We start from the raw sequence: 57,671 nt of genomic DNA, 5'->3' as shown, positions 1-57,671 counted from the left end.
CAATCGGTTATTGTAGGAGGAATTTCGGTTTTATTAGGTGCAGTAATCTATTTGTTTTTAGCTTATCGCTCACATCTTCTTGAAAAACTTTTAGGTAATAAGTTAAATCGATTTCTACCTAGAAGGAGATCAGTAGAATAGATTGAAAATCTTAAACTCGGATAGACTAAAAGTAACCTTATAAAGCGAACTCGGCAGGATGCAAGTTTTTGTCATAAAAAGATGTGAAATATAAAATTAATTTTTCTATATTTAGATACTGTGCCACGGGCTTAAGATTATTTACTCAGTTTTGGTTCTTAGTGCAAGCACCTAGATAGACCTTTGGAGCCAAAGTCACACATAAATAGAAAATAACGTGTGTTTTCTATTTATGTGCTTCTCATGCTTGCCCGAGTCTAATCAGGTTGCTAAGTTTTTTGATAGGGGGAAAGTATATGAGAATAGACAAGTTATTAGCGAATTCTGGATTTGGAACTCGTAAAGAAGTAAAAAAAATGTTGAAAACAGGTGTAGTTAAAGCCGATGGTGTAGCAATAAAAGATCCAAAAACGCAGGTGAATCCTGATGAACAAATAATCACAGTAAATGATGATAAAGTGGAATACAAGGAATTTGTTTATTTGCTTATGAATAAGCCAGCAGGTTATCTTTCTGCTACTGAGGATGAGGTACAAGAAACAGTCATTGATCTCCTTCAAATGGAAGATGCTGTTTGTCAACCATTTCCGGTTGGACGTCTTGATAAAGATACAGAAGGTTTATTATTATTAACAAATGATGGTCAATTGACACACCAACTTCTTTCACCTAAAAAACATGTGCCAAAAACTTACTTTGCTACGATTTTAGGAGAAGTAACAGAAGAGGATATAAATTCATTCAAACAAGGAGTAGAACTTGATGATGGTTATGTGACGAAACCAGCTATATTAGAGATTCTGACATCAGGAAATCAATCAACTATTCATGTGACGATAACTGAAGGAAAGTATCATCAAGTGAAAAGAATGTTTGAGTCAGTGGATAAAAAAGTTACGTACTTAAAAAGAATATCTATGGGGCCGATTTCCTTAGATGAGGATGAATTAAAAACAGGTGAGTATCGTGAATTAACAGATGACGAGCTTGAGGCTTTGAGAAATGCACAACCTATCGATATAACTACTGAGTAATAATGCAAAAAAGAGGAACCTTTAACAAGAAGGTTCCTTTTATGTATAGTGAAATAAATTTTATTGATATTAAGAAGACATTTTAACCTTTTTATTTGTAGTTGACCATTTACCTCTTGTTGGGCTGTGAACCAAATCGTTGTATGCTAATACATTTAGATCTCGCTGAATTGTTCTAGGAGTTATACCAAATTCGTCAACAAGTTGCTGTGTTGACACAGTCCCTCGCTCATTAATAAACATGTAGATTGATTTGATTCTGGTTAGCATACGGTTTGTTGAAGGTTTCAAAAAACCACTCCTTATCGTTTGATCGCACTGGCTATGCCTACTACAACCTTTCGATGACTGCAACTTCAGATGTCACTTCATACATATGTTATTAAGTGGTAAAACGTTACAACAATATTTTACACGATTTCGACACTAATAATCCAGAGAAATGTTTCAATTTACGAAATATTTACATTTTAATAGTCAATGAAAAACAATTAAATTGATTATTAGCTATATTATATCTTTAAGTAGAAGTAATTCAAAATCTGTAGATTCATCCTCAAGAGCGATTAGCAACCAGCATTGTTTTTCTTTACTAATAAACTATGTAAGTACGCGCGTACTTAATATAATAAATTTATATGATTACTATTCTGAATACTATGACAATTAATTTTCCTTTTCAGAGATATTTTTAACAATAGCTGTTTTCGTAAACTTTGTTGCATTTAAATACACGAAGCAATCAGCACTGAATTACGTCTAGTGGTTTCTTTTCTTCATAAAATAGTACCCTTATAGTGGAAAAACACTGTTTTCACTCCAAATTTTGGTTATATAGCAACAATCGTTCAGAAAAGAGCTATTACAATTAAAGTGTCTGACGCCAACTCCTTGATCCTTGTTCGCGGAATACCCTTTTTTTCCTAAGGTGAATTGAAGGAGAAAATCACATTCACACGTTACTTCATATACTTATCTCCTAAAAGCTAAACTGCTTTGTGTTTCTTTATGAAACTTTTCTATTTATTTAGTCGTATAAAGTTTAAGGGGGAGTTGCATGAATATATTAACTGTTAATATAAATGAATCTGGTTATGGTGAAGATCAGCCTATTATTAAAGATATTAATTTTTCTTTACATAGCGGAGAATTGATTGGTATTATCGGACCAAATGGTGCGGGGAAAAGTACGACGATAAAAACAATTTTAGGTGTAATGGAATATGTAAGAGGTGAAATTGATTGGCAAAAAGGAAGTTTGTACGCTTATATTCCTGAAAAGCCAATTTTCTATGAACATTTAACATTATGGGAGCACTTAGATTTATTAGCTTCTATCAATGAAATTGACGATCAGACACTCAATCAAAGAGGAAGTCATTTTCTTGAAGTCTTTAAAATGGAAAAAGTAAAGCATGAAATGCCTGCAACATTTTCAAAAGGCATGCAGCAAAAAGTGATGATTATTCAAGCACTCTTGCTGAAGCCTGATGTTTATATAGTGGATGAACCATTCATTGGGTTAGATCCTAGTGCAATTAAAATGTTTTTAGAAGTAATGGAACAGGAGAAAAATAGAGGGGCTAGCATTTTGATGTCTACACATGTTCTTGATACCGCTGAGAAGATATGTGATCGTTTTATCCTTATTTCAGAGGGAACAATTGTTGCAGAAGGGACGCTAGATAAGATACAAATAGCCAGTGGAGCACCAGAAGCATCTCTTCTAGATTGTTTTCATATCATAGCTGAAGGTAAATCATGAACATGAGTGGAAAACGATTATGGATTAAACGGGCAAAAGTAGACTGGCACTATCAGTCTAACATTTTGCTTTCAGTTTTTGATTGGACAATTATTATCTATCTGCTTATTCCTTCTCTAATTTTTGGAGGCATTGCCTATCACTCATGGTGGTATACACTTCCTTCATGGTTACATGATGTTCCTTTACTATTCTATTTTCTAGGGTGTTATTTACTGGCTTGGAACGGGCTAATTAGAACATATATGGATGAAGCTGATCAGCTTTATTTATTGCAACATCGATTAAAAATAGTTGAGTTAAGATATACTAGTGCATTATTTTCTATTAGTATAATAGGGCTGAAATGGTTATTTATTTTTGGGCTATTGTTACCAATAACAAATCACTTTCATCAAATGTCATTTGGTCATTATCTATTGCTTATCTTCTATTTCTTTAGTCTCAATATCGTTACTGTTACTTATAAACAGGCGGTCTATCATTTTGGTACATATAAAAAGTTAGTAGTAGATATTTTTGCTTTTTTACTTTTGGCTTTTGTCTCTTTTTTTGTTGTTTCATCACAGCAGGGCCATTTAACAATTGTTATTTCTGTTTTATATATCTTCTTATCCATCTGGCAAATCAAGAACTATCAAGGTCAATTAAAAACCTTTTATACAGATGTAGAAAAAGAGCAAAAAAACAAAGGTAAGTTCATTCGATTTATGTTTGCAGTAAATCCAGAGATCTACTTACCAAAGGTTAAAAAAGCTAAGAAGAGATCGTGGCTGTTATGGAGGAAATCAAAAAGGATATACTCAAAACGTGACCCTGTACATGGGGTTACTGAACTTTTTATTAAAGCTTTTTTAAGAGATAAGTCGAATGTATTTAGTTATCTACAGCTTATTTCAATTACAAGTACGTTAATAGTATTAACACCCATTTGGTTAAAGGTGCTCTCTTTTATTGGCTTTTGGTTTTTCTTTAAAGAATGGCTCATTTTACTGTTTAAAGAGATTATGAAACAAAACCCTTATTTAGCGAGTGATTATGGTAAGAAGGATTACATTTTTCTCTCACAAAAGAAATGTGAAAAGCTATTTGTCCTTCCTGCTGTGCTATTCGTTTTATTTATTACTATTCTCTCAACAGCACTCACAATCTTGATTTAGTTATAGGTGGTTGGAACAAAAAGCAATACAAACTTATATTAGTAAAGTTATTCGAAAGGCTATTTTCGTAAACTTTGTTGCTTTAACAATTCCAAGTAAACAGCACTATATAAAGCATAGTAGCATCTTTTCTGCCTAAGATAGTACCTATTTTGCCATAACAACAATGTTTCCATTGCATAATGAGATCCATTAGCAATAATCTTTCAGAAAAGAGCCATTAGAAAAGAACATATTCATTTTGAATAGTATTTCATGTTATGGTACTCTTTTGCATATATATAATTAGATATGGTGGCTAACGGAGGGAAATATTTTTGATTATCTTAAAAAGCAAACGTGAAATAGATCTAATGCACAAGGCAGGGCAATTATTGGCGAATTGTCACAAAGAAATAGCAAAAATAATTAAGCCTGGAGTTACAACTCTTGAAATTGATATGTTTGTTGATGAGTACTTATCAAAGCACGGTGCTACTCCTGAACAAAAAGGATATAAAGGCTATGAATATGCAACATGTGCATCAATAAATGATGAAATTTGCCATGGATTTCCTAGAAAAACTCCACTTCAGAATGGAGATATCGTGACAATTGATATGGTGGTCAATCTAAATGGTGCACTTGCAGATTCTGCATGGTCATATGCTGTTGGAGAGGTTTCTTCTGAGGCTGCTCGTCTCTTGCTTATTACAGAAGAAGCATTGAATCGGGCCATCTCACAATCAGTAGTTGGAAATCGAATTGGAGATATTGGCTATGCGATCCAATCATATGTTGAGGCAGAAGGATTGTCTGTTGTAAGAGATTTTACAGGACATGGAATCGGTCGAACCATTCATGAAGCACCAACGATTCTTCATTACGGTGAACAAAATAAAGGTGTTCGATTAAAGGAAGGAATGGTTATTACAATAGAGCCAATGGTTAATTTAGGTGCATGGCAATCAAAGATGGATGATAATGGTTGGACAGCAAGGACGGTTGATGGAAAGTTATCAGCACAATATGAGCATACAATTGCGATAACAAAAGAAGGACCTCTTATTTTAACAAAACAATAGATTGAAAACATACTAAGAAACAAGTTCGTTCCATTGCGCTGAAGACACTCCATCTACCGGGGAGGAATTTGAACCTCCTTGGCAAGCCGGTGGGGCCTCAGCCTTTCCACAATTCTACTAAGTAGGTGCCTTAATGTCTTCCGCTCCATGGCACTAATTCTTTAAAATAGTATACAAAGTCAAAAAAATCTATTAAAGATGCCAAATAAAAACCCGAACTATTAGGCAATTGTTTAATTGACATATCGCCTAATAATTCGGGTTTATAGTTAGTTTAAATACTTATGTCCCAGACTCTTTATGTTTTAAGAGTTAGTTGTTAATGTCCTCCAATAAATGCAAGCTGAATAAAGAATAAAACAGCGAAAAGATAAACAAATGGATGAACTTCTTTCCATTTTCCTTTTGCAATTTTCATCAGTGGGTATGAAATGAACCCTAAAGCAATACCTGTTGCGATGCTTGATGTAAGTGGCATGCTTAGCACAACTAAAAACGCCGGGAATGCTTCGTCAAGTTCTTTCCAATTAATCTCTGCAATAGCGCCCATCATCAAACTTCCTACTATGATAAGTGCGGGTGCAGTAATCGCGGATATTCCTGAAACTGCACCAATTAAAGGGCTAAAAAATAAAGTGAATCCAAATAGAATGGCAACTGTTAGTGTAGTTAAACCCGTTCTTCCTCCTGCTGCTACTCCTGCAGAAGATTCAATATATGCACTAGTTGGGCTTGTTCCGAACATGGCTCCAACAGTAGTTGCTGCAGAATCTGCTAATAAAGCTGTTCGAGCTCTAGGGAGTTCATTTCCTTTCATTAAACCAGCTTGTTGAGCTACTCCAATCATGGTTCCTGTTGTATCAAATATCGTAACTAATAAGAAAGAAAACACAACAGTATACAAACCATGTGATATAACATCACCAATAGCTGAGAAGGGATTGGCTACAATGATACCTTCAGGTAAGCTTGGCAACGAGAAAAAACCTTGTGTAAAACTAAGTTGACCAGTGAAATAAGCAATGAATGCTGTAATGACCATACCTATAAAGAGAGCACCGTGAACATTTAAGCTCATCAATACTAATGTAACTGCTAGACCAATTAAAGCTAACACAACTGATGGTGAATGAAGATCTCCTAAAGCAACTAAGTTGTTAGGATCTGATGTGACAATACCTGTTAATCGAAGACCGATAAAGGCAATAAAAAGACCTATTCCAGCTGTAATTCCATGTTTTAAATTGCTTGGAATTGCTTCTATTAATTTCTTTCTAAATGGTGTTAAAGATAATATAACAAATAAAATGCCGGCAATGAAAACAGCTGAAAAAGCTGTTGAATAAGTGATATTTTCATTTGCACCTACAACGGAATAAGCAAAATAAGCATTTAAACCCATTCCAGGAGCAATCGCTATTGGATAGTTTGCTGATAATGCCATCCATAGTGTACCAACTATTGTTGCGATTATTGTTGCTGTAAATACTTGATCAAATGGAACGCCAGCATCTGCTAAGATAATAGGATTCACAACAACGATATAAACCATTGTTAAGAAAGTTGTAATTCCTGCTATCATTTCAGTTCGTGCATTTGTGTTGTTTTGTGCTAATTTAAACATATGTACCCCCTGTGTTTTTACGAACGATGTTGAAAACCTTTATAATAATATTCGTTTTTAGCCGTTTTTGCAAGTGATTTAATAAAATATTAAGGCTCTTTTCTAAAAGATTGTTGCTAATTGACTTATTATCTATTGAAAACAGTCTTTTCCACGCATAAATGATATTTTTTAACAGAAATGATAACACTAGATTTATACAGTGCTGTTTCCTTCAAGATTTTCATAGCAAAAAAGTTTATGAAAACAGCCAATATAAAGTAATACAAATATAATATAAGATTTCTTTCTAGGAATTCATCTTTATTATTTACTTTTATTGCAAGTTTTATTTGATTGCTTCCGATGTTTCTAATTAATCGCTCCTAATAGCTTAATCTGGACTTTTGTGTTTAAGGATCTTCACTTAAAAGGTTTTTATAGTAATTTAAATAGTATTTTTAAAAAGTAATTAGTTTCTCACTTTTAACGATTGTAAGCATCTGGTATTGTAGTAATGGATTGAAAGTTTTGTACAAGTAGGAGGTATACATAATGAATTGGATTCAAGAAGTTGAAAAAAGGAAAGAGGATTTAATAAAGGATACACAATCTTTTCTGAAAATAAAAAGTGTATTAGATGAGGAGTCAAAAGCAGATGGTGCGCCATTTGGAAAAGGAATTCAAGAGGCATTTAATCATTTATTACAATTAGGGGAAACAGCAGGGTTTCAAACAAAAAACCTTGAAGGATATGCTGGACATATTGAATTAAAAGGTACTGGAGAAGAAATAGTAGGTGTGCTTTGTCATGTTGATGTTGTTCCAGAGGGAGATGGATGGACAAGTGATCCTTACGGTGCAGAAATTAGAGACGGAAAAATATTCGCAAGAGGAGCAATGGATGATAAAGGGCCAACGATTGCTGCATTCTATGCAATGAGAATAGTTAAGGAACTTGGTCTACCTCTTACGAAAAATGTAAGAATGATTATTGGAACGGATGAGGAAAGTAACTGGGGTTGTGTTGAACATTATTTTAAGCATGAAAAAATGCCTGAACTTGGCTTTGCACCTGATGCAGATTTTCCTATTATTTTTGCAGAAAAAGGAATTATTGATTTAACTCTAAAACAAGTAACGTCTACTAACAATGATGCTAATGATATAACTCTTGTATCATTTGAATCAGGAAGAAGATTCAATATGGTTCCAGACTTAGCTAAGGCAGTCATTAAGAATAAACAGCATAAGCTAATGGAAGCTGATTTTCATGCATACCTAGATAAAAATAATATGAAAGGGAAATGTTATGTTGAAGGGGACCTATTACATCTAGAGATTGAAGGTGTATCAGCGCATGCGATGGAGCCAAATAATGGTGTGAATGCAGGTGTGGTATTAGCTGCATTTTTATCAGGGTATGAACTAGATTCTAAAGGTAGGCAGTATGTACATACGATTGTAGAATATTTTTCAGAAGATACTCGAGGATACCATTTAAACATTGCATTTTCCGATGATATTAGTGGTGAGTTAACGGTTAATGTAGGAGTTATGTCTTATCAAGAAGATAAGGTAGGAACAATTGGAGTGAATGTACGCTATCCTGTTACAGGAGATTCAGAACAGATTAAACAAGGTTTTTCACATGTAAAAGGATTTAACTTGGATTTATTTTCTGATTCGAAGCCTCATCACGTTGCTGAAGATCATCACCTTATTCAGACATTACAAAAGGTTTATGAAGAACAAACAGGTGAAAAAGCTAATCTTATTGCTATAGGTGGGGGAACATACGCTAGATCCTTAGAAGCAGGAGTTGCCTTTGGGCCTTTGTTTCCTGGGAGACCAGATGTTGCTCACCAAAAGGATGAATATATCATCATTGATGATTTATTAAAAGCAACGGCGATCTATGCACAAGCAATATATGAGCTAGCCAAATAAATATACCGATACATATAAGATATATGTTAGGATAAATATGGTGTATAAAATGTTAATTATTAACATTAAGATGTTCCGTAGGCTGAGCGAAAAATGCTAAGCTAATTATGACGATATAGCCATTTAAACAATAGAATTTGCAGATCAAAACGCTTGGAGAGGCATTCGAGCGTTTTGATCTCTTCCTTTTTTTAGTAAGAGCTTAAAACAGCTCTCTTTTTTATGTAAGGCTCTTTTCTGAACGATTGTTGCTATGTAACCAAAATTCGGATTGAAAACAGTGTTTTTTCATTATAAGAGTACTAATTTATGAAGAAAAGATGCCACTAGACGTAATACAGTGCTGATTGCTTCGGTTATTTAAAAGCAACAAAGTTTGCGAAAACAGCCTTATGTGAAAATCGAAAAAAGGTAAGTAAGAAGTAGAAAGAAGGAACAAAACGATGGGATATTCTTTACCACAGCGCGAAGCTAGAGCTATTCATACGAATTTTTATTTATATTACTTTTTTGTCTTTTTTGGCTTTGGTTCACTTTTTCCTTTATTATCGGTTTACTTGAACGATGTCATGGGGTTATCAGGAAGTCAAATTGGAACGATTATGTCTATAAGTCCTGTTATCATGATTTTAGTACAGCCACTTTGGGGTGTTTTGAGTGATTTGACTCAAAAGCCCACTTATTTATTAACAATAGCATTAATTTTCACAGCATTTTTTGGTTTGATTTTTTCTTATGTTAATAGTTATTCTTGGATTATTGTCATTGCTATTTTACTCGCGATTACACAAAGTGCTCTTATTCCGTTATCTGATAGTATTGCAATGAATTATGTCCAAAAAACAAAAGCTCAATATGGATCTATCCGACTTTGGGGAGCCGTAGGATTTGCAGTATCTGTATTGATTGTAGGATGGCTTTCCGATTTAACTAATTTGTCGATTATTTTTTATGGTTTTTCCATCACTTTGCTTATCGCTTGTTTATTTGCTTGGAAATTACCAAAAGAAAACCAATCACTGAAGGTTAGCTTGAAAGATGGTTTAAGAGAACTTTCTAATGTGCCAAGGTATTTTATATTCCTTTTCGTGGCGTTTTTAGTGTTGGGTCCCATATTAGCTAATAATATTTATTTTGGCATTTTAATAACAGAAGTTGGTGGAGGATTAACTGGTATTGGAATAGCTTTTTTACTTGCTGCTGGAAGTGAAGCACCTTTTATGAAATTAGCTAGTCAAATGATTTCAAAAATGGGAATTATGAAAATAATTATTTTTGCAACAATTGTATCGGCTCTTCGTTGGTTTTTGTATTTCATTGAACCACCGTTATCTGTTATCTATATTTCCACAATAGCTCAAGGAATTTCCGTAGGGTTGTTTATTCCTGGAGCTATTCAATATGTAAGGGATATAGCACCTAAAAAAGTAGGAGCAACAGCGATTTCGCTTTATTCAGCTATTGGGAATGGATTAGGAAATTGGTTCTGTACCTTTGTTGGGGGCTTAATTATGGAGGAATATACAGTAATGCATGTGTATTTATTCTTTGGATGCTTATCAACGATAGCTATCCCTGTATTAATTTGGTTTCACTTTTCTAAAAATGGATAGCAATAACTATAACAAGATTGCATTTAAGTTTATGAAAAAAAGCATAAAAAGGAGAGAAGCATTGTCCTCTCCTTTCGGTTTAAAAGTAACTAACTCTCTTAAAAGGCAAATACATCACTTGATAAATAGCGTTCACCTGTGTCACATACGATACAAACAACAACATCATCCGGAGTTAGTCGTTTAGCTACTTCTATAGCAGCATAGCAGGCAGCACCAGAAGATGGGCCGACTAACAGACCTTCCTCACGTGCTAGCTTTCTTGTTATATCATATGCTTGTTCATCTTCTATCTTAAAGATCTCATCATAAACATCTTGGTTTAAAATCGATGGAATGAATCCTGGACTTGTACCAACTAATTTATGCATGCCAGGTTTACCACCTGATAGAACTGGTGAGCCAGCTGGTTCAACAACATGAACAGTCAAATCTTTATAATGTTCCTTTAGTGCTTCTCCTGTCCCAGTTATTGTGCCACCTGTACCTGCAGTTGCAACAAAAGCTGAAAGTGGTTTACCAATCTCATCCATAGCTTCAACAATTTCTTTAGCTGTCGTTAAACGGTGTGCATCAGGATTTGCACTGTTATCAAATTGCATAGGCATAAATGCATTAGGTATTTCCTTTGTTAATTGCTCTGCCTTCTTAATAGAGCCTGGCATCTTTTCATCACCAGGTGTTAACACAACCTCAGCACCATATGCCTTTAGGAGATTAATTCTTTCCAAGGTCATCGTATCCGGCATCACCAAGATCGCTTTATATCCACGAGCAGCAGCATTCATTGCGATTCCAATTCCTGTATTTCCGCTCGTAGGTTCAATTATTGTTGAATTTGGTTTTAATAACCCTTGCTTTTCAGCTTCAATAATCATATTATATGCAGCACGATCTTTTACACTTCCACTAGGATTAAAAAATTCTAGTTTTAAGTAAATCGCAGCACCTTCTTTTGGATTAATTCGATTCAATTTAACCAATGGAGTATTACCGATTAATTCAGCAACATTATTCACAACTTTCATTGCTTCACATCCCTTTTTCAATTCATTACTAGGCTTGTTTAAGCTCTATGTTAATGGTTTTAATCATTGTTAATGATAGTCATAGTTAAATCTAAGAGCTCTACCTTAGAGTTGTGTTTATAGAGAGATCCCACAGTTCACAATCGTCGAAGGTGTCACGAAACCGTTAGAAGAAATGGTTTTATAGTATTCCTTCCCTAAGAAAAAACGTGTAAATAAATCAACAACCAAGTTAACAGAACACCTTGTTAAAATAACATTTTTTACTTAAGGCTGTTTTCGCAAACTTTGTTGCTTTTGAATACCCTAAGCAATCAGCACTGTATTACGTATAGTGGCATCTTTTCTTCATAACATAGTACCCTTATAGCGGGAAAACACTGTTTTTCACTTCGAATTTTGGTTATATAGCAACAATCGTTCAGAAAAGAGCCTTACTAAAAGTATTTGTAGCGAAAGTACAAACTATCAATAAATTTCTATTATATCAAATCTTAAATTCTTATGAAAATACTAGGTATAAAAATTGAGAAGTTTGTTTGCATATAAAATACACACTTTATTATGTGTTTAGATCTAAATTGTCTTATGGTCCAGAATTGATCAAGGTCCCCAGCGTTTTTCTTCTACTTTTAATACATAGATTTGTGGGATAAAATATAATAATAAATAACTGTCATTTCTTGATAAAAAAGGGGTTATTACTGTATGAAAAAACATCACCCTCATTTTTTTATTGCAGTACCGATAGAAGATCACATTGGTAATAACATAAAAAAATGGATCTCAACGAATAAAAACGAATTAGCATTTAAATCTTGGGTACATCCTGAAGACTATCATATTACGCTAGCGTTTCTAGGAAATGTTGAAGACACAAATAAACTAGAGAAAATTAAGGGGGTTGTAAGAGAGATTGTAGCAATGAATTCATCTTTTCAGTTGAAAGTCAAAGGAATTGATATATTTGGAAAAAAAGATTCGCCAAGAATTTTATGGGTCTCCTTGGAAGAATCTAAAGCGTTAGTTGATTTACAACAAAAGGTATTTAAAGCATGTTTAGAAAATGGTATTAAATTGGATTCTAAGCCATTTGCTCCACATATTACGATTGCACGAAAATGGAATTCAGAGGAACCATTTCATTATTCAAACGATTATATACATGTGTTTAGTGAGGTAGAAAATGAATTTAACATAAAACAGATTCATTTTTATGAAACACATCTTGATCGAATTCCAAAGTATGAAGCAATTGATATTTTCCCTTTATACTCTGACGCTCTACAAGGAGAAAAGTAAATGGAAATTGTAAGAATTACATTGCAAATTGCCCTTTTATATATGATCTATCTTTTAGGTGGCTTCATTCAATCAGTAAGTCATATTCCTGTGCCAGGTAGCATTGTTGGTATGTTATTATTATTTATCGCTTTATATTTTAAAGTGGTAAAGAGAAAATGGTTTTCACTAGGGGGATCTTTTCTATTAAATCATTTACCATTATTATTTATTCCAGCTACAGTTGGGGTAATAGATTATCTAGAGCTATTTAAGGGAAAGGGTTTATTAACAATAGTTATTGCTTTTTTTAGTACGTTTATCGTGATGGTCGTGTCTTCCTTCATTAGTGATTTACTTTTGAATAAAGGTGAGGAAATGACAAAAAGTAAGGATTTTACATTATGAAAATATTTCTACCTATTTTCTTTATTATAATGACAATTACTTTATATGCTTTAATGAAAAAGTTGTATCATCACGTTAAGCACCCGATGCTAGTTCCTATTTTCACCTCCAGTTTTATAACAGTTTGCACTTTACTTATAATGAATATTTCTTACACGAGCTATATGAATGGTGGAAGGTGGATTGATGAACTTTTAGGTCCAGCTGTTGTAGCATTGGCTATTCCATTATACGATCATCGTGTACTGATAAAGAAAAACATAGTCAGTATTTTTATTAGCGTCTTTATAGGTTCATTCATTGGTATTATCAGTGGAATAACAATGAGTTTATTAGTAGGAGTAAACAAGGAGCTACTTTACTCAATTGCACCTAAATCTGTTACTACTCCCATAGCAATGGAGATCAGCGAATTACTTGGTGGTACTCCAGCAATAGCTGCCGTTTATGTAATGGTTGCTGGAATTTCAGGTGCGATGATGGGTCCTTATGTGTTAAAAAAAATTAAAATAAGGAATTCCATTTCAAGAGGAATTGGATTTGGCACGGCATCACATGGAATTGGGACTGCAAGAGCTTTGGAAATGGGGAGTGTTGAAGGAGCAGTCAGCTCCATTTCTTTAACAATAAGTGCGATTTTTACTAGTATTTTATGTCCGATCATCACATCATTTATTAACTAGATATTTACTATTTAGTTGGATTGTAACAACTATTCATTTATTTGCTTTAAAGAATTAAGGAGCTGAAATTCGATTGGCACAATTAATTAAGCTTTATGATTATATTTCAAGATATGAAATTGATGCTTATCGTTATCCGAGTCAATTTATTCGTTTAAAGAGACAGCAGTGGGATAAGGTTTCTAAAGCATGGGAAAATAATATGTTTCACACAGTGATGAAAGTAAGTGAAGTACCGAAAGAACAAGAAGAAGAAGTGAAACAAACTTTTGTTCAAAAAATGAAAAGTAAATTCTCTAAAGACGAGATCGAAAAACAAGAAATCAAACCGCTCGTTAATGATGCCGCAGTTAATGATGAAGAATTGCAGTTTCAATTTACAACAATCCCAAAAACAGTCGATGATTTAAAACATCTATTTTTAGATTATATTTTTCGTTTTCAAATACGTTGGGCTAGTTCAACTTTAAGAGAAAAATCGTCTGTTGATAAATCAATTTATCGAGATCAGCTGTTACCTTATTTTATGAAACGACTTCCTGATCAGTATTTATTGCTCTATCGACCTATTTTTAAATTGAAAAATGCACCGGTTGAATTAGAAATTATTCTAATTGGAACAACTGAAATATATTGTTTGTCTTTTGTTGAGCAGGTAGATGAAACTATTTTTACAGGTTCAAAAGAGAAATTTTGGGTGGCACGTCATAGAGAAAATGAAAAGAAATTTCTAAACCCTCTGATTAGCTTAAATAGAACAGGTACAGTTGTAGAAAAACTTCTTGCATCACAACAGATCGACCTACCTGTAAAGAAATTGGTTATTAGTCGAAACGGTTATATTGACTACCCGTTTGCACCCTATGATATTACCATCTTAGATAAACGAACATATGAAAATTGGTTTCAGCGTATACGACAATCTTCTGCACCATTAAAACATGTTCAGTTGAAATCAGCACAGGTCCTGTTGTCTCATTGTTTAACAAACTCTTACTATCGCACAGAATGGAATGAACCATCTAGTTGATAGATAAAAGTATAATTGCTTGTTAAATGAAACGTAAGAAGTAAGGGGAATGAAAGCGTCTTGGTCATTACTGATGGGCTAGGCGCTTGAGCTAGACACCATCATATTGTAAAAGAATTATACTGTCTCACCTTTATATAAAACTCCCTTTTACTACAACTTTTTATCCCAATATACAACAAAAATAAGGCTTTTTATAAGCTAGAACATAAATAGGTGAACATACATAAAATAATATGGATAATGGAGCCATAACATGAATGGATTATTTTTTATTATTAACATCAAAGCTGGTCATGGAAAATCGATGAGAACATGGAAAAAAATAAAAAAAGAACTTGAAAAAAGAAAAATTTCTTATCGATCATTTTATACAGAGTACGCTGGACATGCAGAAGTTCTTGTTAGACAGATTGCTACGATCCAAAATTATCGTTTGAAAACGATTATAGGCATTGGTGGAGATGGCACTATTAATGAGATCGTTAACGGATTAAATCCATTAAATAAAGTTCAAATAGGATTTATTTACGCAGGAAGTGGAAAAAATTCTTCTAGAGGAACAAAGATCCCATCAAACTCAGTTAGGGCATTAACGTATTTAATGAAGCAATTTACTAAATCCGAAGTAACTATTGATCTTGGAGACTTTCATATAGAAAAGAAAGGGTCTAGCAGATCTTTTATTAATCGTCTTGGACTTGGGTTAAATGCGGAATTAGTAGATACAAAAGCAAAAACATTAGATAATAAAAATAATTCGATTTTTATAAGGCATGTTAGGTTTATGACAAGCTCAATAAAGGTACTATGGAATTATCAACCTTTCACAATAAATATGACTGTTGATGGTGAGCTTGCTAGTTATGAAAATGTATGGTTTGTAACGATTTCCAATCGACCTAATACAGAATGGAATTTGCTCTTATCACCAAATGCTATTTCAACAGATGGAAATATCGATATAGCGATTGTTAGTGAAATGAATAGATTGAAACTTCTCATCCTCCTATTTTTCCCTATCTTTAGTAAAAGTTTTAAGGGAAATGCAATAAAGGAATTAATCTGTAAAGAAATATCAGCTAATGCTGAATCAAATGTACTAATACATGCTGATGGTGATGTAGTTGGTGAATGTCCTGTTAAGATATCTGTAAAAAAATCACATACATCAATTATTATTTAAGGGAAGCCGCTAAAATAGAAGTTTTTCAACTGGTGAATAAATTATAAAAAAAATGAAAAGAAACTCTCGTCTGGGAGGTCGTTAATTTGTTAAGTATAAATAGGCCGTTTGAAGCGTTTTTAGATACTATGGATGAAATAACGATTCTTATACCAATCGACCAAGATTGTGATCATAAATTGTTTCAATTAAATTTAGAAGATTATAGTGAAAACTTATTAATAAAAGAAAAGATTTTTATTGAAGGTTATAGAAAATATATATGTCAGCCAGCGTGTACTATTGAATTTGGAAAAACGTATAACATTACTGATGAAGCTGGATTGGAGACAGATCTACAAATAGGGGCAGTCATTCGATCAAGTGAATTTGACAAATTGTTTTACTATGAAGGTAATGATTTAGGTGTTTTATATTCAATAGATAAAATATTCTTTAAAGTATGGGCTCCTACTGCAACTTATGTAAAACTTAGGCTTTATGATCAGCAAAATAATGAATATGGAACTTATGACATGATACGTGGTGAAAAAGGGACTTGGTCCATTGAGCTTAACGGTGATTATGAATATATCCAGTATACGTATCTTGCTTGTGTGAATTTAATTTGGAACGAAGTAGTTGATCCTTATGCAATCGCTGTATCAATAAATGGGGTACATGGAGTTATTATTGATAAAGAAAAAACAGCGGTTAAGAAAATAAATACCTCTTCCGTTCAAAATAAAACTGACGCAATCATTTATGAAGCTCATATTAGAGATTTCTCAATACATGAGGATAGTGGAATGGTAGACAAGGGGAAATATGAAGCATGGTTGAAATCAGACACAAAAAATAGCTTAGGTGATTCAACAGGTCTTTCATATTTGACAGAGCTTGGAGTCACACATATTGAGTTGTTACCTATAAACGACTTTGAGGAAGTTGACGAAAAAGCCCCCTTAGATTCGTATAACTGGGGTTATAATCCACTCCATTTTTTTGCGCCAGAAGGAAGTTATTCAAAAGATCCGAAGAATCCTTACAAGCGAATAATTGAAGTGAAAAAATTCATTCAAAAACTTCATGAAAATGGTCTTAAAGTTATTATAGATGTTGTTTACAACCATGTTTATTCAAAGGAAAATTCTTCTTTCGAAAAATTGTTACCAGGTTATTATTTTAGACATGATGAAAATGGGTTCGCCTCTAATGGCACTGGTGTAGGAAATGATCTTGCTTCAGAACGTAAAATGGTAAGAAAGTTTATTATTGATTGCACTAAATATTGGTTAGAAGAATATGACATCGATGGTTTTCGGTTCGATTTAATGGGGATTATGGATATTGACACAATGAAAGAGTTACAAAACAACATTTCTTTAATCAAAAAAGATGCTTTTTTACTTGGTGAAGGCTGGGATTTAAATACACCATTATCAGCTGATAAAAAAACAACAATTGCTAACGGAAATGCAATACCCAAAATCAGCTTTTTTAATGATCAATTTCGAGATGTGGTAAAAGGTAGCACGTTTAGTGTGAAAGATTGTGGCTTTGTATACACTAACTTGGAAAAAAATGAACAAATGAAAAATTTAATAAGTGGATCGGCAAATATGTTTGAAGATCCTCATCAATCAATCAACTATGTTGAATCACATGATAACCATACAATGTGGGATCGTTTTCAGTTATATGCGCCTGATGAAAATATCATGGTAAGGAAGGCTAGACATCGTTTGGCAACTAGTTTAGTCCTTCTTTCACAAGGGGTTCCTTTTATCCATGCAGCTCAAGAATTTTTCAGATCTAAACAAGGTGTTGAAAATAGTTATAATTCATCAGACGAAATTAATTGGATTAATTGGACTGATCGATCAACACATAAAGACAATGTTGAGTATATAAAAGGTTTAATCCAACTTAGAAAGCACCATGGAGCTTTTCGTTTACCATCTTCTTCTTTAATTAAGGAGCATTTAATTTTTGATAACCAGGAACCAGAGTTAATTTGTTATCTCTTACAAAATGTAAAAAGCTATGGTCCTTGGAATGATATATATGTTGTACACAATAACCATTTAGATGCTTCTTATTCGATTGAACTACCTGTTTCTTACGGCTGGAAAGAAATCGCAAATCCTCATGAGGTACGAATAAATAATCCTATTAAAGTAGAAAAACAAGTAGATATTAAGGAGTTAGGGACGTATGTTTTTTGTAAACAGTAGAATGTGTAACAATCGTTCCTTCATGTATATAGGTTTAGGTGACACATTGAAGTGTTATTCATGAGGGTTTTATCTATTTAGTCGTTTTTCCTTGAACGGATTTCACCTAAAAAAAGAAAAGAACCTTGAAAAAAGTGGGATTTCTACTTTTACTTGACTAAGGTTATAATTTGGAGATAAAATTTAATAGGATGGCTATAGTGTTTATTCTATAATCACTATTAGCTATCTTTTTTATTTCAAGAAAAAAGTACATTTTGATGAGTTATTTTTGTTTATTTTAGACAACTTATAATTATTAAGTGTAAATTCTGTTGCGCTTTTTATCAATGAAAGTTACTATATTTTTTGGACTACATTTTTAATCGGAAAAATTTAAAAGAAATTGAAGTTTAATAATATAGATTAGGTTTTTAAAATGGCTGTTTTCTTAGAAGATTGTTGATTTTTAAAGGTATTATAGAAGTGAAGTGGAGCGATTTTGTTCTACCTAACAATTTAAAAAACAGCAAAGTATGTAAAACAGCCTTGAACATAAATATAAAATATAATATATAAGTTTTTTTACTTGATGTTTTAGAGTCTAGTTCAAGCGCCTTTGTGTGACTGTGAAATGTAAAGTATTCATTAAATATTGTGATACAAATGTAGATGCTTGTGCTTTTCAAATACTTATATGAAATGTTGGGTTGAAATTGAAGGTGAACTGGTTGGAAGAAGTATTAGGTAGCGAGTGGAAAATTACACCTGCTGGTGGTGCAACAGGTGATGCATATTTTGCAACAAAAGATGAACAGCAGCTTTTTCTTAAGCGAAACAGTTCTCCATTTTTAGCTGTGCTCTCTGCTGAAGGAATTGTGCCAAAATTAGTTTGGACGAAGCGAATGGAAAATGGAGATGTTATTACCGCTCAGCATCGTCTTATTGGGAGAGAACTAAAAGCGAAAGATATGCATGGTCAGCATGTTGCTGAACTTCTTCGGAAAATTCATCGCTCAAAAGAGCTATTGGATATGTTAAAACGATTAGGGAAGCAACCGCTAACTCCTAATTCCATTATTGAAGATATAAAGCAAGCGGTTGTTTTCGAGAAAATAGCCGTTCCTGAAATAACAGAGGCAATTGACATGTTAATTAATCAATTGCCAGATGTTCAATGTAATGATCAGGTTGTATGTCATTGTGATGTGAACCATAATAATTGGTTAATCTCTGATGAAAATCAGTTATATTTAATTGATTGGGATGGAGCAATGATTGCTGATCCTGCTATTGACATAGGTATACTATTATATTGGTATATTGATGAAGCAGATTGGAAAGAGTGGCTTTCATCATATGGATTAGAACTTAATTTTAACTTGAAAACAAGAATATATTGGTATGTGCTACTTCAAGCACTAACATCCTTTTTATGGTACCATGCCAAAAATAATAACAAGGAAATGCATAATTGGATCGAGCATATTTCAGTCATTATCAAAAAGATAAAAATAGATTCTCAAGAATAAGTGTTGATATTCTCGACCCATTGAGATAATTGATCTTGATGTGATTGGATATGATGATCCAGTTCTTTCGAGTTTTTACCTGATTGACTATAAGTATAAATTTCTTCAAGCATATTCTTTACATTAGGAGTAGTGTTAGAGTTAACCATAAGTGACTTTATAACTCTCTCAAGTTGTTCACACTCTGCTACTGTTCCACAGCATTCGCTTTGATGCTCTGATAAGATATCTTTTAATAAACTTACTTGATCATGATACTGAATTGGCAAAATAAACACTCCTTTTCATAAAACGATTTAACTATAATTTGTCATTACTTGAGTAAAAATATACGATATATCGCTTGTTGTAGAAAATAGAGGTAGACTATAGAGTCTGCCTCTATTTTTATTGTTTATGCGTTGGTTGTTTTTTACGTTTTAAGAAGGAAAATTTAATTAAATGATGCTATCTATTTTTTATTTCTTGTTTCAAATTAAGCTATTTTTAACATTTTTTCATACTTGCGAACAAGTAACTTTCATGGTATCTTTTAGAACGATAATAATTCGATAGAGGTGTCTTCATGCGTTTACGTCATAAACCTTGGGCAAATGATTTTATAACAGAACATTCTCAATATGCCATATCAAATCCAGAGCAATATAAAGGAAGATGGCATGAGGTTTTCGGTAATCATAACCCCATTCATATTGAAGTTGGAACTGGTAAAGGTCAATTTTTAGCGGGTATGTCTCAACAGCATCCAGATATAAATTATATAGGCATTGAGCTTTTTGATAGTATTATAGTTGCTGCCATTCAGAAAGCAGTTGATTTACAACTTTCAAACTTGAAACTTCTTAATGTTAATGCAAAAGATTTAACAGATTATTTTGATCAAAATGAAGTTCAGAGAGTATATTTAAACTTTTCAGATCCATGGCCAAAAGCTCGCCATACAAAAAGAAGGTTAACATACAAGGAATTTTTATCTTTATACGAGAAAATTCTCATTAAAGGTGGAGAAATTCATTTCAAGACAGATAACCAAGGCCTATTTGAGTATTCATTGATCAGTTTTTCAGAATATGGTTTACGCTTGAAATTCATTTGCTTAGATCTTCATCAAAGTGATTTTGAAGGAAATATTATGACTGAATATGAAGAGAAATTCTCTGGAAAAGGTCAAAGAATATATCGAGTCGAAGCAAAATATATGAATGAAGATAGATAATTTTTGAAGGGAAATAGTAGATTTTACTGTTTTCCTTTTTTGTTGTTGTTTTTTATCCAGTTAAGGCTACAGGATGATACTAGGTTAAGTGAGAAATCATTAGAATGACTATTATCTCCTTACCATCATAGAATATAGTTATGATAAAATAATATATGGGGAGGGATTTATATGGAAACACTTCATATTGGTCAAACGAAGATTACTTGGTTAAATGGTGGAGTAACATTTCTTGATGGGGGAGCAATGTTCGGAGTTGTACCAAAGCCATTATGGTCAAAAAAATATCCGGTAAATGATAAAAACCAAATTGAACTAAGAACAGATCCATTGCTTATACAAAAAGATGGGTATAATATTTTAATTGAAACAGGTGTTGGAACTGGAAAGTTTAGTGAAAAACAATTAAAAAATTATGGTGTAAAAGAAGAATCAAGCGTAGAGAATTCTCTAATGACATTAGGCTTTGAAGTAGAAGATATACACTATGTTCTTATGACCCATATGCATTTTGATCATGCTTGTGGGTTAACAAAGAGGGAAAATGATCAGTGGCGATCTGTGTTTCCAAAAGCAAAAATTATCACGTCTCTCACTGAATGGGAAGAAATGAAAAATCCGAATATCCGCTCACGTAATACATATTGGAAAGAAAATTGGCAAGCTATTCAACATCAAGTTGAAACATTTGAAACGTCAATCTCAATTATGGAAGGTATTGAGATGCATCATACTGGGGGACATAGTGATGGACATAGCGTAGTAGTGGTCCAGGATGGGCAAGATATAGTTGTTCATATGGCGGATTTAATGCCAACTCACGCTCATAAAAATCCTTTATGGGTACTTGCGTATGATGACTACCCAATGACATCTATTGAAAACAAAGAAAAGTGGTTGAAGTTTGGTGTATCTCAAAATGCATGGTTTACATTTTATCATGATGCATTTTATCGAGGAATAAAATGGGATGAAGAGGGAAATATTTTGGAGAAAGTTGAACGTGATCGATCATAGAATATGTGAAGTGGGGATGTTATAGAGTTAGTTACCATCCCCACGGTTCATTATAGTTTCTCAACGTGCACAATAACACCGGTATAGACATCAACTCATTATAGTTTCTCAACGTGCACAATAACACCGGTATAGACATCAACATATGCTTCATACTGTTCAAGCTGATTTTCTATCGTACGAGAAATTCCAGCTTTGTAAACTTCATATGTCAAATGTTCATTTGAATAGGATTCAGGGATTGTGTATATCCAAGAGCCATCAATAGGTCCTTTTTCTTTGAAGGCTTTTTTTACTATTGCTAGTGCTTTCTCAGAAGATATTTTTGTTCTTTCCACTTGTTTCTTTACTAAATATGTACTTGCAATACCAAGTCCTAAGCCTAAAATAAAATATTTACCTTTCATTCATTTCACCCCTTGAGTTTTGGTCATGTTAAGTTCATGCTTTTTAGCACATTTGTTGATCGATTTTAACACAGCCTAAGTTATATAAAACATAGTTGGTCATAAACATTCTTTAAAGTGTATCTGTTTGTTAGAGTACAAATTACATTATATCATGTTAAGAGAAACCATTTGAATGACACATTTGTTAAGAAAGTAAAATGTTGCTGCATCCTATTTTAAAACATAACATTCCTAATATACATATTTGAAATGAGGGTTAATAATGAATAAAGAAACGTTAAACATGTTTAAAACATTAACAGAATTACCTGGTGCTCCTGGTAACGAACATCAAGTTAGGAATTTTATGAAGCAGGAGCTCGAACAAGTATCAGATGAAATTGTTCAAGATAAACTAGGCAGTGTTTTTGGAGTAAGACGAGGCAATCTAGAAGACCCAACAATTATGGTTGCAGGGCATATGGATGAAGTTGGATTTATGGTAACAGCAATTACAGACAATGGGATGCTTCGTTTTCAACCACTTGGTGGATGGTGGAGTCAGGTTTTATTAGCTCAAAGGGTCCAAATCATTACAGACAATGGTCCAGTAATCGGTGTGATTGGGTCAATTCCTCCTCATTTGTTAAGTGAAGGACAACGTTCCAAGCCAATGGAAATGAAAAATATGTTAATTGATATTGGTGCAGATAATAAAGATGACGCAAAACAAATTGGGATAAAGCCTGGTCAGCAAATTGTGCCAATGTGTGATTTTACACCGATGGCTAACCCAAAGAAGATTTTGGCAAAAGCTTGGGATAATCGTTATGGTTGTGGTTTGGCCATTGAATTGTTAAAAGAGTTAAAGGATGAGACGTTACCACATACATTATATTCTGGAGCAACTGTTCAAGAAGAAGTTGGTTTACGAGGAGCACAAACTGCTGCAAATATGATTAATCCGGACCTCTTTTTTGCATTAGATGCAGGACCTGCTAATGATATGAGTGGAGATAAAAAAGAATTTGGACATTTAGGCAAAGGAGCGGTACTTAGAATCTTAGATCGTTCAATGGTCACACATCGAGGCTTAAGAGAATTTGTATTAGATTTGGCTGAAACTCATAGCATCCCATACCAATATTTTGTGTCACAAGGTGGAACAGATGCTGGTAGAGTTCATGTTTCAAATCAGGGTGTTCCATCAATTGTAATTGGTGTTTGTTCCCGTTATATCCATACTTCTGGTTCGATTATGCACGTAGAAGATTATGCTGCAGCGAAAGAGCTTTTAGTGCGTCTAGTTAGATCTTGTGATGCATCAACAGTTAAAACAATTAAAGATCACTCTTAATGATATAGAAAAAATACTATATGTAATAAACTCAGGAATGGAAGTTAATATTTTGACAGGAGTAGTAAAATGATCATTGCAATAGGGACAAAAAATCCAACAAAAGTTAATGCTGTTACAACCGCATTTTCTCAACATCTAAAAGGAGATTTTATTTCAGTTGATGTTCCATCCAATGTGTCTGACCAGCCTTTATCTGACAATGAAACAATGTCTGGAGCTATTAATCGTGCAAAAAATGCACGTGATGCAGAGAACTCAGATATTGGCGTTGGCTTAGAAGGGGGACTTGTGAAAACTGATTTTGGATATTTTTTATGTAACTGGGGTGCCGTTGTTGATAAACACTTGCAACCTATTGTTGCAGGTGGAGCAAGAATTATTATTCCTAATGAAATAGGAGATCTTGTTTTTAATGGTCTTGAGTTAGGTGATGTTATGGATCAGTATGTGAAAAAACATAATGTCCGTCAAAAAGAAGGAGCAATAGGTATATTTACTAATGGTCTAGTAGATCGCACAAAAATGTTTACAGAGCTATCAAACCTGTTAATAGGACAGTATTTATATAAAACTAAAGTGATAAAATAAAAAGAGGTTGGGACATAAGTATTTAACAAAATAGAAACCGAACAATGGTTGAAGGTGTACGTCGCTCCTGAAATATACTCCGCTTTCCGCGGAAAGCCGGCAAGCCTCCTCGTGTTATTCACTGTGGGGTTTAGCCGATCCTCTGTTTCCCGCAGGAGTCTACGTATATTTCATCCGCTTAGCTATTACATTGTTCGGAATTTTTGCTAATTACTACGTAGTGTCCCAACCTCTTCTCTATGATGAAATGTTATTTTTATTCTACTTAATTTTATAAAGTCTTACAAAGTAAGGATCTTTTCTGAAAGATTGTTGCTAAATATAATTTTTCTGTTAGAAGGTAGTGTTTTGTCATATAAAAGGAACAAACTGTAGAAGAAAAGATCCCACTAGGAGGCTGGGACATAAGGTATTTAAGCAAATGATAAACCCGAAATATTAGGAGATATTTCATTTAATTATTCACCTAATTTATCTGGTTTTTATTTTGCTGTCTTCAATTTAGATTTTTTAATTTTGCATACTATTTTTAAGATCTAGTGGAATGGAGCGGAAGACATTTGACTCCTGCGGGTGCAGAGGAAAGGCTCAAGACCCCACAGGCGCGCAGCTTACGAGGAGGCTTAGCTTCCTCCCCGGCGAATCTTATGTCTGCAGCGCAATGGAACGAACTTGTTTTTTAGCTGAATTTAGATTTATTCGTCTTTTTGTATGACATCTTTAAATTTGTCCCAGCCTCTGTTTCCATCAGGATTCTACAAACATCAAAGTTTACGAAATAAAGCCTAATTTAAAAAGGCTCTGATCGTTGGGGGAGCCATTCAGCGAGAAAAGGAGGTAATCCTTTGTCTGTTGCAAGTGTAGTATGGCCTCCATTGACGAGTGAAAAAGTTTTATCTTTACTAGAAACAAAATCAATGACTCGAATGTTTTGCTCTTTTACGACAAGTTGATCTAAGTCAGTCGAAATAACTAGAAGATTTGCATGGATATTTTTTAAGTCTGCTTTTTTATTATGAATGTAAAGTCCACCATCAATCAATTTATTTTCTTTTCCTAATTCATTGATAAGTTCATTCATTGCCGCACCTGTAAAAGGAATATATCCATTTGTCCACTTATTTAGTCGTTTCCATTTAGCTACATACTCTTCATCATACGCTTTATTTAATAAGGAGAGGTACGGACTAAAATAGAAAGGACTTGTAACCATTCTCATTCCGGCTTTAATCATGCTTGCTGGAATAATCCCAGTTGTCTCTAATAACTTATTAGGATCTAAATTTCCTTCTTTGTTTGCTTGTGCTAACTTATCAAAGAAAGGAGTTGTTTGAAAATCTATAGGAGACACGGATAAAATTAAGTTTTTTATAGGCTCCTCAGCAATTGTTGCATACATCGTAGCAAGTGTTCCACCAAGACAATATCCAATAATTGTTACTGCTTCTGCATTAGAATGGCGAAGTGTTCTTTTTACTGCTTTTTGAATATAATTCACAACATAGTCACTAGCCGTTATATCTTTATCCTCATAGCCAGGAATCCCAAAATCAAGCAAATACACATCAAAGCCATTTTCCGTAAAGCTTTCAATCATGCTATTACCTGGTGCCAAATCCAATATAAAAGGCTTGTTAACTAATGAATAAATGAGAACTAATGGAATATTGTATTTTTTATTTGATGAAGGATAATACCATAAAGTTGCTTTGTTTTTTTTCCATACAGCACTTCGTGGTGTAAATCCGACTTCAATATCAGGATTAGCTATTGTTTTGAAAAAACCTTTCCATCTCTTTATTTCCTGTTCTAGATTATAATCAGGACTGAGATCAGATTTATCCATGATTAGAAGAACCTCTATTTTTAGCAATCTTTTCCTTCAAAAGTTTAGTAAGAAGATGATTTACTTCACTGAAGTCAACATTTGTTGTTGGTTGTAAAAGTTGATCTAGTATCTCTTTTTTTATGTTAGCCATATTTGAATTTGCAGTCTTCCCTTTTTGCTTATAACAGATTGAGTGCTTTGCTGTCGTTTCTGTGACAACATCTTTAATGTCATGAAGTTTTTTACAAACCTTTCTATTTAGATGTACATGTTTATTTTTCCAAGTCTTTTTTCCTTTATGATAGATTGGTTTCATGTAATTTGTTACATTCGTAGCTTTTTTGTCTATTTCCATTTTAAGTTCTCTTAATAAATTTACTGCTTCTTTAATATCATCCTCAATATCATCCAATTTGTCCTCAGATTGTACGATTAGCTTACCAAGTCTTCCAACATCTTTTTTTGTAGGAAGATTGAGTTGTGCAGACACCTGTTCAACATATTCTTGAATGGCCTCACTAATTTGTGCAATTACTTTTCCTCCTGAATTCATTGCCATAGCAACATCTTCATTATTAAGATGATCTTTAATAGAATTGTTTAACGTATGTTCTAGTTTGAAACCAATTTGCTTAACTAATTTAAAAACATCTGTCGTTTTTTTACTCATTTTAATTTATTCCTCCCTATTATCACTTTTGTTCAAATAAAATAGCTATAAACTGCTAGTTTTTTTAACACGAGCAGCCTTTTTCTATAGTATAGGAAGAAATAATAGAATGAGTGTCAAAAATGATATGAACACCCTTGCCTTTTTTAAAAAATGCGGTTAGCTTAAAAGATTTTTTAAAAAACTGTATTGATTAGGCCTAGGAATTAAAAAAGTCATTGTTTCTTCTGCATATCGAGGCCCCCTCATGAGTCACACTGTGAAACGATTCTATAAGGAGGAGTCTCATGGATCAAAATCCATTCTTAAATATATATATAACTCACAATAAGCTAACATCGCTTTACTTTTAGAAGTATCGAGAGTTAAGAAGGAAGATTAAGAAGATTACATAGGGAAATCTTCTAATTTTATTAGGCTGTTTTCGCAAACCTTGTTGCTTTTAAATACCTGAAGCAAACAGTACTGTATTAAGTACTAGTGGCATCTTTTCTTAAAAACAGTACCTTTATGGTGAAAAAACACTGTTTTCACCATGATTTTTGGTTACATAGCAACAATCGTTCAGAAAAGAGCCTTTTATTAAGATCTGGTGATAACAACTAATCACTTCTATATGAATTGAATATGATACAGTTATTCATATTTTTAAGAGGGAGTGATTTTGCACTTTGCAGAAAAAACAATTAAAAGAGTTATTCAATGATTATGGGTATGATAGAGTATTTAATAATATTGAAGAATGTTTAATTCAATTTGGTATGATTGAAAAAATAGATCAAGAAAGTATGGAGGCATTTTTTTATTTTTTTGAAATGGATGAGGTTATGTCAGGTGAACAATTTGTGACACTATACTGTATGTTTAAAACATTTTATGAAAAGGAAAAATTCCCTATTATCTTCTAAGAAATTTGAGATAGACCTTAAGATGCTATTTTTTGGGGTTATTATTTAAAAAGGAACCACTAGGTAAACCATCACCTAGCAGTTCCTTTTTTGCTTTATAGGACCAATGCACTGCCCGAGGCGTTTGTATTGAGTTTATTCTACTAAATAAGATAGTACCTCGAGTGCTTGTTGAACATTCTCAACAGTTACATTCGCTTTGTTAGATAGTTCTTTTAAAGGATGGTGGAGTTGTTCAGGTCGAACAATGATGAGTGGCTTGTTTAAGGTAATTGCTGAGCTTGCATCCATTGCAGTATTCCACTGCTTATATTTTTCACCAAATAAGGCTATCACAATATCTGATTTATTCATGAGGACACTAGTTCTAAAGTTATTAATTCCTGAAGCCATATCATCTTTTATAATAGAGTTAGGTTGCTTGCCTAGGATGTTTTCACCTATAGAATCAGATAAATCATGATTTTCCATCGGACCAACAAATTGAAATGGAAGATTTCGATTTGTTGCTTCTTGTTTTATCTGTTCACGCCAATTTGTATGTATTTCACCAGCTAAGTAAACAATAAATTCCATAAAACCCCTCCTATATCAGTATACTTCAATCTTATCATATTTTTTATGATAAACTGTGTTTTTATCATCTACTTTATCTTGCTAATGCAAAATGGAAAGGGTTATGATAAAAGAGGTTCTATTTTCCTATAACAATGTGAATACTAAATTGTACTGATATAAAAATAACCAATAGATTTACTATCAGTTTCTTGAGGGGGAATTCTTGTGAAAATACATATGCTTATTTTGAGTCTTTGTTTCATTTTCACTTTAGCAGGCTGTAACATATCTGATGAGGACTTAACGAAAGCAACGATAAACCAGACTAAGCTAGCTTTTGAAGAACAACCTAAGAAACCAAATAAAAAAACAGACCTTTTTTCATATTATGTACCTAAAGAATTTGAAATAAAGGAAACGAATAAATATAATGTGTTACTTGAAAAAGGCAAACAAAGCTATATTTTATTTGTTAATCTAAATGAAAAAACAAATAGTAAAGTGTCTTATGAAGCTTTATCAAGTCAATATAAAAATCCCTTTATATTAAAATCATTCGAAAGTAATGGCAAATTTGGATATTTGTTTGTTGATAAAATCGATAAAAATAAATATGAAGTGACAGTAGGAATTGGTGGTACTAAATTAACAACTGAATCCAATGCAATAAATATTGAAGAAGATGTGCAAAATATGATGTACATTGTAAATTCAGTTATGAAGTAGAAAAAGTGGCTAAAATATAATTATTTAGGATAATAATATAACCCGAATTATTAGGATGTTTCAATTAATCTTTCGCCTAATTGTTCGGGTCTTTATTTTCTGACTGCAATATTTTTTTGGTTTTGCCTACTATTTTAAAGAGCTAGTGGAAAGGAGCCGGTGACAATAAGGCTTCTGGAAGTAGAGGAAGAGCTGAGACCTAAGTAGGCATAATGAGAGAGGATATATTTAGTGTACAAAGAGTAGAAACAGATTAATTCAGACTTATTTCTAGTTCGCTAAAAGCTTGTAAACTGGAAACGCTACTTGTAATCATATACACTATATATGTTTAATAAAATGCTCTTTTCTGAAAGATTGTTGCTAATTGACCTAATTATGCAGTGTAAACATTGTTGTTAAAGCAAAATAGGTACTATACTATGAAGAAAAGATGCCATTATGCTTTATATAGTGCTGTTTACTTGGAGTTGTTAAAGCTACAAAGTTTACGAAAACAGCCTTAATAAAAGATCACAAATATAAATTAACTAACGAATTGGAATGAACTAATCATACGTTCAACTTTTATATTTTAGCTATTTGGAGGTTTTTTTGATGAAAAAATTAGAATCACTTGAGGAATATAAACAAATTATTAAGGAACAAAAAACTATATTAATGTTTTCAGCAGATTGGTGTCCAGATTGTCGTATCATAGAACCTGTGTTACCGGAAATAGAGGAAGAAAACGCTGAATTCACTTTTTATTATGTGGATCGAGATGAATTTATTGAATTATGCCAAGAGTTAGATGTATATGGAATTCCTAGTTTTGTTGCATTTCATGAAGGAAAAGAAATCGGTCGATTTGTAAATAAAGATAGAAAAACAAAGGAACAAATTCAAAGCTTTATTGATGAAGTTAAAAAGTAAGTTTTATAAAAAGCGCACAACATCCAGCTTTAGCACTAGCAGCTGAATTTGTATAAGTCAGATACTTATCTGTCTTATGTCTTGTCGGATTTGAGCAAGGGGCTTGCGCTTTTCTTAGAGGAGGAAATGAAATTGAAGATGACTTCTAGGAAGTTAGTTGAGTTATTAAAGGAAAAGCTTGCGAAACCAGAGTGGCAATTTGATTTTGATCGTGAGAAAGATACTTTACGAGTGGAGGATTTCCATTCAAATAAAGGTGTTACACTATCTTTACCAAGAATTATATCAAAATGGGAGAATACAAAGGAAAAAGCTATTGATGAAGTTGTGTATTATGTAAAAGAAGCACTTGTAGTTATGAATGAAGAGCAGGAGATAACTGGAAAGGAAAAATCTGTTTTTCCTGTTATTCGTTCAACTTCGTTTCCCTCTGAAAGCAATGAGGGAAATAAATTATTCTACAGTGAACATACAGCAGAAACAAGAATTTATTATGCTCTTGACCTTGGGAAAACCTACCGATTGATTGATGAAAAAATGATGGAAAAAGAAGGATGGACAAAAGAGCAGTTAAAGGAAATTGCGTTGTTTAATGTTAGGTCATTAAATACGACTGTTAAGGAAGATGTTGTTGCTGGAAATGTATTTTACTTTCTTAATGCAAACGATGGATATGATGCAAGTAGGATCTTAAATGAAAGTCTACTGCAATCATTTGAAGAAAAAATTGAAGGTCAAATGGCAGTAGCAGTGCCACACCAGGATGTACTTCTAATTGTGGACGTAAGAAATGAAACAGGCTTTGATATATTGGCACAGTTAACAATGAGTTTCTTTGCAAGTGGAACCATACCAATTACTGCATTATCTTTTTTGTACGAAGAAAAGAAGTTAGAACCGATTTTCATTTTAGGTAAAAATAAACCACATAATAGCTAATTTGGTTGAAAATGCCTTGCTTTTGATACAATAGTTTTTTAAAAAGCTTTCTTTAAGGCTCTTTTCTGAACAATTATTGCTAGGTACTTAATACAGTGCTGATTGCTTTGGTATTTAAAAGAAACAAAGTTTACGAAAACAACTTTTTCAAAATGTTGCGATGTTTTTAGTTCTTACTAAACTATTTAGGGGTGATTGGAGCGGAAGATGAGAGATTCTATGTAGGTGCTGTGCACTTAGGAGACTCACTGCCCCTGAGAAAAGCGTGTATTTTGTAGCTCAAATTAACCTTCCCTACGATTTTTTATCCAGTGACGAGGTTTACGATAACACCTTTTTAAACAATTCTAATGATATAATGCACCCTAAAAAACAGTAGCAGAACCGAATGGTATGCTCACAGGTATTTAAATGAAAAAGAGGTAGCTTTTGAAAATATTCAATAAGCGATCCTCTTTTTCTATTTATATTGAAGATTCGTGGTTTAATCACTTTAAAGAATAAAATTTTATGAAAGACATTGAAAAAAGATACTTGAACAATATAATGATAGTGTAATACTTAGTAATTATGTTATGTAAAGCTTTTCATTATTGAGAGAATAGTTATCGTACACCTTGGTCGATTGGTACGAAAAATCGATCATTAGAGCCAATATTTTAATTAGGTGATCTTTCATTAGTGTGAGTGATTTTTTTCTTATCTACAAAACATGACATTTATTGATACAATAGAAGATAGGATTATGTATGTCTAAATAGACTATTGATGATTGGAAAGTAAGAAGCGATGCTTTTAAGATATGCTCTTTATTGCTTACTTAGGTCAAAAGATTTAACGCCATAGTCTAACAAAATAAAAGCATTGATTTTTAATTATGTGAAAGAGTGATTACAATGAATTGGGTAAAAAAACTAGTAACTTTCTTTTTAGGTGAAGATGAAAAAGAATTTAATAAAACGGTTGAAGGAATACGGAATCAGGAACAAACTGAAGTAAAGAATGTTTTAAGTGAACGAATGATAGATACACAAAAAAATGCTACCCAAAATGCTGAAGCTAAAGTATCTTATCAATATCCAAAAGGTAATTTTAAATTTCCTGTTATTCCAGATGATACGCATATAAAAAGGGAAAGAGAAGAAAGACCAAAGCGTTCATCTCGAAGCGAGAATCAACCAACAGCAAAAAAACAAAAGGAAAATACAACATTTCGTCAAATCAACAAATCAGAAGAAAAGAAGCCAGCTTTTGAGAAGAAAAAACAGCCATTTCATCCAACAACCACTCCATCTCCGATCTATGGATTTCAAACTGATCATGTGCGGTTTCCTAATTCTTCAAGAATTGTGACAGAGAAAGCTTATAACCGAGAGCTAAATGATTCAAATGAACAGCAAAGGGATAAACAAAATGATGCAGTGGATTATCAACTAGAAGAACGTGAAATCCAACAAAGTCCTACAGAAATAGATAGAGATATTAGTGAAATTTCACTAGGTAGTGAGAGGAAGGTAAATGAAAATAGTGTAGAAACTAGCTTCGTAGATAAAAATCATTTGTCTGAAGAAAGTGATATAACCTTCTACGATGAAGAAATAGATTCTACAGAAAATGTTGAAATGGAGAATGATATAGATATAGAGGAAGAAGTTCTTCAGACAATTCTTTCAACTGATGTTCAAAAAACAGAAGATCATACTTTCGATGATCATTTTTTACCTGAATCTGATTCATCTGATTTACCTTCTGAAGTTGAAAAACTAGAAGATGATAGGGAAAACCTTCAAGAAGTGGAAAATACTAATTTTAACGATACGTTAGTTAAAGAAATGAGTAATGAAAATGAAATGAATCCTCAAACCAAAGGTGGAGTTCATCTTCAACAACCAAAAGAAGAAAAAGTTGAAGCTGTTCAAGCGACACCTCAACAAAAGGATAGTAGAAAGGGGACTCTTCCTTTTAATGTAATGATGTTGGGGAGAGATAAGCAACGAATTCAAGGGAAGGAACAAGAAAGCGGTTATCAATTTCCATCACTTTCTTACCTTAATGTTCCAACACAAGAATTAACAGAAGATAATACTTGGCTTCAGTCACAAAAAGAACTATTAGATCTCACATTAACAAACTTTAATGTTCGAGCAAGTGTAGTTAACGTTACTCAAGGTCCTGCTGTTACTCGTTTTGAGGTACATCCAGAGCCTGGTGTAAAGGTAAGTAAAGTTACAAATCTAAGTGATGACATTAAATTAAGTTTGTCAGCAAAAGATATTAGAATTGAAGCGCCGATTCCCGGTAAAAATACGATTGGAATTGAAGTGCCGAACAAAGTTAGTAAAATGGTTTACCTTCGTGAAATTTTAAGAAGTCCAGAGTTTCGAAATAATCCATCGCCAATGAATGCTGTTTTAGGCTTAGATATTTCAGGACAACCAGCCGTAACAGATCTTAAGAAAATGCCTCATGGGTTAATTGCTGGAGCAACCGGCTCAGGTAAAAGTGTATGTATTAATACAATCTTAGTCAGTTTGTTATATAAAGCGGCACCACATGATGTGAAATTAATGCTTATTGATCCGAAAATGGTTGAATTAGCTCCGTATAATGATATACCCCATTTAGTTAGTCCTGTTATTACCGATGTCAAAGCAGCAACAGCAGCTTTAAAATGGGCAGTGGAAGAAATGGAAAGACGATACGAATTGTTTGCTCATTCAGGAACTAGAGAAATTACTAGATATAATCAGCTTGTTAAAGAGCATAAGCAAGGTGAACATCTTCCATACTTAGTTATTATTATCGATGAATTAGCTGATTTAATGATGGTTGCACCTAATGATGTTGAGGAATCTATTTGTCGAATTGCCCAAAAAGCTCGTGCGTGTGGTATTCACTTAATTGTTGCAACACAGCGTCCATCTGTAGATGTTATCACTGGTTTAATAAAGGCAAATATCCCAACTAGAATTGCCTTTTCTGTTTCTTCACAAGTAGACTCAAGAACAATTATTGATGTTAGTGGAGCTGAAAAGCTATTAGGAAAAGGCGACATGCTGTTTTTAGAAAATGGATCTTCAAAGGCTGTAAGACTTCAAGGTACCTTTGTTTCTGATGAAGAAATAGAAAGAGTTGTTAAGCATGTTAAGCTACAAGCAAAGCCAGATTATTTGTTTCATCAAGATGAATTAGTAAAAAAAGCAACAATCCAATCTGAAGAAGATGAGTTATTTGTTGAAGCTTGTGAGTTTGTTGTGAACCAAGGTGGTGCTTCCACTTCAAGTCTTCAAAGAAGATTTAGAGTCGGCTATAATCGTGCGGCTAGATTGATTGATATGATGGAGGAGCAAGGAATTGTTTCTGAAAACCGAGGAAGTAAACCAAGAGATATTCTTATTTCTGAAGAAGATTTAGATGGTATCCAAGAAAGTAGTGCTTATTAAGGCCAATTAGAAAGCCTAATAATTATCCCAAATCGGTATAAAATCAACTGTTTTATTTCAGAGGAGCTTCTTAAAAGAAGTCTTCCTTGAAATAAGCTGTTGATTTAAAGAATAGGTATGTAAATGTTTTGAGTAAGACTTATTGTGAAGATACAGCGAGTTGGTTAGCATGAAGGACAAGGACATAGTGAGAATTGCTGGCCCTTCGTAAAATCATCATAAGATTTAACAGAATGTAAAAGAAATGATATGATACGATAAAAAGTAGAGGTTATTCATATTACAATGGATAAAATAGTTGATTTCACAATGATACGCAAGGAAAAGGAAGATCGTTTGTTAACTTTTTCAGCTAAACATATAGAAGAATTTCAATATTTTGTTGAAAGAGAAGTAAACATAAGAGAAAAAGTAAAAGCAAAGCATATTTTTCGCCAAAAGAACGAGATAGAATTCATTGATTTTACGAACAGTGAAGAATTGCTTTTTCAAGATTGGTTCACATACGACTATTTAACTGTAAAAGGTTTAACGATTTATCAATCATATGTTACGAGCTTTTCAAAAAATCAAATGCATCCTTTGCATTCAGTTATTCATGCCCTTTTTATGGCTAGTGTACTGGAACCATTTAAAGTAATAAAAATTGAAAACAATCATATATATGCAGAGAAATTACTTACCAAAGAAAAGTGCGAAATTAATATAATGGAAAGTAATAAAAGGAAAGGCATTAAGGAAGAAGAGGTGATCTTCTTACGAACGATCCCTATCTTTGAGAAGTTATTATGTATTAGCGGAATTTTTGTCCAAAAGGATATCGATGTTGTAAACAATCTCCTAAATGATATTAATAAAAGTGAAGATAATTGGCGTACATTTTTAAAGAAATATTCCATAAAATATACTTGGGCAAAGGATTCAACATCTTCAATTAAGAAATAAAGCTATAGAGTTTATTTGTTTTTCATGGTCTTTATGTAACGCTGATGATATAATATATTTTCATAAGCTTGATTACATATGTTTGTAGGAGAAAGCCATAAGTTAATTTAGTGGATTTAAAATAGATGAGTTGCAAATCAAGATGAGCGTCATATACTGTCATCAGATAGACGTTTGTTGGAGGTTCTAATTATGACTGTTTATCATTTCGTAGGTATTAAAGGGACTGGTATGAGTGCCCTAGCACAGATTTTACATGATATGAATTACGAAGTTCAAGGATCAGATATAGAGAAGCATGTGTTTACAGAAAAAGCCCTTGAAGCACGTAACATTAAAATATTACCTTTTTCAAAAGAGAATATTAAAGAAGGCTTGACGATCATTGCAGGAAACGCATATCCAGATACGCATGAAGAGATTGTTGAGGCAGTTAACATAGGATTACCTGTTGTTCGCTACCACCGTTTTCTTGGAGACTTTATTCAAAAATATACGAGTGTTGCTATAACAGGTGTTCACGGAAAAACTTCAACAACTGGATTACTTTCACATGTAATTAAAGGTGCAGAGCCTAGTTCATTTTTAATTGGTGATGGAACAGGTAGTGGAGTTCCTAACAGCAAATATTTTGTTTTTGAGGCGTGTGAATATCGTCGACACTTTCTTTCGTATAATCCAGATTATGCGATCATGACAAATATAGATTTTGATCATCCAGATTATTTCACAAACATACAAGATGTATTTAGTGCTTTTCAAGACATGGCACTGAAGGTCAAAAAGGGAATCATCGCTTGTGGAGATGATGAACAATTGCAGCAAATTCAAGCAAAGGTACCTGTTGTCTATTATGGATTTGGTGATGATAATGATTTCCAAGCTAGAAATGTCGTGAAATCTACTGAAGGTACGACGTTCGATGTATTTGTTCGAAACACATTTTATGCGAATTTCACGATTACTTCATATGGTGATCATAGTGTTTTAAACGCATTATCAGTGATTGCACTATGTCATTATGAAGATATCGATGTTGAAATTATTCAACAAAGGTTACAAACCTTTGAAGGAGTTAAACGTCGATTTAATGAGAAAAAAATTGGTGATCAAATCTTAATAGACGATTATGCACATCACCCAACTGAAATCAATGCAACCATTGATGCTGCAAGACAAAAGTATCCCGATCGTGATATTGTAGCTGTATTTCAGCCACATACGTTTACTAGAACACAATCATTTCTAGGTGAATTTGCTGAAAGCTTACAACGGGCAGATCATATTTATTTATGTGATATCTTTGGGTCGGCTAGAGAAAATGTTGGTAAATTGTCGATTGATCATTTACTTGAGAAAATTGATAACTCTCATTTAATTAATGAAGAAGATACGACGGTACTCAAGAAGCATGATCGTGCAGTTTTAGTATTCATGGGTGCAGGAGATATTCAGAAATATCAACAAGCCTATGAAAAGGTTTTAGTATAAAAAATAAAGAAACTGACATCGGAAAGGAGGATTTTACTATTAATCCACCTCTTGATGTCAGTTTTTTACTATGAATAAATAAGAAAAGCGCAAGGCGCCCGCCTATCGGCGACAAGCATAAGGCGAATAGGAATAGAAGGTGCTCTTTACCTTCAATTCCTATTTGACTTATGACCTAGGAAAAAGGGTTTTACTTTTTCCCTCGAGCTGATGGCGCGTGGAGCTAGACACCAAAACTAAGTGCAGAATTTTTATACTTTCTGATCTTTTAAAAAATGTAAAAAATATCTTTAAACTTTATTTCAAGTTCTCAGGATTTAAGTCTTCAAGCTCAGCGAGAACAAATCGACCATCTTTTCGAATGAGCACATCATCAAAGTAGATTTCCCCACCACCATATTCAGGTCGCTGAATCATCACCATATCCCAATGGATATTTGATTTATTACCATTGTACGCATCATCATAAGCTTGCCCAGGTGTAAAATGGAAGCTTCCATCGATTTTTTCATCAAACAATATATCTTGCATCGGATGTAAAATATAAGGATTAACACCTATGGCGAATTCACCAACATAACGAGCCCCTTCATCTGTATCAAAGATTTTATTAATCCGATCTGTATCATTTGCAATTGCTTCGATGATTTTTCCATTTTTAAATGTTAATTGAACATTTTCGAATGTAAAACCATTATATGGAGATGGTGTATTATATGTAATTTTTCCATTTATAGAATCACGAACAGGTGCTGTATAAACCTCACCATCTGGTATGTTCATTTGTCCAGAGCATTTTATAGCTGGGATATCTTTAATAGAGAAAGTAATGTCAGTGTTAACACCTGTTAATCTGACTTTATCTGTTTTATTCATCAGCTCAACTAGTGGATCCATTGCTTTATCCATCTTACTATAATCCAAATTACAAACATCAAAATAGAAGTCTTCAAATTGATCTGTACTCATTTTAGCTAACTGAGCCATTGAAGAAGTCGGATATCTTAAGACAACCCATCGTGTTTTAGGAACTCGAATCTCACGATGTACTTTTTGTCCAACTGTTTTCCCTTGTAGCCTCATTTTATCATCAGGTACATCAGCAAATTCGTTAATATTATTTCCAGCACGTAAACCAATATATGCGTCCATCTTCTTCATAACTTCTGCTTCAAAATCAGCCATCATATGATATTGCTCTTCTTGTCCACCCATTAGTAATGCTCGATCAATTTGATGATCTTTTAGTGATACAAATGGAAATCCTCCAGCTTTGTATGCTTCATTTATAAGAGCTGTTACTAATTCTTTTTGAAGACCAAAATTTTCGATTAGTACTTTTTCACCCTTTTTTAATTGAATCGAGTAATTAATTAGGTTTTTAGCTAATTGTTCTATACGTGGATCTTTCAACGTGATCCCTCCTATTAATTTTTACCTGCTATCCTATTGTACCCGATTTATAAGCAATTCTTTTTTAATTATGGCTCTATCCTGAAAAAAATGTTGCTAGTTCATATCACTGCCAGTTAGAATCAGTGCTTTATCCTAGGTGCGATTTGTAGAAGAAAAGATGACACTAGAATGATACAGAGATCTTTCCATCAGGATTCTAAAAACAAAAAGTTACGAAAACACTTCAAATTATTTATCTAAAGTAACTTATAAGCTCTCTGACTCATAACACAATCATCTGAACTTTTAATGAAAATCCTTTTCACGGAAATCAGATCAAAGCAAAATAAAAGAAAGTAGTCTTTTTTGAAGGGATTGTCTAAATAAGTGGAGAAATTAGTTATTATGTAATATTTATGTTTATAATAGTTTATGAAGGGTAATGGAATAGTAAATGTTATTGGAGGTGTTAGACATGATAATTATTTTATATCTAAGTGTTGCTTTAATTGCAATCGCTTTTGCAATTTTAGTTGTATATGTGTCAAAAACTTTAAAGGCACTGCAAGGGACATTAACAAATGTTGCAGGAACTTTATCAGGTCTTGAAAAGCAGATGGAAGGAATTACGATTGAAACGACACAACTCTTACATAAAACAAATGCTTTAGCAGAGGATATACAACATAAGTCAGATAAACTAAATACAGTTGTTGAATCTGTAAAAGATGTAGGAGATACAATTCAACAATTGAATCTTACTGTCAAAAAGGTAACAACGAGTGCATCAAATAGTCTTGAAAGTAATCAAGATAAAGTGAATCAGGTTGTGCAATGGAGTAATGCAGCGATGGATATTTGGGGTAAATGGAAACAAAGAACCGAAAAAAGACAGCACGTAAATAGTAATAATTCCTCAATCTAAAGGAAATCTTACTTATGATTTGAAAATAGGAGGTATAAATAATGGCGAAAAAGAACAATAACAAAGACTTTTTAGTAGGATCAGTAATTGGTGGACTAATTGGAGCAGCAACTGCTTTATTTTTAGCTCCTAAAACTGGAAAAGAAATGCGAGATAATCTCGGAGAACAAGCAAATGTGATGAAAGAACGCACAGGGAAATTCACAAGTGATGCTTTAGAGAAAAGTTCAGGTATTGCTTCTATAGCTAAGGAAAAAACAGCTAGTTTATCACAGGTAGTATCAGATCAATCTACACAAATTATGGATAAAGTAAGAGATATTACGAGTCAATCAAAATCTAATTCAGAGGACCAAGCAGAATTAGCAGAGCAAGAGGTTTCTAAAGCACTTGAAGAACTGTCAGAAGGTACAGAAGATAAAAATAATACACAAGAGAAAACTGTGCTTTCCGCTGTACAAACTACAAGAGATGAAGATATAGCCGATGCAAATGAAGAAGACAATGACACTACAGAAGAAAATAAGAAGGAAGTTAACTAGTGCATTCTTACTTTCTTATATTGAAGGGTGAAAAATATGAGTACAAAAACAATTCAAACAGTAGAAGAATTTGAAGAGCTACTAACAAAGCATGATCAATTTTTATTCTTAAAGAATAGCTTAACATGTCCAATTAGTCAGGCTGCTTATGAAGAATATCAACAATTTGCTGATAAACATGATGAGTTCCCTACATATCACCTTCATGTTCAAGATTCTCGCCCACTTTCAAATCATATCGCAGAGAATTTTAATATTAAGCATGAATCACCACAAGCATTATTATTTAAAGACAAAACAGTTACATGGAACACATCACATTGGAAAATTACAAGTGATACCTTAAATAAAGCAATTAGTGAATAATAAAAAAAGTGTCTATCCTATTGGGTAGACACTTTTTTAGATCAGGTTTCTGGCTTCTTTCTTTATAGCCATTTGATAGACAGGTTATCTCCTGGTGATAAAGGTTCATGAAAACTTACTTCTTGATCATTTTTTAATAATATAAATTTACTATTACCCGAGGTAGGTATATCAATATCAATTGCAGTAAATATATCTTGAAAGATAAATGGTTCAATTGCTTTCTTTTTTGTTGTTAATCTATCTCCGTTTTGTAAAACATCCTTATATGATAAAAGAGTATCATTTCGATAAAAATTTGTGATCGATTTTTCAAGTGTGATCGATTTTTCGTTAAAGGTAATCGGTAAAGATTGAGAAAGCGTCATGTTTGTTTCTTTCACAAACTCTTCAAGAGTCGGTGATTTCGTCGGTTTAATGTCAAGTATATCCCCGTTTTCTAAATTTGCTTTTTTCGTTGTTTGTAGGCCGTTTTTATAAATTTTACCTGAAAAAGTATCTAGAGGTACAATTGCTTCATCTATTCTAATAGAAAATGATTGAATTTCTGTAAGCTTTTTCTGTAATTTAACTTGTTCAAGAAATTCCTCAATTGTTTTTGGTATCCAGCAAGTAACTCTATCACGATCAGCTAATATCTTCTCAGCATGTGATTCTTGATTATTAAGAAGAATTTTAGCGTGAATCGTATAAATTTCTCCATTCACTGAAATGGATTTAGTAGGTATTTCATCTAAAATTTGTGAGATTGGCACAACTGGATCAGTTCCATTTTGACCGTTCTTGACAATAATGGAATCTCCATGTTTAATTTCATCATCTAGGGAACAGATGCTATTGTTATGCATAATGATCGGTGATGTCCCATGATTACCTGGAATAGTAATGGATTGTCCATTAACTTCAACCATGATTGCCATTCCTGGTTTTCCATATAGTTTACTTAATTGTATACCCGAAGCTAAAAGGCTATCAGCTATCGTCAATGTTTTCATATGAAAAAGCCTTACTGCACGATCATTTACTTTTACACTAATATATTGTATTGGGTTTTGTTTGGAAGAAACAGCAATTCCAATTGGTGTGACTAACTCTGGTCCTTTGTGAACATGATCGGCTAGCTTTAATTGATTAATTGCATCAATGCCCCTTATCGCTACTCGATTTTCTGGTAAATGAAGTAGTGACGCTAATTTCTGTGGAAGCATAGGTGTTAAACTGCCTCCTCCAACAAGCATAACTGCCTTAGGAGCTGTCCCATTATTTAATAGCAATAATTCATCTTTAATAGCATTAGCTAACTTATCAATAGCAGGAGATATTTTATCTATTGCTTCTTCACTCGGTATTTCAGTTTCAAATCCCAATATATCAGTTATAGTAATGGTTTCTTGAGATGTTAACTGTCTTTTTGCATCTTCTGCTTTTGGAAAATCTAATAAAAATTCATCTGAAACAGCTTCTGTAATTTCATCTCCTGCAATAGGAACCATACCGTAGGAAATAATCGTACCTAAGTCAGTAATCGCAATATCAGAAGTACCTGCACCAATATCAACAAGAGCCACGTTTAATCTTCTCATTGATGCTGGAATTAACACGTTAATGGCAGCAATTGGTTCTAGAGTAAGTGCTTCCATTTCTAGACCAGCTCTATTTAGTGCAGCAAGTAAAGACTCAACAACAACCTTAGGTAAAAATGTAGCAATTATTTCGACAGAAGCTTTCTCACCTTGCTGATCTATTAAACTTCCGATTTCCTCATTATCTAAATGATAATGAAGAACAGAGTATCCAACACAATCATAATTGTGTGCACGATCACTATCATATTTCTCAGCTAATTGCTTTTGAGCTATTTGAACAGCCATTAACTCTAGATGTAGAATATCTTCCTTTTGTATCATTGGTTTGCCCATTATTTCTATATTAACCTTTGCTCTTTCAGTCTTTAGCGCACGGCCTGCAGCTGCAACACATACTTTATTTAGCGGTCCGTGTACTTGTTCAAGGTCATTTTTTATTGACAAGATAACATTCGCAACAGCCAATACATCATGAATTTGTCCATCAAGCATTGCTCGTTTATCATGTTCCTTTATTACAGTATCAACAATGTAATAAAAGCCGTCTTCTTCTTTTAGAATTAAACCCACGACAGATCTAGTCCCAATATCCAGAGCAAATGTAAGGTCTTTGTTATTCATTTTTTACACCTTTCTTCAATAGATGTCATGTTGGTTTATTAATTTAAGTACATCATATATAATTAAGTCTATGTTAAAGCAAATTGTTGGTTGAAAAGCTAATCAATAGGAGGCATAATAGGTTGCCTTAATAGGAACGGTGCTCCTTATTGAAGAAACTGAACAATAGGTTTAACAGAATACTATAAACTATCCAATTATTACTTGGAATGCAGTTAAGTTTGGAGAAAAATGTTACATCTAGATGCTTTACTGCTTAAAAGCGTTTAAATGTTAAAGTTTTTAATGACAATCTCAATTTTATCGTTTATAATTACAACTAATTATAGAAAATGTACCATACTTTCAGTGAATGATAAAGAAAACATTGTCTAGCTACAGTGTAGTTCATCAAGAAAGATTATTAATCTATAACTTCTTAGTTCATTTATAAGTGGTGTATGGTTGGCAGATCTACTATTTTTTATGCGAAAGGATGAGACAGATGAGTAATGCAGAATTAGAAGCATTAAGAGAGAGAGCAGATGAGATTAATTTACAGATTTTAAAGCTAATTAATGAACGAGGAAGAGTTGTTCAGGAGATTGGTAAAGCGAAAGAGGCACAAGGTGTACATCGTTACGATCCTGTTCGCGAGCGAAAAATGTTAAACAGCATTAAAGAATTTAACGATGGCCCATTCGAAAACTCAACTTTACAACATATTTTCAAAGAAATTTTTAAAGCTGGCTTAGAATTACAAGAAGATGATCATAGTAAAGCATTATTAGTATCACGTAAGAAAAAACCTGAAGATACAATCGTTGAAGTGAACGGTGTTAGAATCGGAGATGGCAATCAATCCTTTATCGTTGGTCCTTGTGCAGTAGAAAGCTATGAGCAGGTTGCAGCAGTAGCAGAGCAAGCGAAGAAGCAAGGAATTAAAATTCTTCGTGGCGGTGCTTACAAACCACGTACAAGTCCATATGATTTCCAAGGTCTTGGCCTTGAAGGTCTGAAAATTCTGAGAAGAGTTGGGGATGAATACGGCTTAGCCATCATAAGTGAAATTGTCAACCCAGCTGATATTGAAACAGCGTTAGATTATGTAGATATTATTCAAATTGGTGCTAGAAACATGCAAAACTTTGAATTATTGAAAGCTGCTGGTGCTGTACGTAAACCAGTACTATTAAAACGTGGTCTTGCTGCTACAATTGATGAATTTATCAATGCAGCAGAATATATCATTTCACAAGGTAACGATCAGATTATCTTATGTGAGCGTGGAATTCGTACTTATGAGCGTGCAACAAGAAATACATTAGATATTTCTGCTGTTCCTATCTTAAAACAAGAAACTCATTTACCAGTATTTGTTGATGTAACACATTCAACAGGTAGAAGAGATTTACTTGTACCAACAGCAAAAGCTGCACTTGCAATTGGTGCGGATGGTGTAATGGCAGAGGTCCATCCTGATCCAGCTGTTGCTTTATCAGATTCGGCTCAACAAATGGATTTCGATCAATTCGATACATTCATGACTGAATTAAAGCATTTAGTAAAAGTAAAAGCATAATCATGATGTGATAAAAAAGTTCTAGAGGCTAACAAATTGTTAGCCTCTTATTTTATTTATGTATAGATATGTGGTACATTTAGGCAAAATGATTCTATAAACTAGTATCATGGTAATGGATTTTTAATGATTTAATATGAAATTGTGAATAAATAAACAAAATATGCAATAACAACGTAAAAAACAGCTGAAATAGATTGCAGACGTTTTTAGAGTATCGTATGATTATTTACATAGACTGAGAAAAAGTTTTATTTTTAGACATAAGTCAACAAACTTTACATACGGAATGAAAATAACATTTTACAAAATGTATTGAGTGTAATAGAAGGAGTGTTTTAAATGTCAAGTGTAACTATATATGATGTTGCCCGTGAGGCTAATGTTTCAATGGCTACAGTATCTCGTGTAGTTAATGGAAATCCAAATGTAAAACCAACAACTAGAAAAAAAGTACTTGATGCTATAGACCGATTAGGTTATCGTCCAAATGCAGTAGCACGTGGTCTAGCTAGTAAGAAGACAACAACTGTTGGTGTAATTATTCCAGATATATCAAGTATCTTTTACTCTGAACTTGCACGTGGAATTGAAGACATTGCAACGATGTATAAATATAACATTATCTTGAGCAACTCGGATCAAAACAAAGATAAAGAGCTACATCTTTTAAATACAATGCTAGGCAAGCAAGTGGATGGTATTGTTTTCATGAGCGGTAATGTAACAGAAGAGTTAGTTGAACAATTTAAACGTTCTCCAGTTCCAATCGTGTTGGCTGCTTCAATTGATTTAACGAATACAACACCATCTGTTAACATCAATTATGAGCAAGCTGCTTACGATGTGATTTCCATGCTTATTGAAAAGGGTCACAAACGAATTGCATATGTTGAAGGACCAGCAGAAGAGCCAGTGAATCGCTTGAAAAAATCAGTTGGATATCGACGTGCATTAGAAGATGCGAACATTGCATTTAATGACGATTTAATTATTGAAGGTGATTATTCGTATGATTCTGGTATTGAAGCGTTTGAGCGAATTGATGAGCTTTCAGAAAAACCTACTGCAATCTTCGTTGGTACGGATGAAATGGCATTAGGAGTTATTCATGCAGCACAAGATCGTCAATATTCAATTCCAAATGATTTTGAAGTTGTTGGCTTCGATAACACTAGACTTGCAACGATGGTAAGACCACAACTAACAACAGTAGTACAACCAACATATGATATAGGTGCTGTTTCAATGAGATTACTTACAAAGTTAATGAACAAAGAGGAAGTAGATAATCAAATTGTAGAATTACCACATCGTATGGAATTCAGACAATCAACTAAACAATAAACGATGTCATTATACAGATAAAAAGAAGTGAGCGAACTTACTACAGTTTTGCTCGCTTTTTTTATCATAATTATTTGAAATTTTACAAAAGTTCTCAATTTTTCATGCTATTTTAATTATAAGCTTTATTAAAATTTGTTGTTAATTTCCGTTACAGACAAATGAAACGAATTCATTACTCCCCTAAGATATATTGCAAGCGTCCTAACGCCACTTTAGGATTAAGTAATAGGAAGGAGTTTTTCTACATGCCTGATTGGTCATATCACACCGTATTTAAGCATATAGTATCGAATTTGCCTGGTCATATTGGAAGAGAATTTATTCATAAGGGAATGAACGCTATTTCAACAATTCCAGGTGGAAATCACCTTATCCGTTTTTTAGGTCATATGAATCCATCACTTAATAACAAGGTAACCATTGGAAGTCTGACATTATCATCTCCAGTAGGATTAAGTGGTAAGGTCGATCCAAATTTATCAGGAACAAAAGCTTTCGCCAATTTAGGGTTTAGTTTTATAGAAATTGGTCCTGTTACAATCAAACCACAAAATCCCAATGTAAAACCTTACTATAAAAGTGATGAAAAATGTCATATTGTGTTTCCTGAAGTAGAAGAATCACTAGGCTATCAAAAAACAGCAAATAAATTAGAGCAATATGCTCATGTTTCAATAAGTAAATTTATTCGCCTGAAGGGTAGTTATACTGAATTACTAGAAATGACTAAGAAATTGAGTCCGTTTGGCGATGCTTTTACTGTAGAGTATACAGAAACCCTAGATAAAGAAGCACTACTGCAATTAAAGACAAATATTGATTGTTCTCCTCTTTTCCTTGCTATATCTCCTAAGCAATTTCACCGTTTTAAAAATCACTTTTTAGAGCTAGTGATGGAAGAGAGTATAGCTGGTATTTTACTTGATAATGATAGAGAAGTAGATGCCGTCTTTATTAATCAAGCTTTAAGTATCATATATTCATTGAAATCTAGAGATTTCCCCGTAATCGTTTCTGGTGGGGTTAATGAACCACAAGACGCTATAAATTATTTAGATGAGGGAGCAACCTTGATCATGCTCTCAGGTGGTTATGTCTCATCAGGTCCAGGATTGCCGAAAAGAATAAACGAGCTAATTGATAATAAGTTTAGCAAAACTTCAGATCAAACGTATCCAGGCTGGGTTTGGTATTGGTTATTTGGTTTTTGTATTTTGATTGGCGGAATTTTAGCACTGCTATTTAGTATAACAAGAGTAATTTTACCTTATGACGAAGCATTTCTTGGTATTTCAAGAAATGAAATAGTTGATTTTAATGAATTTATTTTGTTTTTTATGGCCCATGATCGCATGACTTTAGCAGGTACGATGATATCTGGTGGGATTTTATATATGCAACTTGCTAAAAATGGGGTAAGAAATGGAATTCACTGGTGTAGAAAAGCAATAAATATTGGCGGTATTACTGGGTTTTTAGGCATACTAATGTTTATAGGTTATGGTTATTTCGATTGGTTACATGGATTATTTTGGTTAGTATTGTTACCTCTTTTTATCTTAGGTTATAGTAGAACTAAGGGTGTAGTACATACCCCTAAGTCTAAAAATGAGTTCAACCACAAAGCATGGAAATATAGTTTATTTGGTCAGCTTGCATTTATCATATTAGGTTTTTCCTTTATGATAGGAGGAGTCATTATTTCCTATGTAGGTATGACAAATGTATTTGTAAAAACTGATTTAGAATATTTATGTATGCCACCTGAAATGATTAATCAATTTAATGATGCTTTAATCCCTGTTATCGCTCATGATCGTGCGGGTTTTGGAAGTGCGCTATTAAGTGTGGGTCTGCTCGTTTTGATGATGTCATTGTGGGGTTTCCGCGAGGGAGATAAATGGGTTTGGTGGAGTATGTTTATCGGAGGTCTTCCAGCATTTTTAGCTGGTATAATTGTACACTTTGTTATTGACTACACAACCTTTATTCATCTATTGCCTGCATATGTAGCAGTTGGATTATATGTGATTGGGCTAGTGTTTTCATACTCTTTCTTAATGAACATTCATGAAAGGACTAACATTTCCAATCGTCAACATGATAACATTAACAATATGTTTTAACATGGGTAATCACATGAAAAAACGCTGTTGATTTTGGATTCAACAGCGTTTTAAATTTAGGTTGCTTTCGCTTCAATCATGAAATATACTCAGCTAAACTATAACTTTGTTCGGAATTTTATTTTTCTAAAATCATATATTTATTCTTTTGAAGGACGAATAGAGTGCAATGCTTTTTCAACTGTTAAAGCGTTTTTTTCTTCAATTTCTGCTTTTCTAGGAATGGGTTTATACATCCCTTCAGAATCATGCCATTTTGTTGGTAATGTTACTGGAGCTTGTTTCTGCCATTGATTGATCCAATTTTCTGGTAGATTACTTGGAACAGGAATGTTATTCATTTCAAGCCAAATTAAACTCCAAGCCCTTGGTACCACGCGCCAAATATCATATCCACCGCCACCAACAGCAATCCACCGACCATTACAATACTTATGAGCTATTTCATGAGCGATTTTAGGAATTTCGTGATATATGCTCATGGTACTTGCTAAATGTGTTAATGGATCATAAAAATGGGCATCAGCTCCATTTTGAGTAAGAATGACATCTGGTTTAAAAAACGCTGCTACCTCTTCTATAGAGGTTTTATACGCATGAAGCCATGATTCATCCTCAGTAAAGGCATCTAAAGGTATGTTAAAAGAATACCCATAGCCTTTGCCAGCACCTCGTTCTGTAATATTACCTGTTCCAGGGAATAAATACCTTCCTGTTTCATGGATTGATAAGGTACATACATTTGGGTCATCATAAAATGTCCACTGCACACCATCACCATGATGAGCGTCTGTATCAATATATAATACTCTTGCGTGATATTTTTCTTGCATATAACGGATAGCAACAGAGCTATCATTATAAATACAAAAGCCTGATGCCTTTCCTCGAAATCCATGGTGCAAACCACCGCCAAAGTTAGCGGCATGTAGAACTTTCCCTTCCATGACGAGATCTACTGCGGTTAATGTACCACCGACTAACAGTGAGCTTGCTTCATGCATATTTGAGAAAATTGGCGTATCTTCTGTACCAATTCCGTAGTTCAGAGCTTCATCTTCATTAAGCTTTCCATGTCCAGCTAGCTCAACAGCCTGAATATATTTTCTATCATGAACGAGTGCTAGTTCGTCAATGGTAGCCATTCTAGGTGCTACGATATCATGATCATTAACTGCATTCATTTTTCTTAGTAAATCATACGTAAGCTCCACTCGTAACTGATTAAATGGATGATCATTATTAAATTTATATTGCTGAAATAAAGGAGAATAAATAAAAGCTGTATCTTTACTTTTCATTCTAAACTCTCCGGGATCGTAGGCCATAAAACTTCATATCCTTCAGCTTTTAGATCATTAATAATCATGGTTACGTTTATTGTTTGTACTCTAAAAACAAGTATTTTAAAATGATTATCAGAATCAGGATACACAAGTACACTAGAAATATTTAATTTTCTATGACGAAAGATCGATGAGACCTCGGCAAGCATTCCTGCTTTATTAGGAACTTTTATTTCAATGTGTGAGGCGGGTTGGTCTCCACCGGTTAATTTTACAAAAGTGTGAAGCAAATCTGTTTCTGTTAACATCCCCACTAACATATCATTTTGTAAAATTGGTAAACACCCGATTTTATGTTCCATTAAAACAGCTGCAGCTTCTTCAACAAAATCAAGTGGATGTCCTGTCACAACATTATTTGTCATCACAGTTTTTATCGGTTCGTTCAAAAAGTCTTCCTTTAGTTCAAGTTGAAAAATAGATGGACTGGCATCTTTTACATCTCGTTCAGTTATAATACCGACTAACTTAGCATCATCAGTTAGAATGGGAATGTGCCGTATTTTATTTATTTTCATTGTTTCTAATGCCAATCGAATTGGATCACTTGAATTTAAGGTTATGACATTTTGATTCATTATTTGCTTAACGATCATCATGTTGCCTCCTAACGAAATAAAAACTTTCATTAATAGTTTGATTTGTTCAACTCTATATAATATATATGAACGGTGTTGATCAACAGGCAAGAGTTTAACAGAGCAAGAAAGCAATTTTTTCAACACTAATAGATATTTAATACATAAAACGATTTTTAAATCTCAATTGGTCAAATTGCTGAACGGATCTAGGTTGGATTCTTTTCCCTATTTTTGCCATAAGACAATTGGCTGGGTGAGAACTTATTTCTGGTTCGTCGGTGGCGTACCATTCTAAACCACCAGCATTCATCATTTTTTCCATGACTTTTCTATATTCCCATACATTTAAACCTGAGCCTTTTAAATCCCAATGCCAATAGTATTCTGTTGTTATAATAATGTAATCTTCCATAGCGTCATCCATCATGGAAACGATAAGGAGATTTTTACCAACAGAAAACCCTCGGAATTCTGGTGCTACTTCAATTGCTCCTAATTCAATAAGCTCTTTCATATTTCCTTCAGACCAACGTTCAAGAGGATCTGGGTATAGAAATGTTACATACCCAATAATTTGGTCATGTTGTCTAGCAATAATAATTCTTCCTTCGGGTAATCCAGCGATTTCAATCAAAGCCTTTTTTTGTTGAATAGGCTGACGAAAAGCAACTAATCCATCATTGAAATCATATGTAGCAAGTTTTTCAGGTGAAATAGGACCCTCAATAAAAATACTCCCAGTTGGTGTTTTTATTTCCTTTGCATTATATGTTTTAGGGTGTTTCAATAAGGTCACCGCCTTTTAGTATTGTAATGAGTAGATCGTATAGAAGTTCTACACTATCCATTATAAATCAACGTAAATGATGTAATCATTCTAAGCACTCTCCGTTTGTATAAGAGTGAATTTTTACTGTTATTCTATTATTATACTAGATTTAGCATAAAATAAAGCGTTTACAACATAAATTAGTAAATATATATCTCAAAATTGTGAAAAGTGAAATATTGTAATATAATAGAATTGTAAAATGTTACATAAGGGGGAGTAAATAATGAAATTGGAAGCGTTGTCACCGACAAAGGGAAAATTTAACTTATCAGACTATGATGCTACATATGCATCCTTTGATTGGTCTAAGGTAGAAGAGAATTTTACATGGTCAGAAACAGGTCGGATTAATGCAGCTTATGAAGCAATTGATAGACATGCTGAATCACATCGTAAAAACAAAATTGCTCTTTATTATCGCGACCCTGAAAGAGAAGAGAAGTATACATTTAAAGAAATGAAAGAACTCTCAAATAAAGCTGCAAACGTTTTAAAAAACAAGGCTGACGTTGAAAAGGGAGATCGACTTTTTGTATTTATGCCAAGAACACCAGAATTGTATTCTGTTATTTTAGGAGCAGTCAAATTAGGAGCTATTGTAGGGCCGTTGTTTGAAGCGTTCATGGAGGGAGCAGTTAGGGACCGTCTTGAGGATAGTGATGCTAAGGTTATTGTGACAACTCCTGAACTATTAAATAGAATTCCAGTAAATGAACTGCCTTCATTAAAACATATTGTTGTAGTAGGGGAAACTATTGATAACTCACATATTGATTTTTTACTAGAAATGGAGACAGCAAGCAAACATTTTTATATTGAATGGGTAGACAAAACAGATGGATTATTGCTTCATTATACTTCTGGTTCAACAGGCAAACCAAAAGGTGTTTTACATGTTCATCAAGCCATGGTTCAACATTATCAAACAAGCAAATGGGTGTTAGATTTGCAGGAAGATGATGTTTACTGGTGTACTGCAGATCCTGGTTGGGTAACAGGAACGGTTTATGGAATATTCGGACCTTGGTTATCAGGAGCAACGAATGTAATTGTTGGAGGAAGATTCAAACCTGAGTCCTGGTATAAAACAATTGAAGATTATGGTGTAACTGTATGGTATAGTGCTCCAACAGCATTCAGAATGTTAATGAGTGCAGGTGATGAACTTGTTAAGCAATTTGATACAAGTTCATTAAGACATGTTTTAAGTGTTGGTGAGCCATTAAATCCTGAAGTTGTTCGATGGGGTGTAAAGGTATTTAATAACCGTATTCATGATACATGGTGGATGACTGAAACAGGTGCACAGCTTATTTGTAACTATCCTTGTATGGAGATTAAGCCTGGATCTATGGGAAAACCAATTCCTGGGGTAGAGGCTGCTATAGTTGATGACCAAGGTAATGAACTTCCACCATATCGTATGGGAAATCTTGCTATTAAAAAAGGTTGGCCATCAATGATGCATACAATCTGGAATAATCAAGAGAAATATGAATCATACTTCATGCCAGGTGATTGGTATGTATCAGGTGATTCAGCTTATATGGATGAGGAAGGTTACTTTTGGTTCCAAGGAAGAATTGATGACGTGATTATGACATCTGGAGAGCGTGTCGGTCCATTCGAAGTAGAAAGTAAATTAGTAGAACACCCAGCAATTGCTGAAGCAGGTGTTATAGGAAAACCTGATCCAGTACGAGGTGAAATTATTAAAGCATTTGTTGCTCTTCGTGAGGGATATGAGCCATCAGATGAATTGAAAGAAGAAATTCGTTTGTTTGTTAAGCAGGGATTAGCTGCACATGCTGCTCCAAGGGAAATTGATTTCCGAGATAAACTGCCTAAAACAAGAAGTGGTAAGATAATGCGTCGCGTTCTTAAAGCTTGGGAGCTTGATTTACCAACAGGTGATTTATCAACGATGGAAGACTAAGCATGCCATATAAAAAAGAGATGTTCTAATTTTGAACATCTCTTTTTTATGTTGGCTGCACTTCTAATTGCTATTAGTCTTATGCTTGTGGCCTAAAGCGACTGTTATGCGCTAATCTTAATTATTCCGTCACAGGTTCTGGTGTTGAATCAGAAGGTGAAGGGGTAGAATCTTCATTGTTATCTGGTTTCTTGGAAGTATCTGGTTTACTTGGTTTTTTATCTTCTTTAGGTTCAACCGGCTTAGGTTTTTCTTCAGCGTAGTCTCCAACTTTTATAATCGAAGAAGGAGCTGATTCGTTTCCACCAACGTCTACCGCAACTATATAGTAAGCAGCAGGTGAGCTTCCTACCGAAACAGCTAGTGTATCTGTAGAAACAATACTCGCAACTTTATTAAAGTTTTTCGAATAGTTAGGGGCTGCATAAATACGATATCCGATTACATCATTATCACCGTTTGCATTCCAACTAATCTTTGTGCCGCTAGCAGAAATCCCACTAACTTGTCTTGGGTTTGAACCATTATCAGCGATTTCCTTACCTTCAGTTATCACAAGGTTATCCCATCGGACTGTATTTGGTAGTAATTTCTTCAAATCATTTAAGTTATTGATCTTATGTTTTTCTAATATTTCCTTTTTGAGCATAACACCTTCTTGAACAAATTCTGATGGTGCCGAAGCAGGAACCGTATATGCTCGATCTTTTACATAAACATATTTCCCTCTTGTTAAGCTGTTGTCAACCTTAGTAGGTACATATTTAACATTAAAAAGATCTGATGCTACTAATCCAGCTTGTCGACATAAATCAGACGGTAATTCACCTGTTAAAGCACAGTAAGAACGGCTGACAATACCACCTGGCATTTCAAAACGATTTTTAGGAGCTAATAAATCTGGTTCTACTTCGTGTGCCACATTCATTAACTTTGCCCATAGAAGAATATTTCTTCTACTATAAGACATTCCCTTATAGTTTTGCTCTAATGGTTTAGGTGTATCATAGCCAATCCACGTACCGAAAGTTACATTTGGATTAGTGGCAACAAACCATGCATCCTCATAATCTTGTCCTGTACCGGTTTTACCAGCCCAGTCTGCACTAAATGCTAGATAGCCGTTTAAAGATGCGGCAGTACCACTATTAATAACATCTCTCATCATATCGATTGTTAAGTAAGCGGTTTGAGCAGAAAATACTTCTGTTTCAGCTTTTTCATGCTGATAAATAACTTGACCATCACTAGATTCAATCTTATCAATAAGATAAGCATCGATGAATTTCCCATTGTTAGCAAAAGTTGAATAAGCATTCACATTTTCTTCAACAGTCACACCAGTTGTCATTCCACCTAAACTTAATGACGGTGCTCCATAGTCTCTTTCATGAATACTTGTAAAACCCATTTTCTCTAGATATGAAAGTGGTTTTTGATCAATAATGCTCATATATGTTTTAACAGCTGGTACATTGTAGGATTGTTTTAATGAATTTCTAGCACTTGTTAAACCATGATATGCTCCACCATAGTTCTTGGGAGAATAACCTCCATATGCTGATAAAACATAGGGAACATCGGCAATTACTGTACCTGGTTGGACCTTTCCTAATTCCATAGCAGGAGCATAAACCAGTAATGGTTTCATTGTTGATCCATTTCTTCTTTCAGCATCTGTTGCGTGATTAAGATTTTCTCGATTAAAGTCTCGACCACCAACAAAACTGATAATTTTCCCGGTTTTGTTTTCTATTAACACAGCACCTGTTTCAACAGGTTCTTTAATTGTAATCTCTTTTCCGGTATCAGGATCAATTGCATCTTCTGGTTTGTCATTACCATAATACTCGTAATTATTGACAACATCCTGCATTTTGTCATAAATTTCTTTATTTATTGTTGTGTGAATTCGATAACCGTTTTGTCTTATATTCACATCAGCTAGTGATCTATATTGTTTATCTAATTCTTTGTCTTTCTTTAAATCTTCTGTCGTATATCCATCTTCTTCAGCTAATTGAACTTTGATGATATCCTTTGCTCGATCTTCAACTTCATATGTTAAATAAGGATATTGATCAACAGATGAAGGTTTTTTTCCAACTAAATTGGCACGAAGATCAAATGCAAGAGCTTCTTCATATTGAGCTTGATCAATGTAACCAGCAGAATACATGCGACTTAGCACAGTTTTCATTCGAGTAATTCCTGGATCAAGTTCTTCTTTTACTTCTCCACCATTATTTGAAAAAGGTGTATATCCAAAAGGGCTTTGAGGTAAGCCTGCTATAAAGGCTGCTTGTGCAATTGTTAAATCCTTAGCAGGTACTCCAAATATTCCTTTCGCAGCTGCTTGAACACCTGCAATGTTTTTACCATTAGAATTACGACCAAAATCAGCCACATTTAAATAAGCTTCAAGAATTTCGTCCTTTTCGAAGAATTTTTCTAAGCGAAGAGCCAAAAGAATTTCTTTCGCTTTTCGATCAAATGAGACCTCGTTAGTTAAAATTTGATTTTTAATTAATTGCTGGGTAAGAGTACTACCTCCTGTTTGAACAGATGCGTTCGTGAATTCTTGAAAAAGCGCACGCAGAATTGCTTTTGGTACGACTCCATCATGTTCATAAAAAAGCTCATCTTCGGTTGCAACAACAGCATTGATAACATGTTGTGAAACATCTTTGAGTTTTACTTCTTCACGCTCGATGTCTGTATTTAACTTCCCTAAATAAACATTTTTATCAAAGTAGACGAGTGAGGTCTCTTCGTAGTTGTATATATCTTTTTGCATGTCTTCGAAAGATCGTATGGGCTCGTCCTTTACTAATGAAGCAAAATAGCCAGCACCAACACCTCCTGCAAAGAATAAACCGATTAGTCCTATGACGGAAAATAGCAATAAAAGATTTCCTATGACGTTATATGATATCCTAAGGCTTTTGGTTATATCTTTGTTAAAAGGTGAGAAGCGCCTATGTTTTTTATCCTTGTTTTCCATTTTTGCAATCCCCCCAAATCTAACTTATTATACCATAATAAAGCGAGGAATTTGTATGGTTTTGTCAACAAGAAATGGAGAAAATAGTAACTAGCTATTGACTTTCAAAACTGTTTATGGTTAAAATTGCTTGTAATTAACAGCTAAATATTTAAGCTATGATTGGAATAAGTAGTAGACATCTCCCTGTTTTAGAGAGCTGATGGTTGGTGCAAATCAGTACAAAGATATTCTATGAATTACATCCATGAGCATCTTTTTTGAAAAGGATATACACCTTATTAGAAAAAGACGGGTTATCCGTTAAATAGCCGAGATAGAAATAACAGAAGTTATTTCTAAGTAGGGTGGTACCGCGATTATTTCGCCCCTTCAGTTAATGAAGGGGCTTTTTGTTGTTTTCTCAAAAATTTGCTTTTTTATTCACTAATTCTTTTGAAAAGTAGATTCTAAAATATATTGTATATAGGAGGAAAAATAATGAGTGATTTATTAAATGATTTAAAATTTAGAGGTTTAGTAAACCAAATTACAGATGAAGAAGGACTAGCAAAGGCTTTAGAAGAAGGGGAATTAAAACTGTATTCTGGATTTGATCCTACTGCAGATAGCCTTCATATTGGACATATGCTACCTGTATTAACTTTGAGACGCTTTCAGTTAAACGGGCATCATCCAATTGCACTTGTAGGTGGGGGAACTGGCTTAATCGGTGATCCGAGCGGCAAGAAGGCAGAACGAACACTTAATACATCTGATATCGTTCAAGATTGGTCTAACCGAATTAAAGAACAATTATCTCAATTTCTTGATTTTGAAGCGAAGTCTAATCCTGCAATTATAGTAAATAACTATGACTGGATTGGTAGTTTAGATGTTATATCGTTTCTTCGCGATGTTGGAAAGAACTTTGGTATTAACTATATGCTTGCAAAGGATTCTGTTCAATCACGTATTGAATCAGGAATTTCCTTTACTGAGTTTAGTTACATGATTCTTCAATCGTTTGATTTCTTAAAGTTGTATCAAAATAATGGCTGTAAACTTCAGATTGGTGGAAGTGATCAATGGGGAAATATTACAGCAGGCTTAGAATTAATACGTAAGTCAGAAGAAAATTCTAAAGCTTATGGGTTAACGATTCCACTTGTTACAAAAGCAGATGGAACTAAATTTGGTAAAACAGAAGGTGGCGCTATCTGGCTAGATGCAGAAAAAACATCTCCTTATGAATTTTACCAATTTTGGATTAATACAGATGATCGAGATGTAGTAAAATACTTAAAATTCTTTACATTCCTTTCACATCAAGAAATTGAAGCTCTAGAAGGTGAAGTTGCAAATGCTCCAGAAAAACGCTTAGCACAAAAAGCTCTTGCGGAAGAAGTGACAAAACTAGTACATGGTGAGGAAGCCTTAAATCAGGCAATTAAAATTTCAGCTGCGTTATTTAGTGGAGACATAAAGAATTTAACTGGTAATGAAATTTTAGAAGGCTTTAAAGATGTTCCTACAACAGAAGTAACAGAGACTGAAATTGGTTTAATTGAATTACTAATTCAAGCTAAAATTTCTCCATCGAAACGTCAAGCTCGTGAAGATATTACAAATGGAGCTATTTATATTAATGGAGATCGTATTCAAGATTTAACGAAGGTTATATCCAATGATGAGAAAATTGATGAGAAATTTACTGTCGTGAGAAGAGGAAAGAAAAAGTATTTTCTTATAAAATACGTGTGATTAAATAGGTAGAAAATAAGACAGGAGAAAAGATGAAAAGTCCATTTCTCCTGTCTTTTTGTTAAAAAATAAGGCTATGTTAAAGCTTATGGTTGATTTTTAGCACTTGGTTGATTGGAGTGAAAGGCATGAGACTCCTGCGGGAGAAGCGTGTCGAAGGGAGACCCCACAGGCGCTTGCGCCGAGGAGGCTTCCGGACCGCCCGCGGAAAGCGAATGCCTGTAACGGAAATCAACCACAAAGTTTAACAGAGCCAAAAATAAAGGCTCTTTTCTGAAAGATTGTTGCTAATTGACCTAATTATTCAGTGGAAACTTTGTTGTATTAGCAAAATAGGTACTACCTTATGAAGAAAAGATGCCACTATGCTTTATATAGTGCTGTTTACTTGAAGTTGTTAAAGCAACAAAGTTTACGAAAACAGCCTAAATAAAAAAACCTGTACCAAATTAAAATGTACCCTATAGAGTAGACGCTTAAAAAAAGTCTACCTATAGGGTACTTTTTTGTATAATTAAGAAATACAACTAGAGAAATACAACATGGGACTGGAGAATGGTTATGAGTAATAAGATTTTTACAGAGAAAGAGATAAAACTACTATCAGCTAATAAGTACGTTAAATCAGTAAGTTCAAAGGGAATTACTTATAATGAGGAGTTTAAACATATCTTTATCGCAGAAAACGAAAAAGGTAAGCTACCAAGGGAAATATTTGAGGAATGTGGGTTTGATATAGATATTATAGGTATGCATCGAGTTAGATCTTCGGGAAAGAGATGGCGTGCTAATTATCGTGTAGATGGGGTATCTGGGCTAAAGGATGCCAGGGACGGAAACTCAGGAAGACCTTGTGAAAGAGAACTTAGTATAGAGGAGAAATACGCAAGATTAGAAGCTCAAAATAATCTATTAAAGGCAGAAAACGAACTCCTAAAAAAGATTCGTTTTGTAGAAAGGAGGATGAAGTAGTTCTCCCTCCTTGCCAAAAGTATCTCCTAATATATTCAGTGATTGAAAAATATCAATTAAAGAACATGGTGAGTTATTTATGTGACATCTCAGGTGTATCAAGAAGTGGTTACTATAAT

General features: G+C 33.6%; 47 protein-coding genes, 1 pseudogene and 1 other annotated feature (1 of these 49 running past the window's edge). Of the genes and pseudogenes, 34 read left to right on the top strand and 14 right to left on the bottom strand.

Translation table 11 applies throughout. The annotated features are described in order from the left end of the window. Together LC076_RS16525 and LC076_RS16520 are read left to right on the top strand one after the other, a co-directional pair. A protein-coding gene (locus tag LC076_RS16525; RefSeq protein WP_226670211.1) for a polysaccharide biosynthesis protein crosses the window boundary here: on the top strand, positions 1 to 141 show its final stretch. The gene continues 1,491 nt to the left of window position 1, outside the view; 141 of the gene's 1,632 nt are visible here — the last part of the coding sequence; its start codon lies beyond the left edge, outside the window; the stop codon is at positions 139 to 141. Positions 142 to 437: 296 nt separating this feature from the next. Next, on the top strand, positions 438 to 1,175 hold the full coding sequence (locus tag LC076_RS16520) for a pseudouridine synthase (RefSeq protein ID WP_226670210.1): 738 nt from the start codon (positions 438 to 440) through the stop codon (positions 1,173 to 1,175). A gap of 69 nt (positions 1,176 to 1,244) precedes the next feature. On the opposite strand, the gene LC076_RS16515 is transcribed toward LC076_RS16520, so the two are convergent. Further along, complete coding sequence (locus LC076_RS16515) at positions 1,245 to 1,466, bottom strand: DeoR family transcriptional regulator (protein ID WP_226670209.1); 222 nt, start codon at positions 1,464 to 1,466, stop codon at positions 1,245 to 1,247. A 766-nt stretch (positions 1,467 to 2,232) separates the two neighbouring features. Here LC076_RS16515 and LC076_RS16510 point away from each other — a divergent pair. The 3 genes from LC076_RS16510 to map all read left to right on the top strand — a co-directional run bounded on the left by LC076_RS16510 (position 2,233) and on the right by map (position 5,164). Continuing rightward, positions 2,233 to 2,940 (top strand): ABC transporter ATP-binding protein, encoded by a 708-nt coding sequence (locus LC076_RS16510; RefSeq protein WP_226670208.1) that lies wholly within the window; start codon positions 2,233 to 2,235, stop codon positions 2,938 to 2,940. Continuing rightward, complete coding sequence (locus tag LC076_RS16505) at positions 2,937 to 4,100, top strand: ABC transporter permease (RefSeq protein ID WP_226670207.1); 1,164 nt, start codon at positions 2,937 to 2,939, stop codon at positions 4,098 to 4,100. The genes LC076_RS16510 and LC076_RS16505 overlap by 4 nt, the downstream gene beginning before the upstream one ends. Before the next feature lie 317 nt (positions 4,101 to 4,417). Continuing rightward, positions 4,418 to 5,164, top strand: coding sequence for a type I methionyl aminopeptidase (gene map / locus LC076_RS16500; protein WP_226670206.1), 747 nt, complete (start codon positions 4,418 to 4,420; stop codon positions 5,162 to 5,164). A gap of 319 nt (positions 5,165 to 5,483) precedes the next feature. On the opposite strand, the gene LC076_RS16495 is transcribed toward map, so the two are convergent. Beyond that, positions 5,484 to 6,788, bottom strand: coding sequence for an NCS2 family permease (locus LC076_RS16495; RefSeq protein WP_226670205.1), 1,305 nt, complete (start codon positions 6,786 to 6,788; stop codon positions 5,484 to 5,486). Positions 6,789 to 7,322: 534 nt separating this feature from the next. On the opposite strand from LC076_RS16495, the gene pepV reads away from it, so the two are divergent. Together pepV and LC076_RS16485 are read left to right on the top strand one after the other, a co-directional pair. Beyond that, positions 7,323 to 8,717, top strand: a complete 1,395-nt coding sequence (gene pepV, locus LC076_RS16490) for a dipeptidase PepV (protein WP_226670204.1) — start codon at positions 7,323 to 7,325, stop codon at positions 8,715 to 8,717. 443 nt (positions 8,718 to 9,160) lie between these two features. Next, positions 9,161 to 10,330 carry an MFS transporter gene (locus LC076_RS16485; RefSeq protein WP_226670203.1) on the top strand — a complete coding sequence of 390 codons (1,170 nt, stop codon included), beginning with the start codon at positions 9,161 to 9,163 and terminating at the stop codon, positions 10,328 to 10,330. Between the two features lie 98 nt (positions 10,331 to 10,428). On the opposite strand, the gene cysK is transcribed toward LC076_RS16485, so the two are convergent. Beyond that, positions 10,429 to 11,358: a cysteine synthase A gene (cysK, locus tag LC076_RS16480; protein ID WP_226670202.1), complete on the bottom strand. Its 930-nt coding sequence runs from the start codon at positions 11,356 to 11,358 to the stop codon at positions 10,429 to 10,431. A gap of 708 nt (positions 11,359 to 12,066) precedes the next feature. Here cysK and thpR point away from each other — a divergent pair. The 7 genes from thpR (at position 12,067) to LC076_RS16445 (ending at position 19,673) form a co-directional block, all read left to right on the top strand. Beyond that, positions 12,067 to 12,660: an RNA 2',3'-cyclic phosphodiesterase gene (gene thpR / locus LC076_RS16475; RefSeq protein ID WP_226670201.1), complete on the top strand. Its 594-nt coding sequence runs from the start codon at positions 12,067 to 12,069 to the stop codon at positions 12,658 to 12,660. Continuing rightward, positions 12,661 to 13,047, top strand: a complete 387-nt coding sequence (locus LC076_RS16470) for a CidA/LrgA family protein (RefSeq protein ID WP_226670200.1) — start codon at positions 12,661 to 12,663, stop codon at positions 13,045 to 13,047. It begins immediately after the preceding gene. After that, a complete protein-coding gene (locus LC076_RS16465; protein WP_226670199.1) occupies positions 13,044 to 13,730 on the top strand; it encodes an LrgB family protein in 687 nt (228 codons plus the stop codon). Before LC076_RS16470 ends, LC076_RS16465 begins: the two co-directional genes overlap by 4 nt. Positions 13,731 to 13,803: 73 nt before the next feature. Next, complete coding sequence (locus LC076_RS16460) at positions 13,804 to 14,760, top strand: NERD domain-containing protein (protein WP_226670198.1); 957 nt, start codon at positions 13,804 to 13,806, stop codon at positions 14,758 to 14,760. A 256-nt stretch (positions 14,761 to 15,016) separates the two neighbouring features. Further along, entirely contained in the window at positions 15,017 to 15,946 is a 930-nt protein-coding gene (locus tag LC076_RS16455) for a YegS/Rv2252/BmrU family lipid kinase (protein WP_226670197.1), read from the top strand. 86 nt (positions 15,947 to 16,032) lie between these two features. Beyond that, entirely contained in the window at positions 16,033 to 18,162 is a 2,130-nt protein-coding gene (gene pulA, locus LC076_RS16450) for a type I pullulanase (protein ID WP_226670196.1), read from the top strand. A 701-nt stretch (positions 18,163 to 18,863) separates the two neighbouring features. Further along, positions 18,864 to 19,673, top strand: a complete 810-nt coding sequence (locus LC076_RS16445; RefSeq protein WP_413466003.1) for a phosphotransferase family protein — start codon at positions 18,864 to 18,866, stop codon at positions 19,671 to 19,673. Here the strand turns inward: LC076_RS16445 and LC076_RS16440 are convergent. Then, entirely contained in the window at positions 19,664 to 19,942 is a 279-nt protein-coding gene (locus LC076_RS16440; RefSeq protein ID WP_226670194.1) for a YtzH-like family protein, read from the bottom strand. The two genes, LC076_RS16445 and LC076_RS16440, sit on opposite strands and share 10 nt — an antisense overlap. 296 nt (positions 19,943 to 20,238) lie before the next feature. Here LC076_RS16440 and trmB point away from each other — a divergent pair, with 296 nt between their 5' ends. Both trmB and LC076_RS16430 read left to right on the top strand, forming a co-directional pair. Continuing rightward, positions 20,239 to 20,889, top strand: coding sequence for a tRNA (guanosine(46)-N7)-methyltransferase TrmB (gene trmB / locus LC076_RS16435; protein WP_226670193.1), 651 nt, complete (start codon positions 20,239 to 20,241; stop codon positions 20,887 to 20,889). Between the two features lie 171 nt (positions 20,890 to 21,060). After that, on the top strand, positions 21,061 to 21,906 hold the full coding sequence (locus tag LC076_RS16430; RefSeq protein WP_226670192.1) for a YtnP family quorum-quenching lactonase: 846 nt from the start codon (positions 21,061 to 21,063) through the stop codon (positions 21,904 to 21,906). A gap of 98 nt (positions 21,907 to 22,004) precedes the next feature. On the opposite strand, the gene LC076_RS16425 is transcribed toward LC076_RS16430, so the two are convergent. Next, a complete protein-coding gene (locus tag LC076_RS16425) occupies positions 22,005 to 22,313 on the bottom strand; it encodes a PepSY domain-containing protein (RefSeq protein ID WP_226670191.1) in 309 nt (102 codons plus the stop codon). Between the two features lie 265 nt (positions 22,314 to 22,578). On the opposite strand from LC076_RS16425, the gene LC076_RS16420 reads away from it, so the two are divergent. Continuing rightward, complete coding sequence (locus tag LC076_RS16420) at positions 22,579 to 23,652, top strand: M42 family metallopeptidase (protein WP_226670190.1); 1,074 nt, start codon at positions 22,579 to 22,581, stop codon at positions 23,650 to 23,652. Positions 23,653 to 23,721: 69 nt separating this feature from the next. Continuing rightward, positions 23,722 to 24,243, top strand: a complete 522-nt coding sequence (locus LC076_RS16415; RefSeq protein ID WP_226670189.1) for a DUF84 family protein — start codon at positions 23,722 to 23,724, stop codon at positions 24,241 to 24,243. Between the two features lie 790 nt (positions 24,244 to 25,033). Here LC076_RS16415 and LC076_RS16410 read toward each other — a convergent pair. Then, positions 25,034 to 26,089: an alpha/beta fold hydrolase gene (locus tag LC076_RS16410; RefSeq protein ID WP_226670188.1), complete on the bottom strand. Its 1,056-nt coding sequence runs from the start codon at positions 26,087 to 26,089 to the stop codon at positions 25,034 to 25,036. Further along, positions 26,082 to 26,741: a hypothetical protein gene (locus LC076_RS16405; protein ID WP_226670187.1), complete on the bottom strand. Its 660-nt coding sequence runs from the start codon at positions 26,739 to 26,741 to the stop codon at positions 26,082 to 26,084. Before LC076_RS16405 ends, LC076_RS16410 begins: the two co-directional genes overlap by 8 nt. Positions 26,742 to 27,412: 671 nt before the next feature. On the opposite strand from LC076_RS16405, the gene LC076_RS16400 reads away from it, so the two are divergent. Beyond that, entirely contained in the window at positions 27,413 to 27,649 is a 237-nt protein-coding gene (locus LC076_RS16400) for a hypothetical protein (protein WP_226670186.1), read from the top strand. Between the two features lie 135 nt (positions 27,650 to 27,784). On the opposite strand, the gene LC076_RS16395 is transcribed toward LC076_RS16400, so the two are convergent. Beyond that, positions 27,785 to 28,225 (bottom strand): YtoQ family protein, encoded by a 441-nt coding sequence (locus LC076_RS16395; RefSeq protein ID WP_226670185.1) that lies wholly within the window; start codon positions 28,223 to 28,225, stop codon positions 27,785 to 27,787. Between the two features lie 207 nt (positions 28,226 to 28,432). Between LC076_RS16395 and LC076_RS16390 the strand changes: the two genes are divergently transcribed. From LC076_RS16390 to murC, 6 genes are all read left to right on the top strand, one after another. Beyond that, positions 28,433 to 28,933 carry a hypothetical protein gene (locus LC076_RS16390; RefSeq protein ID WP_226670184.1) on the top strand — a complete coding sequence of 167 codons (501 nt, stop codon included), beginning with the start codon at positions 28,433 to 28,435 and terminating at the stop codon, positions 28,931 to 28,933. A gap of 597 nt (positions 28,934 to 29,530) precedes the next feature. After that, entirely contained in the window at positions 29,531 to 29,848 is a 318-nt protein-coding gene (locus LC076_RS16385; protein WP_226670183.1) for a thioredoxin family protein, read from the top strand. A 132-nt stretch (positions 29,849 to 29,980) separates the two neighbouring features. Beyond that, entirely contained in the window at positions 29,981 to 30,787 is an 807-nt protein-coding gene (locus LC076_RS16380) for a DUF1444 domain-containing protein (RefSeq protein WP_226670182.1), read from the top strand. An 896-nt stretch (positions 30,788 to 31,683) separates the two neighbouring features. Next, positions 31,684 to 34,230 carry a DNA translocase FtsK gene (locus LC076_RS16375; RefSeq protein ID WP_226670181.1) on the top strand — a complete coding sequence of 849 codons (2,547 nt, stop codon included), beginning with the start codon at positions 31,684 to 31,686 and terminating at the stop codon, positions 34,228 to 34,230. A gap of 285 nt (positions 34,231 to 34,515) precedes the next feature. Next, positions 34,516 to 35,175, top strand: a complete 660-nt coding sequence (locus LC076_RS16370) for a hypothetical protein (RefSeq protein WP_226670180.1) — start codon at positions 34,516 to 34,518, stop codon at positions 35,173 to 35,175. Positions 35,176 to 35,367: 192 nt separating this feature from the next. Further along, a complete protein-coding gene (gene murC / locus LC076_RS16365; protein WP_226670179.1) occupies positions 35,368 to 36,666 on the top strand; it encodes a UDP-N-acetylmuramate--L-alanine ligase in 1,299 nt (432 codons plus the stop codon). Between the two features lie 297 nt (positions 36,667 to 36,963). Here murC and LC076_RS16360 read toward each other — a convergent pair whose 3' ends face one another. After that, on the bottom strand, positions 36,964 to 38,079 hold the full coding sequence (locus LC076_RS16360; protein ID WP_226670178.1) for an aminopeptidase: 1,116 nt from the start codon (positions 38,077 to 38,079) through the stop codon (positions 36,964 to 36,966). Between the two features lie 457 nt (positions 38,080 to 38,536). Between LC076_RS16360 and LC076_RS16355 the strand changes: the two genes are divergently transcribed. Genes LC076_RS16355 through ytxJ form a run of 3 tightly spaced genes read left to right on the top strand, consistent with a single transcriptional unit; the run spans position 38,537 to position 39,894 of the window. Further along, the gene (locus tag LC076_RS16355; protein ID WP_226670177.1) at positions 38,537 to 38,986 is read left to right on the top strand and encodes a DUF948 domain-containing protein; all 450 of its coding nucleotides are present in this window, start codon (positions 38,537 to 38,539) and stop codon (positions 38,984 to 38,986) included. A gap of 41 nt (positions 38,987 to 39,027) precedes the next feature. Beyond that, complete coding sequence (locus LC076_RS16350; RefSeq protein WP_226670176.1) at positions 39,028 to 39,528, top strand: YtxH domain-containing protein; 501 nt, start codon at positions 39,028 to 39,030, stop codon at positions 39,526 to 39,528. Between the two features lie 36 nt (positions 39,529 to 39,564). Continuing rightward, positions 39,565 to 39,894 (top strand): bacillithiol system redox-active protein YtxJ, encoded by a 330-nt coding sequence (ytxJ, locus tag LC076_RS16345; RefSeq protein ID WP_226670175.1) that lies wholly within the window; start codon positions 39,565 to 39,567, stop codon positions 39,892 to 39,894. A 62-nt stretch (positions 39,895 to 39,956) separates the two neighbouring features. Here ytxJ and LC076_RS16340 read toward each other — a convergent pair whose 3' ends face one another. Beyond that, on the bottom strand, positions 39,957 to 42,101 hold the full coding sequence (locus LC076_RS16340; RefSeq protein ID WP_226670174.1) for a cell division protein FtsA: 2,145 nt from the start codon (positions 42,099 to 42,101) through the stop codon (positions 39,957 to 39,959). A 484-nt stretch (positions 42,102 to 42,585) separates the two neighbouring features. Between LC076_RS16340 and LC076_RS16335 the strand changes: the two genes are divergently transcribed. The 3 genes from LC076_RS16335 to LC076_RS16325 all read left to right on the top strand — a co-directional run bounded on the left by LC076_RS16335 (position 42,586) and on the right by LC076_RS16325 (position 47,138). Next, positions 42,586 to 43,662 (top strand): bifunctional 3-deoxy-7-phosphoheptulonate synthase/chorismate mutase, encoded by a 1,077-nt coding sequence (locus tag LC076_RS16335; protein WP_226670173.1) that lies wholly within the window; start codon positions 42,586 to 42,588, stop codon positions 43,660 to 43,662. Between the two features lie 342 nt (positions 43,663 to 44,004). After that, positions 44,005 to 45,009 carry a catabolite control protein A gene (gene ccpA / locus LC076_RS16330; protein WP_226670172.1) on the top strand — a complete coding sequence of 335 codons (1,005 nt, stop codon included), beginning with the start codon at positions 44,005 to 44,007 and terminating at the stop codon, positions 45,007 to 45,009. 248 nt (positions 45,010 to 45,257) lie between these two features. Continuing rightward, positions 45,258 to 47,138: a dihydroorotate dehydrogenase gene (locus tag LC076_RS16325; protein WP_226670171.1), complete on the top strand. Its 1,881-nt coding sequence runs from the start codon at positions 45,258 to 45,260 to the stop codon at positions 47,136 to 47,138. Between the two features lie 140 nt (positions 47,139 to 47,278). On the opposite strand, the gene LC076_RS16320 is transcribed toward LC076_RS16325, so the two are convergent. From LC076_RS16320 to LC076_RS16310, 3 genes are all read right to left on the bottom strand, one after another. After that, positions 47,279 to 48,439 carry an acetoin utilization protein AcuC gene (locus tag LC076_RS16320; RefSeq protein WP_226670170.1) on the bottom strand — a complete coding sequence of 387 codons (1,161 nt, stop codon included), beginning with the start codon at positions 48,437 to 48,439 and terminating at the stop codon, positions 47,279 to 47,281. Further along, positions 48,436 to 49,080 (bottom strand): acetoin utilization AcuB family protein, encoded by a 645-nt coding sequence (locus tag LC076_RS16315; RefSeq protein WP_226670169.1) that lies wholly within the window; start codon positions 49,078 to 49,080, stop codon positions 48,436 to 48,438. The genes LC076_RS16320 and LC076_RS16315 overlap by 4 nt, the downstream gene beginning before the upstream one ends. Before the next feature lie 139 nt (positions 49,081 to 49,219). Next, positions 49,220 to 49,852, bottom strand: coding sequence for a GNAT family N-acetyltransferase (locus LC076_RS16310; protein WP_226670168.1), 633 nt, complete (start codon positions 49,850 to 49,852; stop codon positions 49,220 to 49,222). Between the two features lie 268 nt (positions 49,853 to 50,120). Here LC076_RS16310 and acsA point away from each other — a divergent pair, with 268 nt between their 5' ends. Further along, on the top strand, positions 50,121 to 51,833 hold the full coding sequence (gene acsA / locus LC076_RS16305; RefSeq protein ID WP_226670167.1) for an acetate--CoA ligase: 1,713 nt from the start codon (positions 50,121 to 50,123) through the stop codon (positions 51,831 to 51,833). A 121-nt stretch (positions 51,834 to 51,954) separates the two neighbouring features. On the opposite strand, the gene LC076_RS16300 is transcribed toward acsA, so the two are convergent. After that, positions 51,955 to 54,837 (bottom strand): transglycosylase domain-containing protein, encoded by a 2,883-nt coding sequence (locus LC076_RS16300; protein WP_226670166.1) that lies wholly within the window; start codon positions 54,835 to 54,837, stop codon positions 51,955 to 51,957. Between the two features lie 149 nt (positions 54,838 to 54,986). Next, positions 54,987 to 55,212: a binding site (T-box leader), on the top strand. A 105-nt stretch (positions 55,213 to 55,317) separates the two neighbouring features. Between LC076_RS16300 and tyrS the strand changes: the two genes are divergently transcribed. Together tyrS and LC076_RS16290 are read left to right on the top strand one after the other, a co-directional pair. After that, positions 55,318 to 56,580: a tyrosine--tRNA ligase gene (gene tyrS, locus LC076_RS16295; RefSeq protein ID WP_226670165.1), complete on the top strand. Its 1,263-nt coding sequence runs from the start codon at positions 55,318 to 55,320 to the stop codon at positions 56,578 to 56,580. A gap of 561 nt (positions 56,581 to 57,141) precedes the next feature. Beyond that, a pseudogene (locus tag LC076_RS16290) lies at positions 57,142 to 57,671 on the top strand (HTH domain-containing protein); the annotation flags it as partial.

Source organism: Metabacillus litoralis, assembly GCF_020524045.1.
In the GTDB taxonomy this organism is placed as follows: Bacteria; Bacillota; Bacilli; order Bacillales; family Bacillaceae; genus Metabacillus; species Metabacillus litoralis_C.
This window is presented reverse-complemented; position numbering and strand designations above follow the sequence as displayed.

Excerpts from the sequence above, each read along its gene's own strand:
- LC076_RS16315 (WP_226670169.1), bottom strand. The coding sequence starts at position 49,080 with ATGATCGTTAAGCAAATAATGAATCAAAATGTCATAACCTTAAATTCA.
- ytxJ (WP_226670175.1), top strand. The coding sequence starts at position 39,565 with ATGAGTACAAAAACAATTCAAACAGTAGAAGAATTTGAAGAGCTACTA.
- LC076_RS16410 (WP_226670188.1), bottom strand. The coding sequence starts at position 26,089 with ATGGATAAATCTGATCTCAGTCCTGATTATAATCTAGAACAGGAAATA.
- LC076_RS16420 (WP_226670190.1), top strand. The coding sequence starts at position 22,579 with ATGAATAAAGAAACGTTAAACATGTTTAAAACATTAACAGAATTACCT.
- LC076_RS16405 (WP_226670187.1), bottom strand. The coding sequence starts at position 26,741 with ATGAGTAAAAAAACGACAGATGTTTTTAAATTAGTTAAGCAAATTGGT.
- LC076_RS16375 (WP_226670181.1), top strand. The coding sequence starts at position 31,684 with ATGAATTGGGTAAAAAAACTAGTAACTTTCTTTTTAGGTGAAGATGAA.
- thpR (WP_226670201.1), top strand. The coding sequence starts at position 12,067 with ATGAAAAAACATCACCCTCATTTTTTTATTGCAGTACCGATAGAAGAT.
- LC076_RS16505 (WP_226670207.1), top strand. The coding sequence starts at position 2,937 with ATGAACATGAGTGGAAAACGATTATGGATTAAACGGGCAAAAGTAGAC.
- LC076_RS16465 (WP_226670199.1), top strand. The coding sequence starts at position 13,044 with ATGAAAATATTTCTACCTATTTTCTTTATTATAATGACAATTACTTTA.
- LC076_RS16510 (WP_226670208.1), top strand. The coding sequence starts at position 2,233 with ATGAATATATTAACTGTTAATATAAATGAATCTGGTTATGGTGAAGAT.
- LC076_RS16470 (WP_226670200.1), top strand. The coding sequence starts at position 12,661 with ATGGAAATTGTAAGAATTACATTGCAAATTGCCCTTTTATATATGATC.
- murC (WP_226670179.1), top strand. The coding sequence starts at position 35,368 with ATGACTGTTTATCATTTCGTAGGTATTAAAGGGACTGGTATGAGTGCC.
- acsA (WP_226670167.1), top strand. The coding sequence starts at position 50,121 with ATGAAATTGGAAGCGTTGTCACCGACAAAGGGAAAATTTAACTTATCA.
- trmB (WP_226670193.1), top strand. The coding sequence starts at position 20,239 with ATGCGTTTACGTCATAAACCTTGGGCAAATGATTTTATAACAGAACAT.
- LC076_RS16520 (WP_226670210.1), top strand. The coding sequence starts at position 438 with ATGAGAATAGACAAGTTATTAGCGAATTCTGGATTTGGAACTCGTAAA.
- LC076_RS16370 (WP_226670180.1), top strand. The coding sequence starts at position 34,516 with ATGGATAAAATAGTTGATTTCACAATGATACGCAAGGAAAAGGAAGAT.
- LC076_RS16355 (WP_226670177.1), top strand. The coding sequence starts at position 38,537 with ATGATAATTATTTTATATCTAAGTGTTGCTTTAATTGCAATCGCTTTT.
- pepV (WP_226670204.1), top strand. The coding sequence starts at position 7,323 with ATGAATTGGATTCAAGAAGTTGAAAAAAGGAAAGAGGATTTAATAAAG.
- LC076_RS16415 (WP_226670189.1), top strand. The coding sequence starts at position 23,722 with ATGATCATTGCAATAGGGACAAAAAATCCAACAAAAGTTAATGCTGTT.
- LC076_RS16430 (WP_226670192.1), top strand. The coding sequence starts at position 21,061 with ATGGAAACACTTCATATTGGTCAAACGAAGATTACTTGGTTAAATGGT.
- LC076_RS16350 (WP_226670176.1), top strand. The coding sequence starts at position 39,028 with ATGGCGAAAAAGAACAATAACAAAGACTTTTTAGTAGGATCAGTAATT.
- LC076_RS16300 (WP_226670166.1), bottom strand. The coding sequence starts at position 54,837 with ATGGAAAACAAGGATAAAAAACATAGGCGCTTCTCACCTTTTAACAAA.
- LC076_RS16340 (WP_226670174.1), bottom strand. The coding sequence starts at position 42,101 with ATGAATAACAAAGACCTTACATTTGCTCTGGATATTGGGACTAGATCT.
- LC076_RS16495 (WP_226670205.1), bottom strand. The coding sequence starts at position 6,788 with ATGTTTAAATTAGCACAAAACAACACAAATGCACGAACTGAAATGATA.
- LC076_RS16425 (WP_226670191.1), bottom strand. The coding sequence starts at position 22,313 with ATGAAAGGTAAATATTTTATTTTAGGCTTAGGACTTGGTATTGCAAGT.
- LC076_RS16395 (WP_226670185.1), bottom strand. The coding sequence starts at position 28,225 with ATGGAATTTATTGTTTACTTAGCTGGTGAAATACATACAAATTGGCGT.
- LC076_RS16485 (WP_226670203.1), top strand. The coding sequence starts at position 9,161 with ATGGGATATTCTTTACCACAGCGCGAAGCTAGAGCTATTCATACGAAT.
- LC076_RS16325 (WP_226670171.1), top strand. The coding sequence starts at position 45,258 with ATGCCTGATTGGTCATATCACACCGTATTTAAGCATATAGTATCGAAT.
- ccpA (WP_226670172.1), top strand. The coding sequence starts at position 44,005 with ATGTCAAGTGTAACTATATATGATGTTGCCCGTGAGGCTAATGTTTCA.
- LC076_RS16455 (WP_226670197.1), top strand. The coding sequence starts at position 15,017 with ATGAATGGATTATTTTTTATTATTAACATCAAAGCTGGTCATGGAAAA.
- LC076_RS16320 (WP_226670170.1), bottom strand. The coding sequence starts at position 48,439 with ATGAAAAGTAAAGATACAGCTTTTATTTATTCTCCTTTATTTCAGCAA.
- tyrS (WP_226670165.1), top strand. The coding sequence starts at position 55,318 with ATGAGTGATTTATTAAATGATTTAAAATTTAGAGGTTTAGTAAACCAA.
- LC076_RS16335 (WP_226670173.1), top strand. The coding sequence starts at position 42,586 with ATGAGTAATGCAGAATTAGAAGCATTAAGAGAGAGAGCAGATGAGATT.
- cysK (WP_226670202.1), bottom strand. The coding sequence starts at position 11,358 with ATGAAAGTTGTGAATAATGTTGCTGAATTAATCGGTAATACTCCATTG.
- LC076_RS16385 (WP_226670183.1), top strand. The coding sequence starts at position 29,531 with ATGAAAAAATTAGAATCACTTGAGGAATATAAACAAATTATTAAGGAA.